Here is a 57,671-nt window from a genome sequence, read left to right as displayed (position 1 = left end):
GATTTGTGAAAACACAAATTTACCTGCTCTCCCTTTTAACTATTTAAATTAAGTTGGTACTTTAATATTTCTCAAAGTACTAAAAATGTATTAATTAAATTAAAACTATTAAAATTCTTTAAAAACCTGAAAACATCACAAATCACTATGATATTATTCACTTACTAGTCCATATGCAGTAATCTTACGTATGCGATAGGTTACAAGCATAGAAATTGCATAAGATACTATTACTATACCAACATCGAACAACATACTCCATAGAGGGGTTACAATAAAATTTACCTTCATTAAGCCCATAGCCTTCATGGGAACTGCCATTATTGCATTGGTTTGAGTCATTCCTAACAAACTTCCTAGGCACACTCCTGTAATAATCGGAGGCAAGAATCCCATGGAAAGCTGGTGCATAAGCTGCAGAGTTGTGAACCCAAGTGCTTTTTGTATGCCAAGGTCATGCTTCTTCCTAATCACTGAAGAATTAATAACAAAATATAAAACAAGCATAACCACAAATATTGTAACTACTAATATGCTAATACCAACCTTGGATATTATACCTGTGTAAAGACCTATCCCCTGTTGAACCTCTTTGTCCAAATCAACTACTTTAAGAAAATCATCTCCATAAAGTTTATCAATTTCCATTTTAAATTCTGAAGATTTAATATCCTTATCAAGATATATTTGCAAGTCCCGCTGCTTAAACTCTTGATTAAGACTTAAAATACCATCGCTCCTAATATAAGCAATATTAAATTTACCCATATAGGACCCTTGGCAATAACCGGTTATAATATACTCACTCTGTTTATCATTGACCTTCAAAATAATACTATCACCTATGTTCTTTTTCACCTTTTCAGCCAAATATCCTGAAATTGCAACTTCATTGCTGTGAAGTGGGTATCTACCCTCATAAATAGTATTGGTTTCTTTCATAGAATAGTCATCCATTACATATGTAGCTACTTCGTAGCTATCTGAGTTCATCATTACTATATCAAGAAACTGAGCCTTTCGTACTCCCTTCATATTTTTGATATTCTCAACCACAGATGTATTATCTACAATAGGATTACAAACTGCAATAACACTAGACAATTCAACACCTGGAATTTCTTTAAAGATTTTTGTGTCTATTACTGAGTTATAAAACATACTTAATGCAAAGGTACCTGCAAAGGAAACAACTAGGAATATCATACCTATCATTAGGCTCTGTTTCATGTTCTGTAACATTAACTTTATAGATAAAACAAAGGGAAGACTTCCCCTTGATTTGTGAAGGGGCATATAGTTCTTTCGGAAACTATGAGTTATTATTCCGCCCCTTAATGCTACAATTGGATTCAGCCTATTAATACGACTTGAAGATATGAAGGAAACCAATATCACCACCAACAATATAACAAACAAGGAAATACTGCTAATCATACCGTCAAACCCCTGCACCCACATAAGACCCGACTGATGTGCAAAAACCTTTGATATTGCAGGAGTTGCCAGGTAAGACAGTGTTATACCCATCATGCTTCCAATCAAGGCAATTAATGAAAACTGTATAGTGATTGATGATATTATTTGCCTACTGGTGTAACCCACTGCCTTTAATGAACCTATCTTAGTCATATCCTCCTCTATGCTATTCTCAATTCTAAACCTTACAACAATAAGACATACAACAACGATTATTGCAGCAAAGACCATCATCATTACGGAAACAATGTTTGCCATAATTGAACGAGATAATCTCACAACTCCCTTATCTAAACTGAAAAATATGCTTACGTCATCAGTTAGTATATTAGGGTTTTCCTCCTTTATTATCTCCTTTATTCCATTTTCAACATCCATATTATTCTTTCTTAAATCAGCAAAAATAAGTGACGCTTTATATTTTACTCCTAGCTTTTCAACAACCCTATCATAGGTATCACTAGGTAAGTAAACCCCCATAACCACTGTATCTAGTGAACTGAAAAATATATCTTCTGTAAATCCTTTAATGGTAAAGGTGATGTCTACATCCTCAAAACTCACCTTAAGTTTATCATTCACTTTATATCCCCCATCAATATTCATTACATAGGGTAGGTATATGGACATTGAGTCAGGAGATTCATGCTCTCCAACGAATTCCCATTTTGAAAAATCTCTCTTCTGGTCTACATCATTGATGAGAAAATTAAATTCACGGTTATCATTGTTGTAAGGAATGGTTCCTTTTGCCAATAAGGAACTTTCCTTTTGGGTCTTTTTAATATTATCATTGCTTTTGATGTATTCACTCACCCTTTGACTATATAAGCTTTCCGGCATTAAATAATATTCATCAGAAGAATTTAACTCGTCAGTTACCTTTTCAAAGTAGCTTCCGAAATTTACAAACACCAGAAGTCCTAGATTAAGTAGCATAGCTGCAATGATAAACATGAAAAGAATGGATACTGTATGCCCCTTGGTTTTCTTTATATTTGCAAAACTCAGCATTAATGTTTTTCTCAAACTTACCACCCCATTTCATTGAGAAATCCTTGGAGTTTGTTATGACGCTCCTTGTCACCACTGACATAGCTTCCTAGGTCACATACTCCCTGAATAGCACCATCACGCATATATAAAATACGATTTCCACGCCTTGCGGATTTCAAATCGTGAGTAACCATAATTATGCTTTGACCACTTCTATTCACTTCAGTTAAAACATCTAAGGCTGCCTGTCCTGCCGAAGAATTAAGTGCTCCCGTAGGTTCATCTGCGAAGACCACCTTGGGATTATTAATTAATGCCCTTACAATAGCGGCACGCTGAGCCTCACCTCCAGATAATTGTGATGGAAACTTACTCCATATGATTTCAGTTAGTCCCACTTGTGTAAGAAGTTCCTTTGCCCTTTCTGCAATTACCTTTCTATCGCTACTTATAAGGAGACCACTTACAAGGATATTATCCAGTATGCTCATATTATCCATGAGAAACATTTGTTGAAAAACAAAACCGCAGTTTAATCTTCTAAAAATTGCAAGCTTATCATTTGATAACTTTGAAATTTCATTTTCCCCAAATTTTATAGAACCGAGAGTTGGTTTATCCATTCCGGACAGGGCATAAAGTAGTGTTGACTTTCCTGCACCAGAGGAGCCCATGATTACTGTAAAATCTCCCTGATATATTTCAATATCAAGGTTCTTAAGTACATGCTGTTGCATTCCACCGTTTGAAAATGTCTTGCAGAGCTTATTTGTTGATATAATAACATTCCCCATGATAACATCCCTTTCAATAAAAAAATAAGACTGTTTTACTTACAGTCCTATTATAGTTGAAAATTCCTTAACAGGTCTTTACCCAATCCTTAACTAATCCTTAAATCTTTTAAGTTCTTAAATTTTTAGGCAATTAAAAGTTTTAACAACACAGTGAATCCATCAACTGAGTTTTCACAGTAAATGTCTCCCTCCATTTTTTCCATCATATACTTAGAAATATAAAGTCCTAATCCAGTGCCGCCCTTTTCCTTAGAATTTTTAGCCCTATAGAACTTATTAAATATTAAATGTAGCTCCTCCTCAGAAACTCCTCTACCATAATCCTTAAATCCTATCTCAAGGTATTTACCCCTGATAACTGAAGAAACATAAATAGATGTTCCTGCGTATTTATAGGAATTACTGATTATATTGTCAACAACCTGAGATAACCTTAACCCATCTGCTAAAATTATACACTCAGCAATGCCTCCAATATTTGCTTTACAATTATAATCTGCAGCCCTAATCAAATCATACAGAACCAGGCTAGATTGCTCAGTGACTATAGCCTTTAGCTCCTGCAATTCCTCTAGTGTGGCGCTGAACATATTTGTTATTAATGTATTTATCTGATCAGCCTTTGAATTAATTATATCCAGCTGCCTCCTTTGGTTTTCATCGGAAGTCTTAACATGCATAACTTCAGTAACAGCCTTTATTGACGCCACTGGGGTTTTGATATCATGACTTAGTGAAGCAACAAGTTCTTTTTTACTTTGATTAGCAAGCCTTTCATTTTCCCTTGCCTTATTAAGCTCCTCCCTCATGAGGTCAAAGCTTTCTGTAAATGCACCGAAGAAATTATTTTTGTCCATATCTAGAGGCATATCCAAATTGCCCTCTGCAACATGTCGTGCAAAGCCTTGGAGTTTTCTAAAGGGATATAGAATACACCTGTCAATAAAAACTAAATATAAGCTGCAAAATGCTGCAGCAACTATTATTACACAAAGGGTAAAAATAAGGAGTAAATTTCTAAATTTTATCCATTCATTATTTGTATTATTATATATTATTACTTTTCCGAGTACCTTATCCTGAGATTTTACATCAACTATAGTGTCCCTATTACGTATTGCTGAACTTAAATCATTGTTTAATCCATCTCTTGTAGCTTTGATAAAACGATTTTCATTGTCCAGCACTACATAATCTATTTTATAGCTCAAACATGGCAACTCGGCATATTCCAGACTGTCCCATTCCTTTGCAACAGACTGAGCAATATCATTTACCTTAGGCACTTCAATTTCAGTTTTCCCTTTATATTTAAACGCAAAAAATGTGAGGCTTGTACAAGTTAAAAGAACAATGATACTTATAACTACTATTCTTTTAATGTTCATATGAAGCTCCCATCTCAAAGACATATCCAGTGCCCCAAATAGTTTTGATATACTGGGGTTCATTAGGATTTTCCTCAATCTTCTCACGAAGTCTTCTTATATGTACATTCAAGGTTCCTTCCCCTGTAATTGCATCACCCCATACCTTTTGAAAAAGCTCATCTTTTGAAATGGTTCGGTTTTTGTTTTTAACCAAATATGATAACAATCTATATTCCATTGATTTTAATTTTACTTCCCTACCATCTACCATAAGCTTTTCCATATCTAAATCAATAGAAAATCTACCAAAACTTACAGTACTCGCATAGTTAGACTTATACCTTTTTAAAACAGTTTTAACCTTTGCCATCAGTATATTTAGGGAATATGGCTTTTGAATATAATCATCTCCACCAATGTTTAATGCCAAAAGGACATCATCATCACTTGTTCTAGCACTAATAAATAAAATTGGTGTATCCATTGTTGTTCTCAATTCTTTGCAAATTTCAAAGCCTGAGGATTGTCCTAGATTGATATCCAGCAATATTAAATCAACCTTATTCTTCAATAAAAAATCAAAACATGCTGTTTTATCTGATACCCAAAAGGTTTTTACGCCGAACATGTTGAAAAACTCACAGGTACTTTGAGACAGTGCCTCCTCATCATCTACTATTAAGCAATCATATCTTGGCATTTAGCTTTCCTCCATAAACACTATATTTTTTTATGTATTTAAAACAAACTTAGCATAATATTATTTTGAAATGATTTTCAATGATTTATCTTTCACAAATTTTATCATAAACTAATAGACACTACTCTAGCAACTCCCACTATATTTCACAATGATTAATTTAACTTCTAAAACTATAAATCATTTAAAAATATTCTTATCCACACCTCTTGTAATTTTTCAAAGTAATAATCCACAGTTCTCACTTCAGCTGTTAACATTTTTCCTCCATCCATAAGTCTTGCAAATATTTTATTTGTTTTTGCTGGTATATAACCTATCTTTTCACCCTTTACTGTAAATAATTCTATAGCATATTTATCATATACATTATCAGGTTCCCTTTTTAACTTTATTTTATCTCCCTCTAATAAAATAAACCCATCCTTTACATAGTATTTCATTCCAGCTACCCTTACAGATTGAAGATATATAGTATTTTCAAAGGGCAATGCTAGTCCACCTGTTTCAATTATGTTGGCTATTTTCCCTCCACCACTATAGCTTGTTATTGATTTATCCATAACTCTACTCCTTTAATACCTGACAAATACTCTTTTCAACATCTGTAATCATTATTTCATACTCATGTATATCATTAGTTATATCCTGCTTTTTCTCTTTAATATACTCATCATCATCTATAATCTCTTTTATATTTAGAGGAAAGCTATTTTCTTCTTCATCTATAAACTTCTTTAATTCATTAATCTTTTTCTTTAATACCACTATATTTTCTTCTATAGAAGTTATCTTAATATCTTCTTTAATCTCATTATGCTTTACTATTCCCTCAAGAATTATTAATGTGATTAAATCATTATTCTCATACGGTTCTTTAACCTTAAGCCACAGCTCCATCATCTCTTCATTTAAACCTTTATTTACATCTGGATGCAGTATTTTAGCTAAACCCCTGAAAATTTCTTTAACCTTTTTTACTTCTTCATCCGTTAATGTTGTAAGCTCTAAAAACTCTCGAGAGTTCTTTAAATTATTGCGTAACTCCTCTAAATCTCGATAAAACTCTTCTAACTCTTCTTCTAAAGCTGCCTCTATTTCTTTAATATTTATTTCTTCACCTTTATTTTTACTTTTAACTATCAATGCTAACTTCTTCTTTAACCTTCTATACTTAATTTCATTTTCAAATCTTAAGAATATCAAAGCCCCCAGTTTACACATATAAATGCTCTCTAAATATTCTTTTTCCTTCTTTAAATCTTCCATTTTCTCATATATCTTTAGGTACTCTTCATTCAATGTATTTAACTCTTCTTTAAGTTTTTGTATATCTGTTAATGAAACAACTATATCACCCATATTAACCCCTCATTAATATACTTATTTATTTTTATATATTAAATATTTTAAATTCTTCCATATATTAATTATATCATTTTTAGTTGTGTTTTAAGGTTAGGGGGATTAAAATGTACTAGTGTTGTTTAATTTAATCATAGTTACCTGTAAAATGGATGGTTGCTCTAGTTTTATAAGTTCATATTACCGACCGTACTACTAGCACGTTGAAAGGTTTGTCAAGTATATACCTTAACCTCGCTGCACATAGAGGTACTTTTTTATTTACCTTTTTTACTGGCTCACCCGTAAACGGGTCAATGTACTCTTTCAAGCTTAATTATTCATATTCTTAATCTTCTTGTATTTGATTTTTTATATACTCTTCTATTGCCTTTTTATTTCTACCAACTGTATCAATATAATAATCTCTACACTTAAACTGTATGTTTCTATATTTATACTTTAAGTTTGCATGTCTATCAAAAATCACGAGTGAACTTTTACCTTTTAAGTACTCCATAAATTGTGCAATACTTAATTTAGGTGGAGTGCTTACCAGCATGTGTATATGTTCCTTACAAATATTTGCTTCTATAATTTCTACACCTTTTTGATCACATAATTTTCTAAGTATTACTCCAACATCTGCTTTTATCTTTCCATAAATAATTTGTCTTCTATACTTTGGTGCAAATACTGTGTGATATTTATAGTTCCATTTACTATCTGATAAACTATTATTGTCCATTTGGACATCTCCAATATAATTTAGTTGTAGTCGGCAAGCCTACTTCTGTTTTATATTGGAGTTTTTTTCTACTCATAGCTGGAAGCCTTTTAGAACCACTAGTAGAACTAGTGGTATTCAATATACAACAAAAACTCATACCTTATTAAATATGAGTTTTCGTTGGTTTATTGATAGAATTGAAGGCCGGTGGGTGAAATCTACACCATCTTCCATATTTTGATACTATTTTCATCATTCAAAACTCCCAAATACTTGTTACTACGGGAGCAAATAATATCTACAATATCTACGTCATCATTAAATAATATACATTTGTCTTCCCTTATATTTATATCATTCATATATAGGTTAATACTTTTACTAGAATAGATATTCTCATACACATAAGATGTTACAATATAATTATTAACATGCTTTATTAACCTATTATTACAAAAACGAATATTTCCTTCCGTATTATACTTATACTGATATTTATTATCTCCTACGCTCTTTTTAATGATTCTGTTATCATTATCTACGACTATTATTTTATCATTTCCACAAAATTCTATCAACTTACAATCATATGCATAGTATAATTCTCTTTTATCATTTGGATTAACTAAACTTATTAAATAATACTTTTTATTATAATTCATAATAAAATGAGTGTCATCATAACTGATTTGAACTATTTTTTTCAAGTTTGATAAAATATTAGTTAGAAAATTTTTATCAATTTTCTCTTTATATACTACATCATTTTTACTCAGATCATAAACTCCAAATTCATTTTTAGTAAGAATAAGCAATCTATTACTATTATTAAAGAAAGCAATATCATTTATACCTTCAAAATACTCATTTAATTTTAATATTTTAGAATCAATTATCTCAACTATTTTATCCCTAACCTTAAATACGATGAATTTACCCTTGCTTGAAATACATATATTATATTCTAATTTATAGGAAAAATACACCCCTACTAATTTTTCATCTGAATCTAATTGTGATTCTAAAGAGATCTGATTTATAATCTTATCTTTTATAAAATTAAAAATTATTATGTTTCCCCTATCGTTAACAATTATAATATTATTGGTATTATCAACAAATTTAAATTTAATAATATTATCTAAATTATGTTTAAGTGTAAAACAAATTTTTTCTACACAATATTTTATCGGTATTTCGAAATATGTTCCACTTAACATTAAATTTTCAAACTTAATTTTGTCATTATCCATTTTTACAGTTCCATATATCTCATATACGGGTGATGAATTTGATATGTCGTTTATTTGCTCTTTAGTCGGTATAAAATACAACATTTTAAAGTCATTTTCTAGACCATTTACCTTCTTAATCCAAGAATCCTTAAAATCTAAGTAATATCTATTACCTACAATTATAAAATTAATAATTCCTAATGATATGGTTTCATTAAGATATTTTCTAATCCTTAATTTAAAATTTTCATAGTTACATCTATTTTTTAACTCTAAATGTCTGAGTACAGTATTTAGACAAAATGACGTCATTAACTCATTTTTAATATTTATTCCATTATTAAATTTATTAATTTCATTTATGGCAAATACTATATCATCAAATTTTTGAAATCTATTGTTTATGTTAATTTCAAATGCCTTATCGAAAATTTCATTAATAATCTTTAATCTTTCACCTCCTATCCACTGCAGCTTCTTTATAGATTCGAAATTTTCATGAGGTTTAAAATTACTGCCATCATCTAGTACTGATGGCTTTATTCCAGTCAACATATAAAAAAATATTCCACAACACATTGTAATGTCAGAACGATAATCTCTTTTGGCATCATAGTTTCTAATTTTTTGTTCCGGTAAATCTAAAAACCTATTGCCGATCTGCTGTCCAAATTTAGTTAAATCATTAGATTCTGAGCTGTGATTATAACTCATACCAAAATCTATAAGTATAATTTCTTTTAAATCATTATTTTTACATAGTATGTTATCTGGTTTAATATCTCTATGTACTATCCCATTAGAATGGCAATATTTTACTAAATCCACTAAGTTAATAAATGCTTCTAAAATTTCATTAAAATTTTTATGAGAAGACCTTAATGTTTTTTCCAGAGTATTTCCGTTTATATATTCCATTACACAATATAAATCAATATCCTTGTCTTTATAGGCATCTGAATTACTATATATTACCTTAGGAATTCGGTTTGAATTTAAAGTCTTTAAAATACCTACCTCAATCCACATTCTTTTTCTACGTTCACTATTTTTTTGTTCATTAAGAAATTTCAAAATATATTGTTTGTCACATAAAATATTGATATTATCTAGTTTTTCAACATATTCTTTGATAGGTTGTACAAGAAATGTTTTGCCCTGACCTCCTCCACCTAATGGTTCTATCACTCTCCATTTTTCGTCATAAACATAATCTTTTTGCATTTTACCATTCCCCCCAATATATATTTTATCAATATTCATTAGTATTATAACTAGAGCATTTTCCTATTAATTATATTACCATATATCATATAATTTTCTGTAATTAATTCAAAATAATTCTTTTCGTGTATAACTTTACATAATTTTAAAATGCAATTTTAATAATACAAATATTCCCAAACACACCTTTAGTGACATTACGACCCTCATTTAATAGCATTATAAGAGCTGTTATAACAATATTAAGGAATATTGTCTATACCTCTTAAAAAGAGTTATTTTCTTTACAGAAGACTTAATTTTACAAACTTCATAATCTTTTAAATTGAGTATGAGCTGAATAATTATTTTATTCGGCGACCTATCCAGTCGAGCAGCCCATGAGAGTTTCACCCTTAGGCTCTCACAGAACCGTACGTGAATCTCTCGCTTCATACGGCTCCTATCATTCAATCAATTATGGTAGCATTCCGAGAGCCCAATGTTGAAACATCTGTGGCTCTCTTTTTGCAATATACAATTTTTGTTTTCTAAGGATGAAGTTCTAGCTTACACATCTTAAGGCGTCTATCTAGTTCCTTTAAAATTTTCTTTGCTTCCTTCTCAGTTTTACAGTTAATTATTGCATCATCTGCATAACGTTCAAAAGGTGCTTTCGGATTTGTTTTCATCATCCACTTATCAAATGTATAATGCATAAAAAGATTAGCTAGTAACGGACTAATTACTCCACCTTGCGGTGTTCCACTTTCTCTCGCAGTTTGTTTACCTTCTTTGTTTATAAATGGTACCTTGAGCCATCTATCTATATACAAAAGTATCCATGCTTCCTTAGTGTGTTTTCTTACTACGAGCATTAATAATTCATGGTCAATGTTATCAAAAAGGCCCTTAATATCAAACTCAATTACATAATTGTATTTCCAACATCTACTTCTAGCCATTCCTATCGCATCAATTGCAGACTTATTAGGACAATATCCGTATGAGTGTTTATGAAATATCGGTTCAAGGTCTGGTTCAAGATATATTTTAACTACCATCTATGCAACTCGGTCTGCGACCGTTGGAATACCCAAACCTCTTTTTCCTCCTAATTTCTTTGGTATCTCCACTAATTTTACATACGATGGAAAGTAACTTCCTGAACTCATCTTATTCCAAATTTTATATAAATTTGGAATAAGATTAGTCTCAAAATCATTTATATCTTGCCCATCTATGCCTGCACTTCCTTTATTTGCTTTAACCCTTTTATATGCAGTCATCACTACTTGCTTTGAAATGTTATATGATTTGTTTTCTTTCATCAAATCCTCCTGTGTTTCATATCAGAGCCTAATATATACTCATGCCACCTTAATACCGTTTGCCAAGCAGACAGCAATTCAGGTTTTCTTCTGCTCTTATCCCTAATTAGTGGTGAACATCAGGTTTTGACAAAATCTTACGCTATCGATACTTCTTCAGTGGTTCACTTTCGTTCATCTTTATATATCTCACATGGTTGTTTAGTCACAATCTTTTCCCTAACGCTCACTACCACAACTCTTTATTGTAGCATCTTATGGTTGTTTGATGGATTTGCCTGATACAATTTCCATCGAGGGGCCTTTCCCTAATCTCCAATATGCCTTGCACAGCACACCACCACCGTGCGTACCGTTCGGTGCACGGCGGTTCAATAAGAATTGCCTAACTCTTAAATAACTTTCAGCTAATGTTATAAACCCTTGTTCTTTAAGGTGATTATTAGATAATGTTGTTGCTAAAATAGGGCTGTTGGAAATTCAAAATGGTCCCTATGTCAAGGACATTTTGAAAAAGGCTATGCAGCTAAAAGCTGATTTCTATATTGGATAGGAGTCAGCTTTTTTAATCTCCATTGATATCTGAAATTATTATAGTAATCCATATATTCATTTATCATAGTTTGCAATTCTTCAAATGTATCGCAACCTTTATAGTCAATTTCATCTTTCAAATGACCAAAGAAAGACTCCTGCGGAGCATTATCCCAACAGTTACCACGTCTTGACATGGATTAACCTAATTTATATTTCTTTAGAAATTTTTGAAAACGAGGATTAGTATAATGAACCCCTTGATCTGAATGAATAAATGCTTGTGGGTGCAATAAATTACTTATTGTTCTTCATTAATTTTTCAATTGTATCTATAACAATGTCTAATTTAAGATTTTTAGTAAGATTATATGTAAGTATTTCATTTGTAAAAGCATCTTTTATCGTCGATAAATAAGCCCTATTAGAAGTGCCATACGGCATATAAGTAATATCAGCCAATTCACATAAGTGAGATATCATGTTTCTTAATTGATACTTAGTTGTAAGATTATAAATAATCACCAAAATTGAGCATGCCATTAATTTACCATTTTTCACCTGCCTTTCTTGAAGCTCGATTTTTTTAATAGCTCCGCCTCAGCTTTCCAATATGCAATTTCCACATCCTTTTTTACTATTATTTTTTCTAAAGTCAGTTCCTTAGTAATTGGTCGTCCACTATTAATTTTTCTAGTATCCCTAAGTCCTAATTCACCTGATTTATTATAAGCATCACGCCATCTTTTACTAGCACACCAAATTCTATGATTCCCAAGTATTTCTACATCAAATCCAGCATCTTGAAATATCTCAACTGGTAATTTCCCAACACTACGTTCAACAATAAATAGAGCTTTAAATTCATCTGTGTATGTAATCCCTTTTTCAATTACTATTTTTACATACTTATTGTTTGTTAGATAGAATTAAAGTTTCTTCTTTTGAGAATAACTTTTTACTCATGGTATTCACAACCTTTCTGATTTTTATTGTACACAAAAAAGAACCTATATGAATAGTCTTTTTAAAGTGTCTATTCTATAGGTTCCATTTTAATTTGATTTCTTCCTTACATTCAATTATATAAGTATCTTATGGTATTAAATTTTTTAATTTGTCTTGTTTAAATATTTCTATATCAACGATATTTTCTGGTATAAGTATATCTCCTAAATCATTAGCTATTCTATTTAATTCATAATTTCCATCTAAAATTTTAATTATTTCAGTAATAACTTCTATTGCTTCTAGTTGATACTTAATTAACTTATTTATATCATTGCTACTTACTAAGTTTATCATATTGAATACCTCCGTAATATCTTTATTCAATACAATAATATATATTTAAAATTAATTATAAATACTCTTCAAATATTCTTGTTGCTTCTTCAATACTTATATTACCTTTTCCAACCTTCAGTCCTATTTCTTTAATAATGTTTAAAGAAGGAAAATTCATATTTTCTAGTTCATAAACATTTATAGTATGAGTACTATTTATCATTCTATAGTAATCATCAAATTGTTTAGATTTTAATATACACTGTAATCCTCTTATTTCGCACTCTGTTAATGAGTCATCTTTGTTAGTAAAATATATTATACCATTATCAATAGCAATTTTATCACATTCCAACTCATTAAAATACATAACTGAATGTATTAATTTTTCATATTTTTTATCTATGTTTTTTCTTATTAGAACATAATTACTATTTTTTATTAAAAGAGAGTTATTTAATCCATCATCTATTAATGTAATTGCATCATTCTTTGACTTGCCAATTAATTTTTCATAATTAATTATATTTCCTCTAATATGTCTATAAACGATTAATGGGATTCCATTGCTATATTTTAAAAACTCTTCATTTACTAGATTTTTTTCTTTTTCATTAACCCTAAACTGTACAACTTTCCCGACCTTCATCAATATATCTGTACCTATTGTTCCAATTGGAAATTTAGAAAATGACTTTATTAAATTATAATCATCGATATTTCTAGGTGTAAATATTATTTTATTTTTATGTCTAGAAATAACATCACTTATTTTGACTTTAAATTTATTATTATCATTATATGATATAGTTACATTTCTTTTTTTAGATTTTTTTATATGAAGCATACATATTTCTTGGGTTATATTATTTTTAAAAATATTTTTTCTATCATTAGATGTATTAATTTTAGTTATACTAAAATTGTCTACTATATAATTTCTTAATGGTTCTGTATATCTACCTGATAAATAATTTTTTGGTGATATTACACATAGGGTTCCATCAATATCTAAAAAATCCAAGGCTCTTTTTATAAATAAATGGTATAGGTTGGGTTGACCATATAAAATGTCTACCATATCTTTAGGAACATCATCTACATTTATTTTTTTAAATGGTGGATTCATTACTATATAATCGTATCTTAAACTATCATTACTTTCTAAAAAATCTTCATTTAAATATTTTGCATTAATTTTCACATTATTAAGTTCTAATAATTTAATCATAGTCCTTACATTCTCTAATAATATATCATCTATATCATATACATCAATAAATATACATTCTGGCTCATAAACATTAAGTATTTTTTCTAGCAGTTTAAATAATAATATTCCATTTCCACAACTAGGGTCTAAGATTTTTATAATCTTTTTATTAATAATTTCTAAATCACCTATTAACTTTTCCGCTTCATTAATAGGAGTAAAATACTGTGACTTGCTCTTCACATTTTCTATCTCATTTGTATAGAAAAATTCCTCTGTTAATTTATCATACATTTTATATATTTTTTTAAAGTTAAACATAAACCACCTATTTTCAAATTTACTATTATAATCTCTAATAACACTACAAAATAGATGAAATATCAGGAAGTTTATTTAAGTTATTTAGAAAGCTATATCTTGTTATCTTTAAAATAAAGCTATGCAACTGTTGAAACTCTAAAACATTATCCTTAAAAATTTCAAATAAAATATCATCATGAAAATTAAAATCTCCATGCAAGTAATCATTTCTTACATCTCTTTGTATTTCTAACATATTTATTAAATTATCTACAGAATCTATAAAAAACTTATCCTTTATTTCTAATTTATTTAATTCAAAAGCTTCCTCTAAATCTAAACTTAATAACTCTACAAATCCTTTAATTCCTTTTGGGCTTTTATATTTCCTAATTACCAATTTTTTCTTATTTTCTGATAACTCATATAAATTAGTATATTCATATATTATTGATTTAATAAATCTTTCATGTATAGAATTAGTTAATCCTAATCCTGCTGTTAGATATATCAATTTGCTATTATTATCTAATTCGTTATAATCTTCGATTTTTTCATTAAATTTTCTAAAGACATTATCATAACTTTGAATTGTTTCGTTACTTGAATATTCTATTGCCATTACCATCTTCGTACTCCGATATTATCTTTTGAGCCAACTCAAATCTTATTTTAGCATTAGGATTATTTTTACCATATCTATTTTTTACTATATCAGCATAATTCTCTGAAAAATTAACTTTATAAATTTCTTCTGTAACTCTATTCCTATCCTTAAAATAAAGAAAACTTAATATTTCAAAAAAGAATTTTATAGGATTTCCCTCTACTCTATTTTTTTCAATATTATACTTTTTAAAATTTAACTCCTTGTTCAGTACTAAAAAATCTTCATAATCACTTATATCATTTAACAATTCATCAATTTCTACTAATCGTACATATGTTGATAATAAAACATCAAAATGTTTTGTTTTGCTAGTCGATTTTAACTTTATAATATCCTTAATTCGCTTATCAATTCTCTCTTTATATTGGTTGTATCTTTTGATAAGCGAAAATTCAACAAAATACTCTAAATCTTTCCTTTTTACTAATTCTTGCTTACTAAATATATCTTTACTCAAAATACTTACTTCATTAGATATCTCATTATACTTATCTTTATCTTTAAATGCTATTATTGAATTCCTAATTTCTTGAGGAGTTAATTCTGTTGAAAGTGTATTCAATCTTTCAAACATCTCATATTTTACATCTTCTTCTTCAGTCATTAAATTTATAAATAGCAAAGTGGACGATTCAAAAATAAAATCAAACTGTTCCTTTTGAAATTCTTTCCAATCTTTCCCATTTATTTGTGTAAACTCCGTTGCTCCTTCTAGAGTCTTTAAAACCTCAAACTCATTTACTATCTTTTCTCCATTTTCTGATTTTGCATTAACAAATTCAAAAATAGTGGATAATCTTTGTACCCCATCAATTATTTCATAATTATATAATCCATTATCATTTTCAGTTTTTATGGTAATAATTGGTGGTATTGGATATTTTAATATTAGTGATTCTATAAACTTAGTCTTTTGTTCATTACTCCACCTATAATTTCTCTGATAAGCAGGATTAATGTTAATTCTTCCTCTCTCATAAAACTTTACAATTTCAGAAACAGTCATTAATACATTCTCAGTATTTGCTGTATTTCTAAGACCTTTCCATATTTTATTTAAACTCATACCTACAAACTCCTAATCATATTTTATCCTTATAAATACTATTATAATGATTGCTAGTTTAAATTTCTATTAAAATCTTATAGTTCTTTTAAAATACCGTTTTTATCTAGTTATACCATGAATAATTTACTATTTTAATAAAAACCTCATTTATTTGTAATACGACTCATTATTCTTAATCCTTAAAAATAAATAACCCTCGACAACACATTTCTGTATTGTCGAGGGTTTCATGGTGGAGGCGAGGAGAATCGAACTCCTGTCCGAAAGCCATTCCACATAAGCATCTCCGAGTGCAGTCTCTATTTTAACATTCCCTCTATAGAACCCCTAGAGACCGGGTTTCTACTTCAGTAGCTTCATAAATTCCGTTCCAAGGTCAAAGCTTTCCATGGCTCGGTTCCCCACTAATCGGCGCCCTATCCTAAGCCGTGGGACTCAAAGGTAGGACGAGCAACTATACTAAGCTGCTAATGCAAAATTGTCTTCTGCGTTTATCTTTAATCCCATAGTTTTTTAAAGCGGGTCCATGAGTTCCCTCTACTCGCTTCCTATATGTCACGTACCCCCGTCGAAACCAGTACGCCCCCATGTTAGGTAGTGGTAATTATTAGTGATTACCACGTATATTCATTATAAACAATATCAATCCTTATAGCAAGTAAAGTTTTGTAAAAAGTTTTATAGTGTTTATGGACATATTTCCTTTAGATTCTACATATGGTATTTGGCAAATATATTTAAGTAAAAAAAGTACCATTTATAATGATACTTTTACACTAAATATGACTTTATTTTATCGTATATAGTTAAATCTAACTATTTTATATAAGACATGTCGCTTAGTCTCTTTATGATATGTTTTCCGTTGTCATCTTCTATAAAATGAGAAACTCCACCTGCTAATCCAAATAAATCACAGTTATTAAGAGCTTCTGGCTTAAGTCCTAACCACATAGCGTTAAAAATACTTAATGTGTCCCCATGGGAAACAATAATTATATTCGCATCATCACTGCTCATTATGTCATTGTAGAAAGGCTCTAACCGATTCCAAGTTTCCCTTCTTGATTCAGCATCTGGTACACATCTATCATCAATTGTCTTTTCCCATGCTGTTTGATTTTCTCTAAGCCACTGTACACTTTTTCCTACAGCAGAACCAAGGTTACGTTCCCTTAGAGCTTCATTAATAATAGGTTTTAATTTTAAATGCTTTCCTACAATTTCAGCAGTCTGTTTTGCTCTTTTTAAATCTGAAGAATACAGAACATAGGCACTATCTCTTGAAAGTTCTTCCTTAAGCTTTATCCCAATATTATTTGCTTGATCTTTTCCTAGGTTAGTTAAATCCCAATCTGTCCATGAACCAATCATTCCATTGGTATGATGTACTGATTGAGTATGTTGAATGGTAATTATTCTTTTCATCTCTTACCGATCCCCCCTGTCTTAACTTCCCATACTTCATAGCAAAATCCTATTATACAAAGGAAGCTCCTGCTCATATTCATTCCCATGAGTAGGTTCGAATAACTAAATCAAAGATTTAGATTCTTACCTATATTTCTCTTTCATTTGTCTGTCTATGTCTCTCTTCGCTGCTTTTTCTAGCATTACATCTCTCTTATCGTAATCTTTTTTACCTCTACAAACTCCAAGGTTCACTTTTACTTTACCGTCTTTAAGATATAAGCTAAGTGGTATTAGAGTGTACCCCTTTTGAGCAGTGAATCCTAAAAGTTTATCTATTTCTCCTTTGTGAAGAAGTAGCTTTCTTACTCTTAGAGGATCTTTGTTAAATATGTTTCCTTGCTCATAAGGGCTTATGTGCATATTTTTTACGAAGACTTCTCCATTGTATACATCTGCATAGCTATCTCTAAGGTTTGCTTTTCCAGCTCTTATAGATTTAACTTCTGTTCCTACAAGTACTATTCCTGCTTCCATAGCTTCTTCTATGAAGTAATCGTGCCTTGCTTTTCTATTTTCTACTAAAGTTTTAGTTCCTAATTTCTTTGCCATGTTTTCACCTACTTTTATGATTAATATATAATTTTCTCATTATACATGTGATTTTACTAAATTAAAAATGTATTGTATAGTATAACCTATTTTTATTATAACCTAAATTATAAATATTGTAATTATTAACCTTGAAATATATGAATTTTAATTCTTTAGAATGTTATACACATATAAAAATAATTTCATACTAATTCAATTTTTCCAATTCCCATGTTTTTAGCTTTTTATGTTTTTATGTTCTTACATAGCTAATCCCTTGATATAACTGCATTTAAACCCTCTATGGAACACCTACATTTTAACTATTTAAAATTAAAAATATTTATATATGAAACTTTTTAAATAGATCTATAGTTATATAGTAAACTATTTACCTATATAACTATATAACTATTTACCTATATAACTATATAACTAGGTAAATAGTTAACTAGTTGTTGGCGCTGTGGGGGTTTCAGGGATTTCCTCATAGATTGCTTTCTCCCCTTGGTCGTAAGGAAACTCCTTTTCACTTTGTTCAAATGAGTAAGCTTCACTTAACCAAATCATAGATTTGGAGTGAAGCTTAGAAGAGCTGTCTCACGGTAGAATTTTTTTAAACTCTACTTTGAGACAGCTCTTCCAAGTTGATTTGATTTGATTTGATGAATTATAAGGATATTTTTTAAATCTGCTGTACCTTAGTTCAACAGAATTAATAACATAATATAAGAATCTTTCATGAAACAATTGATTATTTTTCTATTATGTTGAGCTTGCACTTTAATATTATTATTAGCGAATGCCATTTGCAGAAGCATTAGATTTACTTAGGATTTATGAATGGTAAAATCGTTAAGCAATACAACTTGTTTGAGTGTATACGAGTTGTTGTATTGTAGATTTTTCCTTGAATAAATCCTTTTAGTAAATCAATGCTTCGAAACGGCTGAGCGTTAATAATATAAGGGCATGCTCAACATTAGATTATAACTCTACTTTGTTACCGTAGTAAGTGCATTCAAATAGTCTTTCCATTGTTTTGTCATCTATTTCTCTTGGGTTTGAGCCTGTGCATGCATCAAGTACTGCATTGTGAGCTATGAACTCAAGATTTGCTTTGAAGTCTTCTTCGGTAACACCGTATTCCTTCATTGAGTGAGGAATGCTTAGTTTTGTATTTAAGTCATTGATCATTTCTATTAATGAATCAGTTAATTCTGAATCTGTATTTCCATTTAATTTTAACATTCTAGCTATGTCTGCATATCTATCTTCACATTTAGTTCTGTTGTACTGAATTACATATGGAAGGAAGATTGCATTTGCACATCCATGAGGAATGTGAAATACTGCTCCTGTTTTATGAGCCATGGAGTGAACTATTCCTAGTAGTGCATTTGAGAATGCCATTCCTGCAAGGCATTGAGCCTCGTGCATTAAGTTTCTTGATTTTTCACATCCATTATAAGAATCTATTAAGTGTTCTTTTACCATTTCAATTGCTTTTAATGCTAATGGATCTGAAAAGTTTGATCTTAGTGATGCTGTGTATGCTTCTATAGCATGAGTTAAAGCATCCATTCCAGTATGAGCAACTAGAGTCTTTGGCATTGTTTGTGCAAGTGCTGGATCTATTATTGCTATATCTGGTGTTATATTGAAATCAGCTAATGGATATTTAATCTTAGCTTTGTAATCAGTAATTACAGAGAATGCTGTAACTTCTGTAGCTGTACCACTAGTTGATGGTATTGCAACGAATTTTGCTTTTTGTCTTAATTCTGGTAGTCCAAATGGAATAACTGCTTGTTCAAAAGTAAATTCTGGGTATTCATAAAATATCCACATTGCTTTTGCTGCATCTATTGGAGATCCTCCACCTATAGAAACTATCCAATCTGGCTCAAAGCTTCTCATAGCTTCTGCACCTTTCATAACTGTTTCTACTGATGGGTCTGGTTCTACCCCTTCAAATAATTCAACTTCCATACCTGCTTCTTTTAGGTAGTCTTCAACCTTTTGCAAGAATCCGAATCTCTTCATAGATCCGCCACCAACAACTACGAAAGCTCTCTTCCCTTTTAAAGTTTTCAGAGTTTCTAACGCTCCTTCTCCATGATATATATCTCTTGGTAATGTAAAACGTGCCATAATATGAACCTCCCTATACAAACTTTAAATTTTGTTATTTATTTAACATTTATAATTTTAGTATACCACCTTTTTCTAAAAATACTAGTACTTTGTTAAAAATTTATCTGATTTGTTTAACTTTTTAACAATCTTTTTTTGGTTTTCACGTTCTACTATGTAAAATTATCCTATATTTTTATTTGTTTCCCTTAATTTATAGCAAATTACATAAAAAAGAAGAGGTAAAATCATATTTAATTTAATAAATAAAATTTTATCTCTTCTTATATAATGTTAAATTTTTATCCTTATAGTTTTCTTCTTAACTATATTTTACTCTCCAAAAATTAAATCATCGATGTCTAGGGACATTTCTTCTTCCTCTTCTTCTACTTGTGGTTTAACTATTTCAAAGTAAATGTCGTGGGCATCTATGTCAACCTTAGAGCAAACTACCTTCACTTCATCTCCTAGTCTGTAGATATTCTTAGTTCTCTCACCAACTAAAGCTAGATGCTTTTCATCATAGATATAGTAGTCATCATGAAGCTCACTAATATGAACTAAACCTTCTATGGTGTTAGGAAGTTCAACGAACATACCAAAGCTAGTTACAGATGATATGATTCCTTCGAATTCTTCTCCAATCTTATCCATCATGTATTCAGCTTTCTTTAGGTCATCTACTTCACGTTCTGCATCCACAGCCATTCTTTCTGTGTCAGAGGATTGTTTTGAAGCATCTATTACAAAGGTTCTTAATCTCTTCTCTCTCTTAGAATTTAATCCTTCGTTTATCATTTCCTTTATAATTCTATGAATTACTAGGTCAGGATATCTTCTTATTGGAGATGTGAAGTGACAATAGTATTTAGCAGCAAGACCAAAGTGTCCTACACATAAATGGGAATATTTTGCCTTCATCATAGATCTTAAAAGTAAGGTACTAACTACTGTTTCTTCCTTCTTGCCTTTAACCTTTTCTAGAATCTTTTGAAGCTCCCTTGGATGAATCTCATCTTCTTTAAATCTTACATGATATCCTAAGTTATATACGAATTCGCTGAAGTGTAATAACTTCTCCATATCTGGGTCTTCGTGAACTCTATAAACAAATGGTGCATTAAGCCAGAAGAAGTGCTCTGCTACAGTTTCATTACAGATTAGCATAAATTCTTCTATTATTCTATTGGCAATGGCTCTTTCACGAGGTAGGATATCTATTGGTTTACCAGTGTCATCTAGGATTATTCTACATTCTTCAAAGTCAAAATCTATAGCACCTCTTGATAATCTCTTCTTATTTAAGAGCTCAAATAATCTACCCATGTTCTTAAAGTCTTCATGAAGGTGTTTAAATTTTTCTATAGTTTCAGCATCTTCATCTCTAAGAATCTTAGTTACATCAGTATAGGTCATTCTTTCATTAGTTTTTATTACACTTTCAAAGATATCATGATCTACTACTTTTCCTGTAGAATCAATTTCCATAAAGCAACTAAGAGCAAGTCTATCTACCTTTGGATTTAAGCTACATACTCCATTGGATAGTTTTCTAGGTAGCATTGGAATTACTCTATCAATTAGGTATACAGAGGTACCTCTTTTAAAGGCCTCCTTATCAAGGACATTATTTTCTCTTACATAGTGTGATACGTCTGCAATATGAACTCCTAGCTTGAAGTTTCCATTTTTCAGAACTTCTACTGAAACAGCATCATCTAGGTCCTTTGCATCTTCTCCATCTATGGTAACCATGGTCACATCTCTAAGATCTCTTCTTCTGTCTATTTCACTTTGAGGAACCATATCTTCTATTCTTTCTGCATATTCCTCTACCTGTAATGGGAATTCTTCAGGAAGATTGTGCTTTCTAATTATAGTTAGGATATCTATTCCCTTATCTCCTTTTTCTCCTAGGATTTCAATGATCTTTCCTTCTGGATTTCTTCTTTTCTCTGGCCAGCTAGTGATTTCTACCACTACTATTTGACCTGACTTTGCTCCATTTCTATCATTTTTAGAAATGAATACGTCTTGACCTATCTTTTTATCATCTGGTACAACGAATCCAAAGTTTTTGCTATCTTCATAGGTTCCAACTAATTTTTTATTCTTTCTTTCAACAATTCTGATAATTTCTCCTTCAGATTTCTTACCGTTGTTTTCATCTTTTAATACTTTAACTAATACTACGTCATTGTTCATGGCACTATTTACATTACTTGCAGGGATAAATATATCTGGTCTATCTTCTTCTACAATTACAAAACCAAAACCCTTTTGGTGAGCAGCAAAAACCCCTTTAAGTATACCCATTCTCTCTGGAATTCCATATAGCTCTGCTCTATTTTTTATTATTTCTCCATCTTTCTCCATTTCATTTAATAGGTTTAAAAACTCTTTAGACTCTTTTTTACCTATACCAAATATTTTAGACAACTCTTTTAAACTCATCGGTTTATAAGCTTTTTCTTTCATAAAGCTTACAAGTACTTCTCTTATATTCATAATGCACTTCCTTTCATACTTCTCTCATCTTTACGTAATATATCCTCTTAATACATACTATTTTTTATATAATGCCTACCATCTCTAAAACTCTCGCCGAAGCTAAGAACTCTGTTTATAATTAGTATACCTATTTACTATTATTGCTCTATTAAATCAATGTTATGTGTTTTTTACATTAGATATTTACATATTATATAGTTTACAGTATATGCTATATAATTTCTATATTTACCTTCTTAAACATGTGTTTTCCAAAAATAAATTCTATTACAAGAAAAAACCCATCGGGGGTAACCAATGGGTTTTTTCCTTGCAATAATATACAATTATATTCGACATAAAATAACTTGTATAACCCTTGGGGTTAGGTTATACGTATAAATAAAAAGGGGTTATTTATTCTATTTATATATATATTATATATATAATTTTATAAATTTTCAAGTAAATTTATAATAAAAAATATAAACTAATTGTTAATATTTATACCTTATCTATATTTTTTGTATATTTTCTACACATTACACCAAATTACCTTTTATATTCAATTTAATGTATATACAGTTAATAAATCCCTATAAGTTGTTTAATACTTCAATTTCTTCTTTAGTAAGCTCCCTATATTCGCCTTCTTCTAAGGTTTCATCCAGTTCCATAGGACCAAATTTAACTCTTTTTAGATATACAACAGACTTATCTAAAGCTTCAAACATTCTTTTAACTTGATGGAACTTACCTTCCTGTATTGTAACTAAAACTTCAGAACCATCTTCTGTAGAAGAAATAATTTCTAACTTTCCTGGCATACACTTATAACCATCATCTATGACAATACCTTTTCTAAAACTTTCAATATCCTTTTCATTTACTGGCTTATCTATTTCTGCATAATAAACCTTATCTACATGGTTTTTAGGAGCGATTAACTTATGATTTAAAGCTCCATCATTAGTAAGCAATAAGAATCCTACAGTGTCCTTATCTAATCTTCCCACTGGAAATGGCTCAAAAACTTGATATTCTGGATCTAGTAAATCTATAACAGTCTCATCATAATTATCAAAGGTTGCACTTACAACTCCTGCTGGCTTATTTAAAAGTAGGTAAACATACTTTCTATACATTACCCTTTCTCCATTTACTTCAATAACTGCAGTCTCTGGATCAACCTTAGTTGAACTATCCTTTATAACTTCTCCATCAACAACAACCTCTCCATTTTTACAACTAACCTTAACTTCCTTACGACTTCCATAGCCTAAATTTCCTAAAACTTTATCTAAACGTTCCATATTATACCATCCTTTATTAATAGTTTGTTTATATATTAACTCATTATTTAACTTTAATTATTATTAGTCAAAATTCATTTTAACATTACTTTAAAAATAAATCTAATATTTTAAGCTAATTACACTATATAACAAGGCTATTTAATAATTATTCACTTATCTTTATAAAATGTTGAGCCTGTACTTTAATATTATTGTTAGCGAATGCCATTTGGATAAGTAAGAATCTAAATCTTTGATTTAGATATTCGAACTTAGTTCTTCTAATTTATTAGAAGAACCTCCTAAAACATTTCTTTACTTAGGATTTATGAATGGTAAAATCGTTAAGCAACACAACTTGTTTGAGTGCATACGAGTTGTTGTGTTGTAGATTTTACCTTGAATAAATCCTCTAGTAAATCAATGCTTCGAAACGGCTGAGCATCAATAATATAAGTACAGGCTCAACATTAGCTTAAGATTTAGTTAATTATATTAAATTATTTATCTTCACTAAATAATTTTTTGTTTCTGATGGTAGTTTGTAAAAATCACTGGAGTTACTTATTCCTCTAGATGCCATATTTCCTGGTCCAAAGTTATATGCTGCTAGTGCCATGTTTAGGTCATAATTATAGGTTTTAAGATAATCCTTTATGTGTCTTGTACCTGCATCAATATTTTGTTCTATGTTAAAAGGATCATTAACTCCATAGTGCTCTATGTTACAAGGCATTAATTGCATTAATCCTTTAGCTCCTGCAGGAGATACTGCATTAGGATTAAAGTTTGATTCTGTTTTAATTATAGCTCTTATTAAATTCGCATTTACTCCATATTTAGTTGAAGCATCTGCTATGGCTTTTTCAATTCTTTCAGAGTCAGTACCTGTAGCACTTACCACTGTGGAAGGTGTTACTCCTCCTATAGCTCTTACAATGACATTGCTTATATCATTAATACCATTAGAAGTACTATTATAAGCTCTATTATTTTGATCTATGCCCTGCTGAGTTTGTCTCTCTTTTTCACCCATGGCCTTTAGTAAAGATGCCATGATTAAACTAAATCCACTAGTGCTTGAAGAAGTGTTGCTGTCTGAACCTCCACCAAAGCTTCCTGACATTAAACCTAAGCTCATTAGTCCAGTAAGGGCATCACTGCCAGTACCAGAACTTAAGGTATCGTTGAGAATACCTAATCCGTTAACATATTGATTTTGAGTAATTCCACTGTTCACTGAACCTATACCACTGTTAGTATTTCCATTTGTAGCTATGCTGTTTATATAGTTATTTATTCCTCCATAAACACTACCCACATCGTAACTCATTATTTCATCTCCCTTGTTTCTTTATACCTTATTAGGCATCTTTCACTTATTTATTTTTTTAAGATGCCTTATTCCTTACACTGAATTTCATAAATGGAATAGTCATCATAGGCACTCTTAGAGTAACAGCTTTTACATAATGCCAATATCTTATAAAACCCTTTATAGAAAGGCATAAAGGTATAATAATTTTTCTTACTATACTTTTGTATTAGCTTCCATTCTCCCTTTTCCATTAAATAAAATTCATATAAATTATCTTTTCCACCGTCACATTCCACATAGAAGTTAACATCTTCATTGCACCTTATTACTTCTTTATCTAAGGTTATCTTGCAGTTAGTTACTGGAACTCCTTGTAATACATCTAAAATCAATTCCTTTTTACAATCATACTCTTTAGTACTAAATACATTTTTACAATATATTTTTACCGTATATACTCCTGCACATTTTGGAATCAGTTTAAACTTCTTATCATTACTAAATTCCGTAGTTTCAACTTCTCTGCCATTGATTTCAACCTTATATTTAGTTAAAGTATTGCTAGTGTTTTCTGTTATTACCTCTAAGACTATTTCATCACCTATAAGATACATATACTTCTTTTCTGTAAGAATATAATCTATCTTAGCTGGTATATATTCTTTGCAATCTATATATATCACTGAATGTACATCGTAGTCTCTCTTAGATTTTAGATGTTTTACCTTAACTTCTATTTCATATTTTCCTACACTAGTAGGAGTGAACTTAAAATTATCTTCTTCGTTATATTCTATGAACTTGACTTCCTTACCTTCTTTTTTCACAATAAATTCATATAATAAATTTCTTGAGCCAGTGGCTTCAACATTTACCTTAACTGGTTCATTTATAAGAACTTGCTTGTCCTTATTTAGCTTAATTTCTTTTATATATACATTTTGTGTGCAGTCTTCATCTATAACAAAGTCCATAATTGCCTTCTCTTCATAATCGTCCTTATAGGTACTATCCTTTACAAGAACTTCAACTCTATATAAGCCACTTTTTTCTGGAATCCATTTATAACTGTTGTTAGTAGTAAAATTTGAACTACTATGATAATTCCCATCTACTACAAATTTATAGAGCAATTTATCTCCACCAGAGCATATTGCCTTAAACTCTATAGGTGTTTTTTCAAGCTGTGGTGAGCTTAAATCAGAAGTGAAGTTAAGAATTTTTATAGGTTTATATTTATCTACAGTATAGTGTATTATCCCCCTATCATCAAAATTCTCATGGGAATACATGTCCTTCACTAAACATAAAAGCTTATACTTACCTGGTAGTATTTCTGTGAAGCTAACTAGTCTCTTACTTGAAAAGTCCTGCATTACATGCATATTTCCATATTCATCAATCTTCATAAATTTGTATAATACAACCCTATTTTCATCAAAGTGTGCATCAATCTCAAAGGTTAATTCACTACCTACTATCAGCTCTTCTGTTAAGCACTGTATATTGTTAATTCTTATTTCATCCATAGGCAATACCTTAAAAGTTACATTTTTAAAGTCATCAAATTGATGTACTGAGCCTTCTTCTTTACTCTCTATAAGAATCTCGATATCCCCTTCTCGATTTGGGGTAAAACTTAAACTAGTATCCATGGAATAATCTCTTATTAAATTCCATTTACAATCTTCTTTTATCCAATACTTACACAAGATAGGTAATTTGTTAGGTACAACATCAATTTCTATCTTTTCCCCTAACTTTATTTCATTATTACTAATGATAATATCTTTTATTAGTTTTTCTTCTACAGAGCCTATGATAAAGTCCATTCTAGATGTAAATTCAATAGGTTTTTTTCCATTTCTTTTTTTAGATTGTACCATTATCATGTATTTGCCATCTTCCTTAGGTGTCCAATAGGTAAAATCCTCCTCATGGAAATCTCTAATGGTTTCCCAACCCCCATCACAGTTTATTATAAATTTATATAATAAATCATCTGACATTTTATTTTCTATATATATCTTAATTTCAGTCCCCTTCTCCTGCGGACTTGATAGGCTTGTACCAATAATCATTTCATTCATACATATTCCCCCTAGAATGTACATATACATCCCTAATTGATTAAATTGTTATAATATTCTTACATAAGCATAGCTATATTATACTACACTTACATATTATGTAACAACCTGTGGAGGTCTTTATTTGCGATAATTCATTAGACAAAATCCTTGTAAAAAAACACTTGTAAATTATATTTCTACAAGTGTTTTCTTAATTTATGTTTTTCTATTCTTCTCTTAGACTTCTTTCTACAAGCTTTATTAAATTATCTCTAAGGCTTATATTATCGTCTTCATTTCTTTTTTTATGTTTTCCTGTCTTTCCACCGCCACGTCTTACCTTGGCACTTATATGTCTTTCAAAGAGTAATTTGTCTATATTATTTTCAGAAAATATATATCCTCTTGGACTTATGGCATAGGATTTTTTACCAAGGACCATAGCTGCTACTCCATAGTCTTGAGTTACTACGATATCTCCTTTTTTAGCTTCATTGGCAACCTTCATATCCACTGCTTGAAAGCCACTATCCATAATTATAACTTCACCATATTCTAAATTTATCACATGATGTATATCACAATAAATTTTTAGTGGAACCTTATAGGTCTTAGCTACTTCTTCTATAATACCTCTTCCTGCACATCCATCACCATCAACTATAATAGTCATAATTAAATACCTAGCCTCTCTATTAGAGACCTTTGAAGCTTTTCATAACCTGGTTTGCCAAGTAGAGCAAACATATTTTTCTTATAGGCTTCTACCCCTTCTTGATCAAAAGGATTTATTCCTAATAAATATCCTCCTATGGCACAGGATTTTTCAAAGAAGTATATAAGCTCTCCTAGAGCCTTAGGATTTAAAGCTTTCATATTTATAACTATATTAGGAACTCCACCTTCTACATGGGCAAGGACTGTTCCCTCCATAGCTCTTTTATTTACAAAATCTATAGTCTTTCCTGCTAAGAAATTAAGTCCATCCACATTTTCTTCATCTTCTTTTATGGATAAATTTATTTGTGGTTCTTCTACATTTATTACAGTTTCAAATATATTTCTCATTCCGTCTTGAATATATTGACCCATGGAGTGAAGGTCTGTTGAAAAGTTAACAGATGCAGGGAATATACCCTTTCCATCCTTCCCTTGACTCTCTCCATAAAGTTGCTTAAACCACTCTCCAAAGTATTGTAGACAAGGTTCATAGTTTACAAGAATTTCTGTAGTTTTTCCTCTTTCATATAAAAGATGTCTTGCAGCTGCATATTTATAACAAATATTTCTATGTACATCTTCATTACTAAAGTTTTCTCTTCCATTTCTAGCACCTTGTAATAACTCATCTATATTTATTCCTGCCACTGCAATGGGAAGTAATCCTACTGGTGTTAAAACGGAAAATCTTCCACCGATATCATCAGGAATTATAAAGGTTTCATACCCTTCTGTATCTGCTAATTTCTTAAGAGCTCCCTTTGCCTTATCCGTTGTTATATAAATTCTATTTTTAGCTTCTTCTTTGCCATACTTTTTCTCAAGGATTTCTTTAAATATTCTAAAAGCTATGGCAGGCTCTGTAGTAGTTCCTGATTTTGAAATAACATTTATGGCAAAATCCTTCCCATCTATGAGCTGTATAAGTTGAGACAAATAAGTAGAACTTATATTGTTTCCTGCAAAGTATACTGCTGGAATCTTTCTTTTATCCTCATCCATACTATTAAAGAAGGGGCCTGTCATTGCTTCTATGACAGCTCTAGCTCCAAGGTATGAACCCCCAATGCCTATTACTATAAGAACTTTAGAATTTTCCTGTATCCTTTTAGCTGCTACCTTTACTCTTTCAAACTCAGCTTTATCATAATTAGTTGGTAGGTCAAGCCACCCTAAAAATTCATTGCCAGCACCACTTCTGTTATGCAGAGTGTTATGGGCTGTTGTTATCATAGGTTTTAAATTATTTATATGTGATTCATTAACTGCTTCTTGAAGGTTTTTTATATTTAAACTTAAAGAACTAGTCATTTCTAATTGCCTCCTATAAAACGATTTATTAGGTATCTGAAAATAAATAACAAGTCAAAGATGGGAAGATACCTTATATTATTAAAATCAAAAAACTTATGTATATTATATAAACGCTAAGAAGCATTATTCCATTTCTCTTAGAATATCTTCCATTAGTTGATATAGGTAAGATTATAAGTAGCATCAATACTAAAGCCACTGGAATATCTAAAAGTATAGTCTGATTAAAGCTTATAAAAGATGCGTTAAATATATGAATATTTCTAGAGTTTAGTACTAATCCACCCCTAGCTAAAATACTACTAGCAGCTACAGTCATTGTTATATTTAGTATGTTTGCACCAATAACATTACCAACCGCTACTCCACTTTCCTTCTTATATATAGAAGTTAAAACAGTAGTTAATTCTGGTAAAGATGTTCCTAAGGCCATAATAGTTAAACTAATTACTCCTTCTGTGACTCCATAATACCTGGCAATAATCTGCGCATTTACAACTAACAACCTAGCTCCACATCCTATAAGTATTGCTCCTATTATAAATACAACTATATGTTTTGCAAATTCTCTCTTTTTTACTCTTCTTCTAACACTAATTTCATCTATAGTCATAGCAGTCTCATCAGGAATTTCAAGGGACTTTTTAGCACCCTTTATATTTTTTCTTATATAGTACACAAATAACCCTAAAAGGACTACCCCTTCTATTCTATTTATATTTCCATCTGTAGAAAAAAGTAATAGTAAAACCATAGATACTACCATCATAAAAGCTCTTGGCATAAACCTCTTCTTTTCTACCTCTACAGGCATTGCAATCATTGAAATAGCAAGAACAAGCCCTGTATTACAAATTATTGCTCCTATAGCATTACCTACTGCAATCTCTGGAGATCCCATAATAGTTGCCACTGAAGCTATAAAAAACTCTGGAAGAGTAGTTGCTAAACTTACAATGGTTGCTCCTATAATTATTTTTGGTATTCCTGTTATCTCAGCAATCCACATAGCTGAGTCTACAAATATATCTCCGCCCTTTATTATTACTATAATTCCTATAATAAACATTACTATAGGTAAAAACATCTCCATTATATCCTCCACCCTCTTATGCCAGTATACAATATTATGTAAATTATTTCAAACTACCCTATATACTTATAATAATGGCTAAAACAAATAAACTCAATGAATTTTAACATATTCACCGAGTTTATCTTTATCTTATATTCCTTTTTCTTTGCTGTACCATTTATAAAATATTTTAAGAGAATTGTCTAATGCTTCTATAGTTAAAATATCTATCTCATTTTCTTCTATTACATAAAAAAATGATCTATCTTCTCCAATTAATATATTGGTCATAGTATTATTAGTAAAGTTAATATTTATGCATTTTATATTTTCATCATTTATTACTCCTCCAAGAACTTTGTAATTCTCAGTAGCGCTTACCTTTGTTTCCATTACATTCACTGTAAAAGGAGCATGTTTATCTACCTCTTTTATAGAAGTTGTTAAGATGTTATAAGAATTTTCTACTTTACTTAATTTGCATAACCCCTCATAGTTTTTACCATTGTCTTCATATAAAAACATGACTAATTTATCCTTTTGTATATCTGATACATTTAGAATAGATATTCTATCTTCACCTATGTTAAGGGTCTTAGATAGAAGATATGTTATCTTATCTGTTAACTTTACTTCAAAGGGTTCTTCATCTTTTATAGGCAAGTTACCACTTTTTATCTCCATGGTTTCTTTAAATAAATCATTCTTAATTAGAATAGCTGTAATTAATAAGAATAATCCTATAACTGAAATCATAAAAATTCTTCTATTTTTCTTAATTGTTTTTCCATTTTTGATTTTGTACTTCTTCTTGTTTTTATATCTCTTCTTAAGTTTACTCATATAACATTCCTCTTTAATTTTTTCTCCCTTTGCTCGAGAGGACACTCCTTCTCATGTTCATCTTTGAAATGAAACTCCTTTTCGCTATGTTCAAATGAGTAAGTTCTCATAATTAAATCATAGATTTAAATGGTAACTTAACTTCGACTAACCAAATATAAAATTTCTTTTTCTCGCTTTGCTCGAGGGGACACTCCTTCTCATGTTCATCTTTGAAGTGAAACTCCTTTTCGCTATGCTCAAATGAGTAAGTTCTCATAATTAAATCATAGATTTAAATGGTCACTTAACTTCGACTAACCAAATATAAAATTTCTTTTTCTCGCTTTGCTCGAGGGGACACTCCTTCTCATGTTCATTCGAATGAGTAAGTTCTACTAACCAAATATAAAATTTGGAGTCTCACTTAAATTCAGCTGCGTACCATTTGTAGTGTGCTCCATATTTATCATCTATTTTTTCTACTTCATAAAGTCTAAATATTATATATTGAGTCCAGTTATATCCTGGATTTGCTCCTATGGATAAGATTAAAAAGGAAGCTCCAAAGGAACCTGTCACAGTAAATATGACTTCATTTCTTGCTTCCGCAGGTATTTCTTTACCTTCACTATAGGTTCTAGAGATAGTGGCTCCAGTACTATTTGCAATATTAACTACTCCATAGGAAGATTGCCCACCTCTAGCGTAGTTAATTTTTGATATTTTATCAGTACCTAGTAAAAACTCAGTATATAGATGTATCTTAGAATAGGATAATTCTGATTCAAAACACCACTCTGCTTCTTTAGATTCCACCTTTCCATAGGCATATGAAACTCCCTCTTCCATGAGGATTTCTTCATAACCCTTATTAGACATAACTGGTTTTTTAATATTCTTTTCTCTATTTAAATTTTCTCTTTGAGAGTTTTTTGTGTTATAGGTAATCTTTGAACCATCAGGATAAATTATTTCATAAGCAGATTTATTAGCAAAAGTATTAATTACCTTTTCTGTATATTCTTCTTCACTAAAGATATTTTTTAGAGATTTAAAGGCTTTCTTTAAAGCAACCTTATCTCCTTTTAGTATTTGATTTCTATAGTATTCCTTATTGTTTCTAAAGTCTTTATCAGTTATATCTTCTATGGAATTATCTAATATCACTTCTAAATCACACTGTTCTAACCTTTCTACTATTTCATCAAGTCTTATATAAAACTCGGCATCTTCTTTGTCTAATCCTTCCCTTGTTAGCTTTAATAATTCTTCCTCATCCACAGGAGTAGTTCTCACTTCATCACATATTTCAATTATCCTCTTATCATCATCTTTTCTCTTATTACTTTGTAATGCTAAAACCTCTATAGGTGAGTTAACTATAAAAGAAGTGATAAATATTACTAAAACAATCACCTTAAAATTCTTCACATCAGCACTCTCCATTCCTATGACTTTAAATTTATTATTCCTAGAGAATGGATTTTAAATTCTTAAACTTATATTTTTTCATCTGTAAAATAATATAAATTTAATAGATAAATAAGAGGTGGAAATCCACCTCTTATTTATCCTCTACACTATTTCCTCTACACCATCTTTTACAAAGCTCTGCTTTCTTGCTGCAAACAACTTCCTCTGAACCACAAGTAGGACAATTATCCTTGTCTTGCTCATAATTTATATCATACACATCTCCACAATGAAGGCATTTAAATTTACAAAAAGTAGCTCTGTAGTTACCACCACTTATTCTTATAGCATTTCCTTCTGTTAAAGCAATAGCTATCTTCTTCCTTGCACTATCAATAATATTTTGGAAGGTTTGTCTTGATACTTGCATTCTTTCAGCACATTGTTCTTGATTTAATTTTTCAATATCCTTAAGTCTCATAGCTTCAAGTTCTTCTACCTTTAAAACTGTTTCTTTAATTTCACATTTAGGCTTTCCCCATGGAACAAAATAAGTATCCTCTGGAAAAAACTCTACTCTTCTAAATTTTGTTGGTCTTGGCACTTTAAATCCTCCCTGCATTTACTACATAATCCTATAAACATTATATCAGAATCATATATTTCTACGTTACTTTCTTCTTCTATTCTTTTGTTTAATTTAAGATAGTCAAAATTTAAATTTTGACTATCTATATCAATTATACTATTACATTTATAACATTTAAAATGAATATACAGGGGTTTGCCACTAAATATTTTCATTTTATAATAATTATTCGTTACAGTGACCTTCATGTTGATGTTCTGTACAAACGCTACCTGTTGATTTTAATTCACCATTTACAAATTTTTGAACTACATCATCACTAAGTCCTTGTGCACCAACTACAACTTCAATTCCATTTTCGTTAAATAAGTCTTGTGCTGTTTCTCCCATACCACCTGCAATAATAACATTTACCTTTAAATCTCTTAAAAATACTGGAAGAAGTCCTGGTCTATGTCCTGGATTTGGAGTAAAACTTTTTTCTAAAGACTTACCCTCTTCTACTTCATATATTGTGAATCCTTCACAATGTCCAAAATGTCCACTTACATATTTCTCATCACTTGCAACTGCTATTTTCATTAAAAATTCCTCCTTTTATTTTACCTAAAAATTTAATATATTAATTTAATATATACTTAGTCATATTACTCCACATAGCTTCAATAGCTTTTTCAGCTATGCTATCCTTGTAGAAAGTTATAGGTTTTAATTCATTTATAGACTTCATAACCATGTCATCATAAGGAATTTTACCTACTAAAACTATTTGATTTTCATAAATAAAGTTTTCTATTTCCTTTGTAACCTCTTCATTTATATCAAATTTATTTACGCAAACCATAGTAAAAACTCCAAAGTGTTTACACAGCTGTACTACTCTCTTTAAATCTTCAAGGCCTGATTTTGTAGGCTCTGTTACAACTAAAACTGCATTTGAACCTGTTATTGAAGCTATAACAGCACATCCAATACCTGGTGAGCCATCAATTATAGTTAACTTTTCATCCTTATTAAATCTCTTACCATTTTTTCTTAATTCAGTTATTAATTTTCCTGAACCATCACTGCCTATACCCATTTCTGCCCTTGAAATTATGCCTTTATCTAGCTCTGTAATGAAGGTATCTGCTGTCTTTTCATCCTCTAGTTTTATTGCATTTACAGGACACACTAATGTACATGCTCCACAGCCTTCACAAAGAAATGGATTTATAGTAAAGTTTTCTATGGCATTAAATTTACAAACACCTTCACATTTACCACACTTAATACAAATGCTTTCATCTATTGATGCTTTTTTTCCACCTACAAATTCATCTTTTTCAATATCTTTTCCCTTGTAAAAGAGATAAAGATTGGGAGCATCTACATCACAGTCTATTCTTAATACATCTTTTTCAAGTTCAGCTAAAGCTGTTGCAATGGTGGTTTTTCCAGTGCCACCTTTTCCACTTAAAACTACTAATTCCAAGATAGCACCTCCTTTACTCCCTCTGAAAGCTTATCAAATATCTTCTTATGAACTAAATAATCGTAAAGTATTTCACCCTTAGAATAAAGTACTGCTGTAGCCTTATCATAGGTAATTGTTCCTATTAATTCTATATTTTCTTCTTTGCAATACTTTTTTACTATGTTATCTTTTCCATCATCCTTATTTATAACTATGCCAAAGGGAATATCATACATTTTCACAAGTTCCACTGCCATCTTTAAGTCATGAAGACCAAATTCAGAAGGCTCTGTAACAAGTATTGCCCCATCAGCATATTTCAAAGAATTTACCACATTACAAGAAGTTCCAGGTGGGCAATCTATTAAATTAGTTCCCTTAGATAATCCATTAAGTAATTCTCTAATAACAGGCACTGCCATTGGCTCGCTTATATTTAAAACACCTCTGCTACAGTTTATATCTCTTACTGATCCTTTTTCAACCTTACCCGTTTCTCTTTCACCATAGGCTATAGCACCATATTTACATGCAATTTCACATGCTCCACAACCATGACATAACTTTTGGAACAGCATAATATCATCTTTAACCTTTGCTAGAGCATTAAATTGACAAGCTTTTACACAAGCTCCACAGTTAGTGCATTTGTTATCATCTATGATTGGATATTCTACCATTACTTTTTCTTTTGTATCTACTGTAGGCTTTAGGAATAAGAAACCATTAGGCTCTTCCACATCACAATCTATATAATTTGCCTTTAGAGCAAGATTAGTAGATACTGTAGTTTTTCCTGTACCGCCTTTTCCACTAAGTACTGCTATATTCACTACCTATTCATCTCCAATCTAGTGAGCTCCGTGATGTGCAGGACCAGACATTTTTATTTCTTCAAGTTCACCTTTTTTATATTTTTCTATAGCCTCAGCTATAACTATACCATCACACTTATATGCCTTAACTCCTGATTTTTCAATGATTTCAAAAGCATTAGGTCCAAGATTTCCTGTGATAATAACATCTATGTTTTCATCAATTAATTGATTAGATGCAGAAATACCTGCTCCACCACTAGCATTTTTGCCTTGGTTTTCTAAAACTTTAATTTCTCCACCTTCAGTATCATGAATTTGAAAATACTCACATCTTCCAAATCTCATATCAAGTAAATTTACAATAGTTTTTCCTTCTGCTGAAACTGCTATTTTCATTTTCCATTCCTCATTTCTTTATTAATTATTCTTTTATGTGATTTTCATTATTGGCATTTGCTAATTATATATTACTGCCATTTTAAGTTATTGTCAAATGCCAATTATTATTTTTTATAAAAAAGTAGCTATGAAATTTCTAATTCATATAGAAACTTCATAACTACTTTGGGGATAATTTTATTCCATCAATACTCTTGAATATTGTCTTTATTTAATTATAAAAAATCAAAACTACTGATGTTTAAGTATTCCTTATTAAAAAGGATAATATGGATTAATATACTGACCTGGATATTGGGTGTAATATGGATATGGAGAAATATAAGGTGGATATGGTACTATTAATAATTTAGCTAAATCTAAAAGTGGGAAGTTTCTGCGTCTATAACGTCTTTGTCTTCTTCTAGGACGTCCATAAGGGTTATATTGTCGTTGCTGATCATATTGATTTTCATCATCTAGCTCCATTACATCTTCACCCACTAACATGGTAACGCGATCTCCATCTACATTCTCAATTATTCCATCTACTATGCTTCCGTCTCTCATTGTTAAAATAACGTGATAATAAACATGTTCTTTACATTCATCATATAAAGACTGGTCATCTCTGTTATGATCGTGGATTTCTAAAGCCATTTTTAATCATCTCCTTTACAATATTATGGTATTATTGTGTAAGAAAATTTGTGCCATTATAACTTATAAATATTGCTGTAAATTCAATAAATAATTCTACTATTTTATTTTTTAACACTATAAGTTATAAATTAATACTTACATTGTATATTATTTATAAATAAAAAAAGCAGCTATGAAATTTCTATATTATATAGAAACTTATAACTACTTTCTTTGGGTGTGATTTATTTAAACATGATAACATGTATAAATACATTAGGGTTTAAGAAAAGATATTACTCTGTCAAGGAGTTGATAGAGTAATATCTAATCTATTAGAATATTTATATTACTCCCACTCTATAGTTGAAGGTGGTTTTGAAGTTATATCATATACAATTCTATTTACTCCATTAACTTCATTGACAATTCTTCTAGATACCTTATCTAGTACATCATAAGGGATTCTTGCCCAGTCTGATGTCATTCCATCAGAAGATGTAACTCCTCTTAAGGCTACTGTATGGCTATAGGTTCTTTCGTCTCCCATAACTCCTACTGATCTTATATTAGGTAAGCAAGCGAAGTACTGCCAGATTTCACTTTCAAGGCCAGCAATCGCAACCTCTTCTCTAAATATAGCATCTGCTTCTCTTACTATGTGTAGCTTCTCTTCTGTAATTTCACCAAGTACTCTTATTGCAAGTCCTGGTCCTGGGAACGGCTGTCTCCATACTAAGTGGTGTGGAATTCCAATTTCCTCTCCTACAGCTCTTACTTCATCTTTAAATAACTCTCTTAATGGCTCTATTAGTTCAAATTCTATGTCCTCTGGAAGTCCTCCTACGTTGTGGTGACTCTTAATTGTAGCTGATGAATTAGTTCCACTTTCTACAACGTCAGCATAAATAGTTCCTTGAACTAAGAAATCCATTTTACCAAGTTTATTTGACTCTTCTTCAAAAACTCTGATGAATTCTTCTCCAATGATTTTTCTTTTTCTCTCTGGATCAGAAACACCTTTAAGTTTTCCAAGGAATCTCTCTTGAGCATTTACTCTGATAAGGTTCATATCAAAGCCTTCTCTAAAGATTTTCTCAACTTGATCTCCCTCATCTTTTCTAAGTAGACCATGATCTACAAATACGCAAGTTAGGTTTTTACCTATTGCTTTATGAACAAGTACTGCTGCAACAGATGAATCAACTCCACCTGATAGAGCGCAAAGCACTTTTCTATCTCCTACTAATTCTTTAATTTGTGCAATCTTTTCTTCTGCAAATGCAGACATAGACCAATCTCCCTTAACTTCACATACATTGTATAAGAAGTTTTTAAGCATTTCTGTTCCAAATAAAGTGTGTTGAACTTCTGGGTGGAATTGAACCCCATAAAGTTTTCTTTCTACATTCGCCATTGCAGCTATAGGACACTCATCTGTATGACCTATGATTTCAAAGCCTTGTGGTGCGCTTTCTATAAAGTCAGTGTGACTCATCCAGCATTGTTTTTCTTTTATTCCATTAAATAATTTATTATCTGTGTTTAAGTTAACATCAGTTTTTCCATATTCTCTAACAGTAGCAGTCTTAACAACTCCACCTAAAACATGGGACATAAGCTGAGCACCATAGCAGATTCCTAGGATAGGAATGTTTAAATCAAATAATTCCTTATCTACTCTTGGAGCACCCTCCCCGTAAACACTGTTAGGGCCACCAGTAAATATTATTCCAACAGGATCTAATTCTTTTATTTTTTCAACAGAAGTACTATATGGAATTATCTCACAATATACTCCATGCTCTCTTACTCTTCTTGCTATTAATTGATTATATTGACCACCAAAGTCAACAACTAATACTAATTCTCTATCCATAAATTAAGCTCTCCTTCTTAGATTATTGATTTACACTATAATTTGGAGCTTCCTTAGTAATTACTATATCATGTGGATGACTTTCTCTAAATCCAGCTGAAGTTTGAACTACGAAGTTTGCAGTTTCATATAAATCTTTTAGTGTAGCTGATCCTAAATATCCCATTCCTGAGCGAATACCACCAATTAATTGGTATATAGTATCTACTACGCTACCCTTAAATGGAAGTCTTCCTTCAACACCTTCTGGTACTAATTTCTTGTTATCTTCTTGGAAATATCTATCCTTACTTCCGTTTGCCATAGCTCCTAAAGAACCCATTCCTCTATATACCTTGTAACTTCTACCTTGATATATTTCTATTTCACCTGGTGCTTCGGCGCAACCAGCAAACATTGAACCCATCATACAAACTTTTGCTCCAGCAGCTAGTGCCTTAACGATATCTCCTGAATATTTTATTCCTCCATCAGCTATAACTGGAACTCCTGATTTTTCCGCTTCTTCAACACAGTCCATAACTGCTGTAAGTTGAGGAACTCCAACTCCTGCAACTACTCTTGTAGTACAGATAGATCCAGGTCCTATACCAACTTTAACACAATCTGCTCCAGCTTCTATTAAAGCTCTTGTACCTTCTGCTGTTGCAATATTACCTGCTATAACTTGAAGCTCTGGATATTTTTCTTTAACTTCTCTAACTGCATCTATAACACCTTTAGAGTGTCCATGTGCTGTATCTATAGTAATGACATCTACGTGAGCTTTAACTAAAGCATCAACTCTTATCATCATATCCTTTGTAACTCCTACTGCAGCTCCACAAAGTAATCTTCCTGAAGCATCCTTTGCAGCATTAGGGAATTTCACAGCCTTTTCTATATCCTTTATAGTAATTAATCCTTTAAGATTAAAATCTTTATCTACTAAAGGTAATTTCTCAATTTTATGTTTTGCAAGTATTGTCTTAGCTTCTTCAATACTTGTTCCCTCTTTTGCAGTAACTAGATTCTCACTAGTCATCACTTCACTTACTTTTTTACTATAATCAGTTTCAAACACTATATCTCTATTAGTAATTATACCAACTAATTTTCCATTTTCAGTTACCGGCACTCCAGATATTCTATATCTTGACATTATGTTTAATGCATCTTGTATAACATTATCTTTTCCTATGGAGAATGGATTTACAATTACTCCATTTTCTTGTCTTTTAACTGTATCTACTTCGCTTGCTTGAGCTTCTATAGACATATTCTTATGGATAATTCCAATTCCACCTTCACGGGCCATAGCTATTGCCATCTTACTTTCAGTTACTGTATCCATTCCAGCACTTATTAGTGGTAAATTAAGAGCTATAGTTTTAGTTAAGTTTGTTTTAAAGCTAACATCCTTTGGTAAAACTTCAGATTTATTTGGAACTAATAATACGTCATCAAAAGTGTATCCTTGTTTTAATATCTTTGCCATAATTTAAATCCTCTCCTTCTATATTATTTTCTTTATAATTAACTTTAGTTATACTTATAATCTGAAATCAATTAAAATTATTGTATTAAATTCTCTAACATAGTTTTTGTTTATATTTTAAATTTAATTAAAACATAAACAAAAACATGCTTAATTCACTTTCAACCCATAATATAACTCCATTAGAGTTCATACTATGTACATACAAGTAAAATTAAGCATGTCCATAAATTCAATGAAATCTATAACATGATTACTTTTACTCATAGTCAGAAATTTATCGGTTTCCGGTAGAAACTCCTTGCCATATTCAAGGGATATATGAGTTATTTATTCATAATTTATTAATTGATTACACCTATTTTATTTAAAATAAGTATGTTTGTCAAGGAAAACTTTTAACCTATTTTCTAAATTTTGTAGAAATTTATCGACTTATATAATAATTATACATTACTAATGAGAATTTTTCCATTATCTCACTATAATTAATTAAAAAATTATAGTGAGATAATGTATATTTATACTAAAATTTTAAAATAAATCTGGTAAAGCTTCCTTCCCAACATTAAATTTAGCTGGAGCTTCAACTCCATCAACAGAAATTATATTTTCATAGGCGCCTTCATCCTTAGGTAAGGTGATTGTATAAAGCACAATAATATTATCATCCTTAACTACATTTCCACCTAAGGTATAGGAATATAATGAATCTGTAGAATTCATAACCATGTCTCCTAATAACTGAAGATTGCCTTCTTCATCTACTTTGTATACCTTAGGAGTGTCTTGAATCTTTGCGTTACTTGGTACCTTAAGTCCGATATTTGCCTTACTACTATAGGTTTCAAAGGTAGCCCCAAAGGTTACTGTTGCTTCTTTTGCTAAAGTTCTTTCCTCTGTGTCTATATTATATTTTTCAGTTTTACTGTCATACCCATTATAGATTCCATGAAGTATATCTGTTTGTCCTCTAACAATAATAGTAGGAGTTTCTATATTGAATTTCGCCATTTCCCCTATAAGGTTTGTATAAGTAATAGTGTTACTATCCTTAAACTTAAGTTCCCCATGTTCCATTGTCTTAATTATAAAGGATACCTGCGACCCACTAGCTTTATATATTTTATTAACAACATCATAGGTATATCTAATTTCTGGTATCTCTAATGCATAATTATAGGAACTACTACTTTCTACTGATTTAAGTCCTGAAACTACGTCAAATTCATCACCTATATTAAAATTCAACTTAACATCCCCAAATACATATGACTTATATCGTTTTGTTGATAATCGTAATGCAATTTCTTTAACTTTATTATTGAGAGCACCACCATTTTCTCTAACAGCATTAAAGTAATCATCCTCAATTCCCCACAACTCATTATGAATCCACTTTAAGCTTTTGGTATTGTTAATGTCATCACTTCCTGATGTTCCTAATTTCAAGGATATAATGCTATATCCTTTATTTTTCACAGCATTAATTTTATTTATATCATAGCTAACATCTCCTGCAGCTAAAATTATAATATATTTCGTTGCCCATTTATTTCCATTTGTTAAAATACTATCTGCCATTTCAAGAGCATTACCAATGTTTCTTTCTGTAGATGATGAAGATGTTACATTTTTCAATTCATTCTTTATATCCTTAGCATCTGTAAGTTCTGATTCTATTTCAGCTGTATTACTATAAGTTACTAATCCGAATTTGGCCATAGAGTCCTTCTTATTATAATCATTTAATAATCCACTCCATAAATGTTTTGAATCATCAAGATAATTATCTCCCCCATTTTTTGAAGTATCTAGCAAAAAAACAATTTCCTTTTCATTAGAAGTTGACTCATTTTCACTATCTTGAAATACAAAGTTTTCAGGTTTAATATCATAGGTTACCTTTATTTCCTCTCCTGGATATGCCTCTACTTCACTTGGGCTTGTTAACTTAGCCTTAATATTAGGTAATTCATTTTTATCTATATTAACGCTTATACTAGGTACTGGAGCAGTTATAATCTCATTATCCTTCCAAGGGAAACTCACTGTAGACCCTGCAAAGAGTTCATGATGTCCCGTTACTCCACTTTTAATTACAAATTCAAAGGGCACAGGATCTGCTGTATAGGTAACCTTGCCATCTTTAACTTTACCATCAGTTTTATATAATACATTATCAATATCTACTTTATTTCCTCCAACCTTTAGAGAAAATCCTGATTTAAGATTCATATCCATTTTTACATTACTAATGGCATAGGAAGCTAAGATTTCTGTAGCTATATTCTGGAATACGTTGTCTATAGCACCATTATCAGATGCAAAGAAATTACCTTCTTTACCTCCCATAGATTCATGGATTTGTTTTAGTGTTTTATTGGCTTCACTATTCTTATTTCCTAAACCATAACCTATAGAAAATACATTGTTTGTAGATTCCTTTATACGCTCCCCTATAATATTTGCATATTCTACTGCATCATCATCAAGTTCATTACCTTTTCCATCAAACTTCGGATTGCTATCATCTATATTTTTATAAAAATACTTATAATAATATGAATAATAGTAAGAATAAAATGTTGGTACTCCATCAGACATTAAAACCACTGTCTTATTTGCATTTTTCTCTTTAGATGTACTAAGTAAGTAGGCAGCTTTTCTTAAGCCTTCCCCAGTATTAGTACCTCCATCAGCCTTTAAATTATCTATAACTGTTTTCAGCTCATTTACCTTATTGGCATCTATTAATATTTCTTTATCTACTTTTTTAATACTGGCATTACTTGAATAGGCTACTATCCCAATCTTTAAATTAGGCACATCCTTCATTTTATCTACAAAGTTCTTTGCTGCTTTTTTTAATTCTGCTATCTTTGTAGAGGATTTACCATTTACATATACATTGTCCGCCATACTCCCAGATACATCTAGTACCAATACTATTTCTTTAGCTGGAACTTCAGCTTCAAAGTCTTTAGGAATTATTTTTCCACTGACAGTAATATCTTCTCCTACCTTAGGGAATTCAGGGGATACTGAATTTATCTTTACCTCAAAGGCTGGCTTTGTTGCTACTTCGGCACTGGCATTTGATGCAGAAGTCATTACTAAGGTAGCTGTCATGCAGAGAATAAGCCCTATGCATAATATTGCTTTGTAACCGATTCTTTTTTTCATTTTATCCACCTCCATCACCATTAGTAGGTTGTTAACAGACTTCCTTGCCTTATAGGGAACTTTATTCCCAATGAAGCTTAATTCATTACTTCTTATGACTATTTCTAAATAAAAAACTCTCTTTCACTGAATAATCTATATCCTCTGCTTTTAATGACAATCTAATTTCTATACTCTTTAAAACGTCATCTGAAGTCTCTATATGATGTAAATGTGAACCAATAAGCCTTTTACCATCCTCTTTTGTAGATAGATAAACATTATATCCTTCAATGATAAATTCAGCTCCCTCATCAGTTACTGTGCCATCATCTTCAACCTTTGAAAAGGTTATAGTTTTTACAGTACCATCAAGCTCTTTGTCCACTTTACATTTAGTAGCTGCCATGGCATGTTTAGATATACTATCTAAAATAACCTTAGCTTCATATTGAAGGTCTGATCTAGTGTTTATCTCCTCTAGCTTTCTTTCATTAGAAAAGAAAAAGGAGAATATGAATGAAGTAACTATAGCTAAAAGTCCTAATGCTATCACTAATTCTATTAAGGTTACTCCTTTTTTCTTTCTATTTAAAATCATAATCCCACTACCTTATAACTTATTTTTCTAGTGTCCATTTTTCCTTTGTAATCAAATTTGTAGCTAGTATAGTTCTCTCTGTTACTAAGTTTTTACCTTGAGTAAAGATAAAATCTAATACACCCTTATTCTTCTTATCCTTTATCTCATCTTCTGATAATTTAGCAGTTCCTATTAAACCCTTAGAATTCTTTATATTTATATCTTTTAAGGATATAATGGTACCTTTATAATCCTTAGTTCCATTGTAATTTACATCACCCTTTGTCACCACTATATAAGTTATGTCCTTAGATTCTTCCCTATTGAATTCTTTATTATAGGTTGCTTCTTTATTTTCATGTCTTAAGATAAGCTTATCATCATTAATTTCAATGTCCCTATTTTCATCATCATTTAATAGAATTACCATATTTTCAAGCTGAATAATGTTACCCCTATTAGCAATTAATGAAGATACACCATCCCAGTTTATTTGATTTTCTACAGTATAAATAGCCTTACCCTGTTGAAATTTATTCACATCAAAGTCTTCGTTTCCCATATAATAAACAGCTTGTACAAACCTTTCCCTCATGTGTTTTACTGCATCAAGTTCTTTTTCATTAAGGTTCACTGAATTTCCATGGGCTTTTCCTCCTGAAATATAGGCTCCAGCAGTATAGGTTTTCTGTGGAAGGGATATTCCCTTTACTCTTATACTTTCATCACTTGAATTACTATAATCCACAAAGTGCTCTGCTTTATCTACCACATTTAAAGGTTGTCCTTCTGCATCTTTCGTTATAAGGACTAAGGGATCTAAATACTCATATTGGCTATTCTTATAATTCCCATTAGAATCCTTGGCATAGGCCTTATAATTCCCCTTTAAGGCTACAGACTCTCCTGTCTGATAGGGCTCTCTATGAGTCTTTATATAAGCAGAACCCATTAGGTAGGCACTATCACTAACTGTTAAATTACCCTTATTATTAGGCCACTTCATGGAATTAATTATTATAGAGCTAGAACCCCTAACAACCTGTCCATTGTCTGTAGGCAAAGCAATATTTAAATCATTAAAACCATAAAGGTTTTTTATATTAATTTTTGCATCACTAGCTCCTATAACTAAATCGTTAGCTAGATATAGCTCTGCCTTACTGGAATCTACATCTATACCACTATCCACATCACCTTCTGCTAAACTACCTAAAAATATATTCTCAGCATAAACCTTATTATCAACTTCTTTATCCTCTAAAGTTATTGCTTTAAAATTTACCTTACTTTTGTCTACTGTAATATTAGCAGCGGTGTTAACTTGTCCTTTAAATTCTATATCAGTATTGTTTATCTCAATTCCGCCCTTATACTTATCTACCGTTGGAGCTTTAGCCATATCCTCACTTCGTAAACCTTGAATCCAAAGGTTTCCGTCCACTTCTACCTTACCTTCCTTAACATGGGATGAATCAGTAGCAATAGTTAAGTTTCCATCAGCAGCTAGAGTATAGTTTATTAATTTAGATGTGTTTCCATCGGCTTTATCAAGGATTCTATACGCTTCCGGTGTAACTAAATTATAAGCTACACTCACCACCCTCTCTTTGCCTTTATCATCTTTATAGGTAGAAGTTAACTTAACAATTTTATAATCTAAATCCTCTTTTTTTATTGTTGGTGCTTTTAACTCACACTTAACTTCTGCCTTATTACTATTTACTACATATTCTCCAGATACGTAATCTATAAGATTATCATCTATATAATCCTTATAAACCCCTTTGAAAATTTCATTTTGCTTCTTTATTGTAGTTTCCTTATTACCTGCCGCTATGCCTTCCTCTATAGCTATCTCTACTACTTTAGTGATTCTAGCGTAGGCCTTATCAATTCCCGATTCAGCAGAATAGAGATTTTTAACCCTATTGTTCTCTTCTACTCTTAGCTTATAGTTTGCATAGGTGGCTCCTAGCATAGCCAGTGCTAAGGTAGCTAATATACCAAACACAGCTATTACAAGTAACATAGATGAACCTTTAGTCTTTCTTTTTCTCATCTTCTCCCTCCTCTTAATTTAATAATTCTATTAAAACCCCTTTTTAATTAGTTATTCTACTTAAGTAGTTCTAAATTCATATTTTCTACTACTTCCCCATCTTTATTAGCACTTAATTCTACAAAGTACAACTTTTCATTGATAACATCATCACTATGTTGAACCCCTTCGATTAATTCTATTTGTCCATTAAATTTAGATATTATTACATCTTGCCTTTCAGATACTTTTTCCCCATTAAATAGATATATTTTTAAGTTTTCTGTATGGCTCTTATTTTCTACACTTAAATTTAACTTCTTTTCACTGTCTTCATTTAAGCATATAAGTAATGACTTAGCTTCTGGTTTAGGAATAGCAATGATACTTCCCCCATAAGTAACATTTATCTCCCCTGCTTCTTTCATTTCAATAAAGACTTCCTCTGATGGTGTAGCTAAATTATCTGATAGTTTTTTTATAGCTTCTCCTATAACCTCCTTACCATTTGATATGGATATGGACCCGTGGTGAAAATATATAGTTCTGTCAACTTCCATTTCACTAACCTTATTATTAATGACCTTGGACTGTTCTTTTATAGATCCCTCTATGGAAAATCCATTTATTTCGCCACTTATTGAATATATTAATTTATTATCTTCCCCTGTAGCTTCACTTAAAGTAATGCCATTATTTAAAGGCTTTGATAAAGCACTTGAAAAATTATCTATAGCTTTAATATTTTCTATAGTTTCCTGAAGTACCGCCTTAGCCTGTTGTTTATTTTCTGTAGATTTATTTATTTTTACAGAGGTTAGTACTAAATTAGCTATAGGAATAAGAATAATTGATATTAGAGCAAAGCTAATTATTACCTCTAGAAGAGTAAAACCTTTCTTACTTTTTCTAGATTTAGTAACTTTATTTATTAACATACTCCACCTTTCCTTCTGGTGTTATTTGCACCCTTGGACTAGTTTTATCATCATCAATTATAGTAAGTGAAACTTTCTTATCATTAGCATTATTTATTACCTTTATATTTGCTCCTACCTTATCATCAATACCTATACGTTTAGATGAGTATATTGCAATATTTATATTTTCTTCATCCACATTCCTAAGCTCTATACCATTTTTACTATAATCTGATGGATAGCTAGATTTCTCTGTTTTGTACTTAATATAGTACTTACCACCTTCCTTATTTACTTCAATTTCCACATCTACCTTTTTATTTTCATCATTATATATATAACTTTCTCTTGTTAAATCATTTTCCTTACCTAAAGTTAAACTTGGTAAATCTGAATTCACACCCTTTAAAGCCATGATTAGAACATAATTATTTCCTTCACTAGTTCTTGATGCCATGGAGCTTTGACTTCCTTCTAAAAAAGGATTTTCCTTTCCATACTCCTCATCAAAAGTCCATTTTAAGTACTTTGAATCTTCATAAGGATTAATTTTTGGTATGGAGTAAAATTCTAAATCTAAGGTTCCAGAGACTTCATCATTTCCTGAGGCTGTTATATTTATATTTGGCATAGCTAAAATTCTTTCATATTCTGATATTAGTTTTACAAACTTAGCCACATTTTTATAGGTACCATTAAAGGATACAGATACCTTCATTTGCTCTACCTTATTTCCAGTTGATTCCCCTTTATCACTTTTAGTAGCTTGATCTTCTCCAAGTTCTTTAGTTTCCTCTAGTTTTTCTTCCACATCTTCCTTGGTCTTTTCTTTACTAGACTCCTCCACTACTTGCTCTAGGGATGCTTGTTCCTTAGGGTCTGCTACTTCTGAAAAATAAGCTTCTATTGGAGAAACAGTAACCTCTGAAAAAGTTAAACTTCCCTTAATTCCAGCATTATTTAATAGTTTATTTAGCTCTATTATTATTCTATCTTGATAGATCTTAGGATATAAGAGCATAGATTTTGAACCTATACTGTCCCTTAATATTTTTATATCACTTTTATTCTTTGTAATAGTATTTATATTTGAAAGCATCTCATTATATTTCTTATTCAGCTCTGATTCTTCCTGTTTAATTTCTTGCAATTTAGCATATTGCCTTTCATAAACCAGCTTATAATATGCTGTACATATAATTATGAGGACTAATACTCCTAATAAAAATTTTTCTCTTTTACTTACTTTCATTATAGTAGGCCTCCTTTAGTTTACAGGTCATAGTAAAGGTAAATACTTCTTTTTCACCATCACCTAAGTCTGACACTATTCCACCTATATGAGATTCTTCTATGAATTCAATATTATTCATATTATGTTGAAACTCAGCAATAGCCTCTCTATTTGTAGCTGAAGCATTTATTTCTATAGAACCTGCTGCAAAATTCATAGATTTAAAATACACCTCTTTTGGAAGGGTATAATTTATCTCTTCAATAAAGTCTGGACTTAATTTATTTCTATCAATTATGCCATGGAAAATTTCATTTAACTTACTATTATAAGTAGAAAAGCTTTTTTTCTCTGTAGCTACCTCTAAACTTTCCTTATAACTTTCTAGAAAAGCTTCTTTGTTAATTTTATTATTAAGATCATTTATTGATTTTTCAGCTCTATAAATTCCAAAAGTATTAAATGACAAGGTTACTATAATACCTGCCCCAACTATAGCTGCTGCACTAAAAATTACTTTCTTTACTCCAGCATCGCTTTCTTTATTTGTATCTACATAGAAAAAATTCAAATCATTCATAATCTCACCTACAATCTTACTAATGCACCTAATGCATTAACATACTCTTCAATGGTTGTTGTATTTACATTTTTACTAAATTCTATATTGTTAGCTGTAATTATTTTTGTAGTATCTATGCCAGTCTTTAAGGCTATATACTCATCTATTCCTCTTAACTTAGAAGTGCCACCGTATAAATATATATGATTGATCTTTTTCCCATTACTTTTATTAGTATAGAACTGAATAATTCTATTTAAATCCTCTAGCCAACCCTCTATGACTTCTACTACTCCATCATTAAGCTGATTTTCTTTCCTATGCTTTCCTACTTCAACCTGAGTCTTCTTTATTTCCTCTGCTTCCTCCATAGAAATTCCATTTAAATCCGCTATAAACCTATCTATCTCTATTCCACCAATGGGCATAACCCTTATAAATTCTAAATTGTTATTATTAACTATAGATAAATCTACACTTTTATAACCTAAGTCTAAATACAAAATGGATTCCTCTTTATTTATTAAATCTACATTATATATATCTGCAATGCTGCTTAGTTTTCTTATGGAGTTGTTACTTATATCCAAAGCATAGGGATTTAAAAGTAGTTTTTCAGCTAAGTTTCTATAGGATTCAATGAGATTTTTAGGATATATAATAGTAAATATCTTTTCCTTTCTTACCTCATCCACTATAACTTCCTCTAATCTCATAAATTGAATTACATAGTTATTTAAATTTATAGCTAGAAATTGCTCTATTTCATAATTAACTAAGGTTTTTAATTCTTCATTATTCTCCACATAAGGAACTATAATCTCTCTACTTATGATTGTAGATGATGAGGAAACTAACGCTATATTTTTAGTTCTCACCCTTGAGGTTTTCATTTCTTCCTTTAACTTAAGTAAGATAGATTCTTCGTTAAAAAGCTCCCCATCTTGAATAATATCCTCTGGAGATTTTATTTTCCTCATATTATAAATTTTTAATTTTCCACCCTTAACTTGTCCCTCTACTATTTTTATATCACTAGAGCCTATGTCAAGACTCACAAGCCTTATACTCTTAGGCTTAGCCGGTTTACTATCATCAACTTTTTTTATTCTTTTAAATTTTAGATCCTGTAACTTTATATCTCTGTTCCATATGGATTCCTTCTTAGAATTTTCAACATCAATGCCTTTATGATCACCTTCCTTATTTAGTAAGGTACCATTATCTATATTTACTTGAATTTCCTTATTCTTTAATTCTTCACTGACCTTAGATTTACTAAACAAACTCAAAATTAGCACTCCCTTCTTCTTCAAATCCTTTATGTTCAATTAACAATATTTATATCTATTTTATATACACTAAGGCTCTAATAACTTAGCACCCTAGATAACTTTCAAATTCATTATTTTTCTTTCATTACTTCTATTAATTTTCATATATCTTCTTTATTCCCCGAGAAATACTATGAATAATATTACTTTTTCATCATTAAATTACATTGTCACAATTGAATTTTTCTTTAATATTCCTAAACTAGATATTTATCTATATATCTAGTTAAATATGAAACTATAAGTATATATAACTATTTGACTATGATTCTATAAACCTATAAACCTATTTAAATTTTTCTATATATAACTATATAAATAGTTAACTATTTGTTGTGATATCAATGGTTTGCAGTGTTTTTGATGTTTTAATGGTTATGTATAAGCTCTAGAATTTTATGTTTTTAACTTTTTATGTTTTTATGTTCTTCCATATCTTAAGTGTTGATATAAGTGGTGTTTAAGTATGTAGAGGAATGTTTTATTTATTTTTAGAAACATAAGCGTAAAGGGTGGCTTTACACTTATGTTTGATGGAATTATCTTTATTAAATTATTTAGCTGTTACAGCATCAACTTTACCATTAGTATCAATTGTTATTGTGTATTTTGTTGCCTTTGCAGCATCTTCACCTGTTCCAACTTTACCTTGAGGTGCTTTAACCGCTGCTAATGCTTCTGCAATAACCTTTTCTGCATTTGCTTCAGTAGCAGGATTTCCACTAGTAATTTTTTCAGTAGCATCAGCCACAACCTTATCTGAATCATCAACTGTTACAGTTACTGTACCTTCACCTTTTATAGTTTCATCTGAAACTAACATTAATACAGTTCTTTCAATCGTTTCACAGCTTTGTTTATCCGCTTTATTTTTAGAGTTATCTCTTACTGCTGCGAAGTTTGGTATAGCTATTAATGCTATGATTGCCATTACTGCTAGAACTATGATTAGTTCTATTAGTGTAAAACCTTTTTTCTTTTTGTTGTTTGCTCTTTTTATCATTTAAAATGACCTCCTAATTATTTCTATTTATTTCTAAAGGGTTTCCCCTGGTTAGACCTGTTATTTTGTTTTGACTATGCTTTAAATAATTTTGAATATTTGACTTCAATATTATCTGAGCGAATACCATTTGCAGGGTTCTTGAATTTACTTAGGCTATGAGAATGATAAAATCGTTAAGAAATACAACTTGTTTGAGCGCATGCGAGTTGTTGTATTTTAGATTTTCTCATTATCAGGGCCTTTAGTAAATCAAGGTTCCGAAACGATTGAGCGCAAATAATATGAAGTCGTTATTCATATTAGTTAAAAGATAGGCTTGTCCTTTTTACATTACGTTGTACATTTCAAACATTGGAGTTAGGATGGAGATTATTAAAAATCCTACTACTACTCCCATTATTACTAGCATTATTGGGTCTAGGATTGTGGTGAAGGCTTCTATTGCTCTTTCTAGCTCTTCGTCGTAGAAGTCAGCTGTTTTGCTTAGGATGTTGTCTAGTTCTCCAGCTTCTTCTCCAATTTTTATCATGGACCCTAGCATTGGTGGAAATAACTGTGATTCCTTTATGGCATCGGATAGTGTATCTCCAGCTAACATTCTTTCTTTTACTGTTTTTAATTTTACATCTGCATATTTATTTTCTAGTACTGCAGATACTACATCTATGGAGCTGGCTATGGATAGTCCTGCTCCTAAAACTGTAGATAATCCCCTTGCAAATCTTGATACTACAATCTTTTGATTTAAGTCTTTAAAGAGAGACTTTTTCAGTTTATATTTACTGTACATATAAATTCCAGCATCAACTCTCTTGGTGTAATATTTAAAGCCTACTACTGTACCTACAATAACAAGACCTATTAATATACCGTAGTGCCTTATACCATCTCCTAGAGATAGTACTATCTTTGTCATAGCTGGAAGGTCTGAACCTGATGATTCAAACATATCCATAAACATTGGCATTATATAGGTTAGAATAAATACCACTACAAACACTGTTACTGTGGCTAATATGCCTGGATAGATTAATGCATTTTTTAATTTACCATTCATCTTAGTTTGCTTTTCATAGTAAGTGGCCATCCTGTTCATGATGGAATCTAGGGTACCACTTTGTTCCCCAACCTGAATCATGCTTATAAGTAATGTTGGAAATTCATTAGAGTATTTACCCATGGCTACAGATAATTCTTCACCTTTTCTTATATCTTCATCTACTTTTACAAGGACCTCCCTCAGCTTCTTGTTAGGTATTTGCTCTGCTAAAAGACTTATGGCATTAGTTATGGAAACACCAGCTTCTATCATGGTAGCTAATTGTCTACAAAATATAGAAATATCCTTGTTATTAACCTTATTTTTCTTTCCTAGAATAATCTCCTTACTGCCTATAGCTTCCTCAATGGACAGTGGTGAATATCCACTGGATACCATAAGGTTAAGTACCTCTTCCCTGCTCCTACATTCATGTACTCCTTGAATAACTTCACCCTTAGAGCTAATAGCCTTATATTTATATTTAGACATAATTTAGTTCTCCTTCCTCTACAAGTTATCCATAAATATTATCTTCATCATTTCTTCCATGGTGGTTTCACCTTTAAGAACTAACTCTCTACAACTATCTGATAAAGTCTTCATACCTTTTTTAACAGCTTCATCCTTTAATTCTTCTGGGTTATTAGATTTTATAATCAAATCTTTTATATCTCTATCTACGTTCATTATTTCATAAACTCCAAGTCTGCCACTATAACCAGTATAATTACAGCTAGCACAACCCTTGCCTCTATGAAGAGTTACTTTATCATCACTATTTAAGTTAAGAAGTTTCCTTTCAGCTTCATCACCCTCATAGGCTTCCTTACAGCTTGGACATATTCTTCTCACCAGTCTTTGAGCTATTACTCCTTTTATGGCAGTGGCAACTAAGAAAGGTTCAACTCCCATATCTATAAGTCTTATTACTGAGGATGGTGCATCATTTGTGTGTAGTGTACTAAGAACCAGGTGACCTGTTATGGCAGCTCTTATACCAATTTCAGCAGTCTCGCTATCTCTCATCTCCCCTACCATTACTACATCAGGGTCTTGTCTTAATATAGACCTTAAGCCTGCAGCAAAGGTAAGTCCCACCTTACTATTTACATTTACTTGATTTATTCCATCCATGGAGTATTCCACAGGGTCTTCTACAGTAACTATGTTCTTATTAATATCATTAAGTTCCCCTAAAATAGTATATAGAGTGGTGGATTTTCCGCTTCCTGTAGGTCCTGTTACTAAAATTATTCCATGGGGTGCAGATATGATGTTTTCAAGATTTTTTATATTTTCACTACTCATGCCCAGATTATCTTTTCCAATTTTATAGTTACTTCTATCTAGTATTCTTATTACAACCTTTTCTCCTGTAATAAGAGGTATTATAGACACACGCATGTCTATATTTTTATTATTGATTACAGTAACTATTCTTCCATCCTGAGGAATTCTTTTTTCAGCTATGTTAAGATTTGCTAGAATTTTTATCCTAGTAACTATACCCGGAAGTACATCAATATTTAAAGATGATATTTCTTCAAGCTGACCATCTATTCTATATCTGACTCTTATATATTTTTCATAGGGCTCTATATGAATATCTGAAGCTCTTTGTTCCACTGCATTTTTAAGTAGAGAATCTACTAGCTTTACCGTGGGAGCATTTTTAACTTCATCAATCTTTTCTATGTCTTCCGTCTTATTATGAAACACTATCCTAGACCTGGTTATCTCTTCTACAGCACTTTCCACATTTCTATCTGAATAATACTTTTCCGTAGCCTTATGGATGTCATCCTTTGTGGATATATAAGGCTCCACCCTTAGTCCCGTAGTTATAGCTACATCATCCATGGCAAATATATTTAAAGGATCTGATACAGCTATCTTTATTACTCCATCAGCAGTATAAAAAGGGAATAATTCATATTTTCTACATAAACCTTCGTTAACTAATTTAACAGCCTTAGAATCTACATCTATATTACTTAAGGTTACTCTTTCAATACCTAACTGTTCTTGAAGTACCTCTATAATAATATCCTCTGTTACTATACCTTCATCAATTAATAATTCTCCCAGTTTCTTTCTCTTTACCTTTTGAATCTCTAAGGCTTCTGATAATTGTGACCTGGTAATTTTATTTGCCTTTACTAGCAAGTCACCTAGTCTGACAGTATTCCTTGCCATTTCTCTCCACCTCACCTTTACAATTAATTTATTTGTCCTTATCTAAAAGTTTTATACTTCTTTTTATTTCTTAAAACTCCTTATATTAAATGAAGTTTAAAATGTATTGTTCTCCAATGATTAAAACTATATATGCTCCCATAGCCAAGCTAGGTCCTAAAGGAATATACTCATCCTTTGATTTCTTTTTTGATGCAATTAACATAACTGCAATTGTTCCTCCTATAATGAAGGATATGAGTAAAAAGTATATCTCTAATTTCCATCCTAGAAATAATCCACATAATACTGCTATTTCAATATCTCCAACACCCATGCCACCAGTTAAAACATATATTAAACCAATAACCCCTAGGCCTATTAATCCCCCAATAATATAGTTAGTTATACTATGGGAATATGCTACAGTTTCTATAAGGATAAAGGTTATACCCACTGCCATTCCACTATAAACTACACTAGAATACACATCTGTAGTATCATAATCAATAAGGGCTATGACTATTAAAAATAGAGTTAAAAGGGAATACTTAAAAAAGCTTACCCCTATGCCATATCTTAGATATATTCCTACTAATAAAATCCCTGTAAGTCCTTCTACTAATGGGTACCTCATAGAAATCTTAGACTCACAATATCTACATTTACCCTTAAGCCATAGATAACTTACTATTGGTATTAAATCCTTCCATTTTAATCTAGTATCACAATTTCCACAATGGGAAGGTGGACTAATTAATGACTGATTGTTAGGTATTCTATAAATACATACATTTAAAAAACTTCCTATTACTACTCCATATAAAAATACTATAAAACCCATAATTTATTATCCTTTTACATTTATTTCTATTTAAAAATCATTATACTATATTTTTACATATGTGTATATAAAATACACGCAAAAAAACCGACTAAATTTATAATTTAGCCGGTTGTACCATTAACTCAACAACTTTCAAGGTACCCAAATAAAAAAGTTGCATCATTGTATCTAAACTTACTTTCTTTTTATACAAATTTATTTTACATTTATATAAATTTGTTTTATTGTTGTATAAATTTGTTTTATTGTTGTATAAATTTATAAATGTTAAACATATTATACTATATTATGTATTATATTTCTATATACTTTCCTTGTTATGTGTTATTTTATTACATCTCTCCTTAAAATCCACTGTTTTAAAGGTTTTTATAGACTTTGTAGATAATTAAATTGATAAAATTTGGAGAGAATTTATGTGAACATTAATTATGGATGTAAAAAAAGACTTCCATGAAAACTTCATGAAAGTCTTAATTCTATTTAATATTTAATTTTAGTACATTCCGTCCATTCCCATTCCTGGTGCACCTGGCATTGGAACTGGGTTCTTTTCTGGAATATCAACAACAGCAGCTTCTGTTGTTAAGAATGTTGATGCTACAGATGCAGCATTTTGAAGTGCGCTTCTTGTAACCTTAGTTGGGTCAACTATTCCAGCTTTAATCATATCTACATATTCAGCATTTAATGCATCATAGCCTATTTCTGTAGCTGAATTTCTAACTCTTTCAACTACTACTGAAGCTTCTGCACCAGCATTTGTAGCTATTTGTCTTAATGGCTCTTCAAGAGCTCTTCTTACAATGTTAATACCTACTTGGATTTCTGAAACCTCTGAAGTTAGTTTAGCAACTGCTTCTATTGCATTAATATAAACAGTTCCACCACCTGCAACGATACCTTCTTCAACTGCAGCTTTTGTAGCAGCAAGAGCATCTTCAATTCTTAATTTCTTTTCTTTTAATTCAGTTTCAGTAGCAGCACCAACTTTGATTACTGCAACTCCACCAGCAAGTTTTGCAAGTCTTTCATTTAATTTTTCTTTATCAAATTCAGAAGTTGTATCTTCCATTTGTTTCTTAATTTGATTTACTCTAGATGCTATATTTTCTTTTGCACCTTTTCCATTTACGATAACAGTGTTTTCTTTAGTAACTTTAACACTATCAGCTCTTCCTAACATTTCAATAGTTGCATCTTTAATGTCATGTCCTAATTCTTCTGAAATTACTGTACCACCTGTAAGTATTGCTATATCTTCAAGCATTTCTTTTCTTCTATCACCAAAGCCTGGAGCTTTAACAGCAACACATGTAAATGTTCCTCTTAATTTATTAACTACTAAAGTAGCTATTGCTTCACCTTCAACATCTTCAGCAATTATTAAAAGTTTTTTACCTTGTTGTACTATTTGCTCAAGAATTGGAAGTAATTCTTGGATGTTAGATATTTTCTTATCAGTTATTAAAATGTATGGATTATCAAGTACAGATTCCATCTTATCTGTGTCAGTTACCATATATGCACTTAAATATCCTCTATCAAATTGCATACCTTCAACAACATCAAGTTCAGTTCCCATTGTTTTAGACTCTTCTACAGCTATAACACCTTCGTTACCTACTTTATCCATTGCTGTAGCTATTAGAGCTCCAACTTCCTCGTCTGCTGCTGATATAGCTGCAACTCTTGCTATGTCTTCTTTTCCATCTACTTGTCTAGAGTATTTTTTTATTTCTTCAACTGCTGTATCTACAGCCATTCTTATACCATTTCTAAGTAACATTGGGTTTGAACCAGCTGTTACATTCTTAAGTCCTTCTCTTATGATAGCTTGAGCAAGTACTGTAGCAGTTGTAGTTCCATCTCCAGCTACATCGTTTGTTTTGTTTGCAACTTCTTTTACAAGTTGTGCTCCCATATTCTCATATGCATCTTCAAGTTCTATTTCTCTAGCTATTGTAACACCATCATTTGTTATAAGTGGTGAACCAAATTTTTTATCTAATATAACGTTTCTTCCCTTTGGTCCTAAAGTTACCTTAACTGTATCTGCAAGTACGTCTACACCTCTTTGCATAGCTCTTCTTGATTCTTCTCCGAATAAAATACTTTTAGCCATATTCATTTACCTCCTATGATATGTGAATTTCTTAGCTTATCATTAAAATTATTTTTCTTTACACTTATTAAGATATATTACTTATTCTAATATTGCTAATATATCTTCTTGCTTTAATATAATATATTCTTGTCCTTGTAATTTAACTTCTGTGCCTGCAAATTTAGAAAATAATATCTTATCTCCTATTTTCACTTCCATCTTAATTTCTCTTCCATGAGAATAAGTTCCTGGACCTACTGCAACGACTTCTGCCTCTTGTGGTTTTTCTTTTGCAGTACCTGCTAGAACTATTCCTCCTTTAGTTATTTCCTCAGATTCTAATCTTTTGATTACAACTCTGTCGCCTAATGGTCTGATATTCATAAAAAACCCTCCTATTGTTAATTATTTATATAATTTTTTTATTTATCTTTATTTATTAGCACTCACGACTATTGAGTGCTAACTACAATATAATAATATATAATTA

Annotated in this window: 48 protein-coding genes, 1 other RNA gene, 2 pseudogenes and 2 riboswitches; all 51 genes and pseudogenes read right to left on the bottom strand. The window is 30.7% G+C overall.

Annotated features, from left to right (window positions below):
• Positions 1-153: 153 nt before the first annotated feature.
• The 51 genes and pseudogenes from B3B03_RS14860 to groES all read right to left on the bottom strand — a co-directional run bounded on the left by B3B03_RS14860 (position 154) and on the right by groES (position 57,565).
• A complete protein-coding gene (locus B3B03_RS14860) occupies positions 154-2,508 on the bottom strand; it encodes an ABC transporter permease (RefSeq protein WP_346877728.1) in 2,355 nt (784 codons plus the stop codon).
• A gap of 2 nt (positions 2,509-2,510) precedes the next feature.
• Complete coding sequence (locus B3B03_RS14855) at positions 2,511-3,269, bottom strand: ABC transporter ATP-binding protein (RefSeq protein ID WP_346877727.1); 759 nt, start codon at positions 3,267-3,269, stop codon at positions 2,511-2,513.
• A gap of 125 nt (positions 3,270-3,394) precedes the next feature.
• Complete coding sequence (locus tag B3B03_RS14850; protein ID WP_346877726.1) at positions 3,395-4,684, bottom strand: HAMP domain-containing sensor histidine kinase; 1,290 nt, start codon at positions 4,682-4,684, stop codon at positions 3,395-3,397.
• On the bottom strand, positions 4,650-5,342 hold the full coding sequence (locus tag B3B03_RS14845) for a response regulator transcription factor (RefSeq protein WP_346877725.1): 693 nt from the start codon (positions 5,340-5,342) through the stop codon (positions 4,650-4,652). Before B3B03_RS14845 ends, B3B03_RS14850 begins: the two co-directional genes overlap by 35 nt.
• 173 nt (positions 5,343-5,515) lie before the next feature.
• Entirely contained in the window at positions 5,516-5,905 is a 390-nt protein-coding gene (locus B3B03_RS14840; protein ID WP_346877724.1) for an HIRAN domain-containing protein, read from the bottom strand.
• Between the two features lie 4 nt (positions 5,906-5,909).
• Positions 5,910-6,704: a hypothetical protein gene (locus tag B3B03_RS14835; RefSeq protein ID WP_346877723.1), complete on the bottom strand. Its 795-nt coding sequence runs from the start codon at positions 6,702-6,704 to the stop codon at positions 5,910-5,912.
• A 322-nt stretch (positions 6,705-7,026) separates the two neighbouring features.
• Positions 7,027-7,434: pseudogene (tnpA, locus tag B3B03_RS14830) on the bottom strand (IS200/IS605 family transposase); the annotation flags it as partial.
• The gene (locus tag B3B03_RS14825) at positions 7,424-7,573 is read right to left on the bottom strand and encodes a hypothetical protein (protein ID WP_346877722.1); all 150 of its coding nucleotides are present in this window, start codon (positions 7,571-7,573) and stop codon (positions 7,424-7,426) included. The gene B3B03_RS14825 and the pseudogene tnpA, both read right to left, overlap by 11 nt.
• 61 nt (positions 7,574-7,634) lie before the next feature.
• A complete protein-coding gene (locus tag B3B03_RS14820) occupies positions 7,635-9,875 on the bottom strand; it encodes a protein kinase domain-containing protein (RefSeq protein WP_346877721.1) in 2,241 nt (746 codons plus the stop codon).
• Between the two features lie 530 nt (positions 9,876-10,405).
• On the bottom strand, positions 10,406-10,918 hold the full coding sequence (locus tag B3B03_RS14815) for a reverse transcriptase domain-containing protein (protein ID WP_346877720.1): 513 nt from the start codon (positions 10,916-10,918) through the stop codon (positions 10,406-10,408).
• The gene (locus B3B03_RS14810) at positions 10,919-11,188 is read right to left on the bottom strand and encodes a hypothetical protein (protein WP_346877719.1); all 270 of its coding nucleotides are present in this window, start codon (positions 11,186-11,188) and stop codon (positions 10,919-10,921) included.
• Positions 11,189-11,703: 515 nt separating this feature from the next.
• Positions 11,704-12,642: pseudogene (locus B3B03_RS18070) on the bottom strand (IS3 family transposase); the annotation flags it as partial.
• A 172-nt stretch (positions 12,643-12,814) separates the two neighbouring features.
• Positions 12,815-13,024 carry a hypothetical protein gene (locus tag B3B03_RS14795; RefSeq protein WP_346877718.1) on the bottom strand — a complete coding sequence of 70 codons (210 nt, stop codon included), beginning with the start codon at positions 13,022-13,024 and terminating at the stop codon, positions 12,815-12,817.
• A gap of 55 nt (positions 13,025-13,079) precedes the next feature.
• Positions 13,080-14,513 (bottom strand): Eco57I restriction-modification methylase domain-containing protein, encoded by a 1,434-nt coding sequence (locus B3B03_RS14790; protein WP_346877717.1) that lies wholly within the window; start codon positions 14,511-14,513, stop codon positions 13,080-13,082.
• Positions 14,514-14,583: 70 nt separating this feature from the next.
• The gene (locus tag B3B03_RS14785) at positions 14,584-15,150 is read right to left on the bottom strand and encodes a hypothetical protein (RefSeq protein WP_346877716.1); all 567 of its coding nucleotides are present in this window, start codon (positions 15,148-15,150) and stop codon (positions 14,584-14,586) included.
• Positions 15,122-16,258, bottom strand: coding sequence for a DUF262 domain-containing protein (locus tag B3B03_RS14780; RefSeq protein ID WP_346877715.1), 1,137 nt, complete (start codon positions 16,256-16,258; stop codon positions 15,122-15,124). The genes B3B03_RS14785 and B3B03_RS14780 overlap by 29 nt, the downstream gene beginning before the upstream one ends.
• A 233-nt stretch (positions 16,259-16,491) precedes the next feature.
• Positions 16,492-16,848: a transfer-messenger RNA gene (gene ssrA, locus B3B03_RS14775) on the bottom strand.
• Between the two features lie 229 nt (positions 16,849-17,077).
• Positions 17,078-17,689: a histidine phosphatase family protein gene (locus B3B03_RS14770; protein ID WP_346877714.1), complete on the bottom strand. Its 612-nt coding sequence runs from the start codon at positions 17,687-17,689 to the stop codon at positions 17,078-17,080.
• Between the two features lie 126 nt (positions 17,690-17,815).
• Positions 17,816-18,283 carry an SsrA-binding protein SmpB gene (gene smpB, locus B3B03_RS14765; protein WP_035131317.1) on the bottom strand — a complete coding sequence of 156 codons (468 nt, stop codon included), beginning with the start codon at positions 18,281-18,283 and terminating at the stop codon, positions 17,816-17,818.
• 969 nt (positions 18,284-19,252) lie between these two features.
• The gene (locus B3B03_RS14760) at positions 19,253-20,419 is read right to left on the bottom strand and encodes an iron-containing alcohol dehydrogenase (protein WP_035131319.1); all 1,167 of its coding nucleotides are present in this window, start codon (positions 20,417-20,419) and stop codon (positions 19,253-19,255) included.
• A gap of 315 nt (positions 20,420-20,734) precedes the next feature.
• Positions 20,735-22,912 (bottom strand): ribonuclease R, encoded by a 2,178-nt coding sequence (gene rnr / locus B3B03_RS14755; RefSeq protein ID WP_346847216.1) that lies wholly within the window; start codon positions 22,910-22,912, stop codon positions 20,735-20,737.
• 578 nt (positions 22,913-23,490) lie between these two features.
• The gene (locus B3B03_RS14750) at positions 23,491-24,207 is read right to left on the bottom strand and encodes a pseudouridine synthase (RefSeq protein ID WP_346877713.1); all 717 of its coding nucleotides are present in this window, start codon (positions 24,205-24,207) and stop codon (positions 23,491-23,493) included.
• Between the two features lie 472 nt (positions 24,208-24,679).
• Positions 24,680-25,522: a lytic transglycosylase domain-containing protein gene (locus tag B3B03_RS14745; RefSeq protein ID WP_346877712.1), complete on the bottom strand. Its 843-nt coding sequence runs from the start codon at positions 25,520-25,522 to the stop codon at positions 24,680-24,682.
• A gap of 68 nt (positions 25,523-25,590) precedes the next feature.
• Positions 25,591-27,597: a triple tyrosine motif-containing protein gene (locus B3B03_RS14740; RefSeq protein WP_346877711.1), complete on the bottom strand. Its 2,007-nt coding sequence runs from the start codon at positions 27,595-27,597 to the stop codon at positions 25,591-25,593.
• A 208-nt stretch (positions 27,598-27,805) separates the two neighbouring features.
• Positions 27,806-28,252 (bottom strand): YaiI/YqxD family protein, encoded by a 447-nt coding sequence (locus B3B03_RS14735; RefSeq protein ID WP_150845372.1) that lies wholly within the window; start codon positions 28,250-28,252, stop codon positions 27,806-27,808.
• 2 nt (positions 28,253-28,254) lie between these two features.
• Entirely contained in the window at positions 28,255-29,610 is a 1,356-nt protein-coding gene (locus B3B03_RS14730) for a glucose-6-phosphate isomerase (protein ID WP_346877710.1), read from the bottom strand.
• Between the two features lie 73 nt (positions 29,611-29,683).
• Positions 29,684-30,706: a calcium/sodium antiporter gene (locus B3B03_RS14725; protein WP_346847211.1), complete on the bottom strand. Its 1,023-nt coding sequence runs from the start codon at positions 30,704-30,706 to the stop codon at positions 29,684-29,686.
• A gap of 132 nt (positions 30,707-30,838) precedes the next feature.
• Positions 30,839-31,531, bottom strand: coding sequence for a hypothetical protein (locus B3B03_RS14720; RefSeq protein WP_346877709.1), 693 nt, complete (start codon positions 31,529-31,531; stop codon positions 30,839-30,841).
• A 402-nt stretch (positions 31,532-31,933) separates the two neighbouring features.
• Positions 31,934-32,944 (bottom strand): hypothetical protein, encoded by a 1,011-nt coding sequence (locus B3B03_RS14715; RefSeq protein WP_346877708.1) that lies wholly within the window; start codon positions 32,942-32,944, stop codon positions 31,934-31,936.
• A gap of 133 nt (positions 32,945-33,077) precedes the next feature.
• On the bottom strand, positions 33,078-33,530 hold the full coding sequence (locus B3B03_RS14710; protein WP_346877707.1) for a DUF134 domain-containing protein: 453 nt from the start codon (positions 33,528-33,530) through the stop codon (positions 33,078-33,080).
• Positions 33,500-33,730, bottom strand: a complete 231-nt coding sequence (locus tag B3B03_RS14705) for a Fur family transcriptional regulator (RefSeq protein ID WP_346847208.1) — start codon at positions 33,728-33,730, stop codon at positions 33,500-33,502. Before B3B03_RS14705 ends, B3B03_RS14710 begins: the two co-directional genes overlap by 31 nt.
• A 10-nt stretch (positions 33,731-33,740) precedes the next feature.
• A complete protein-coding gene (locus tag B3B03_RS14700; protein ID WP_346847207.1) occupies positions 33,741-34,097 on the bottom strand; it encodes a NifB/NifX family molybdenum-iron cluster-binding protein in 357 nt (118 codons plus the stop codon).
• A 40-nt stretch (positions 34,098-34,137) separates the two neighbouring features.
• Positions 34,138-34,989, bottom strand: a complete 852-nt coding sequence (locus B3B03_RS14695) for an ATP-binding protein (protein WP_346866819.1) — start codon at positions 34,987-34,989, stop codon at positions 34,138-34,140.
• Positions 34,980-35,804 carry an ATP-binding protein gene (locus B3B03_RS14690; protein ID WP_346877706.1) on the bottom strand — a complete coding sequence of 275 codons (825 nt, stop codon included), beginning with the start codon at positions 35,802-35,804 and terminating at the stop codon, positions 34,980-34,982. The genes B3B03_RS14695 and B3B03_RS14690 overlap by 10 nt, the downstream gene beginning before the upstream one ends.
• A gap of 18 nt (positions 35,805-35,822) precedes the next feature.
• Entirely contained in the window at positions 35,823-36,185 is a 363-nt protein-coding gene (locus B3B03_RS14685) for a NifB/NifX family molybdenum-iron cluster-binding protein (protein WP_346847204.1), read from the bottom strand.
• 258 nt (positions 36,186-36,443) lie between these two features.
• Positions 36,444-36,827 carry a hypothetical protein gene (locus B3B03_RS14680; RefSeq protein ID WP_346847203.1) on the bottom strand — a complete coding sequence of 128 codons (384 nt, stop codon included), beginning with the start codon at positions 36,825-36,827 and terminating at the stop codon, positions 36,444-36,446.
• Positions 36,828-37,158: 331 nt separating this feature from the next.
• A complete protein-coding gene (guaA, locus tag B3B03_RS14675; RefSeq protein WP_346877705.1) occupies positions 37,159-38,688 on the bottom strand; it encodes a glutamine-hydrolyzing GMP synthase in 1,530 nt (509 codons plus the stop codon).
• Positions 38,689-38,710: 22 nt separating this feature from the next.
• On the bottom strand, positions 38,711-40,165 hold the full coding sequence (gene guaB, locus B3B03_RS14670; protein WP_346847201.1) for an IMP dehydrogenase: 1,455 nt from the start codon (positions 40,163-40,165) through the stop codon (positions 38,711-38,713).
• Between the two features lie 246 nt (positions 40,166-40,411).
• Positions 40,412-40,510: riboswitch (purine riboswitch) on the bottom strand.
• 189 nt (positions 40,511-40,699) lie between these two features.
• Complete coding sequence (locus B3B03_RS14665) at positions 40,700-43,351, bottom strand: VWA domain-containing protein (protein WP_346877704.1); 2,652 nt, start codon at positions 43,349-43,351, stop codon at positions 40,700-40,702.
• Between the two features lie 85 nt (positions 43,352-43,436).
• On the bottom strand, positions 43,437-43,931 hold the full coding sequence (locus tag B3B03_RS14660; protein ID WP_346877703.1) for a prepilin-type N-terminal cleavage/methylation domain-containing protein: 495 nt from the start codon (positions 43,929-43,931) through the stop codon (positions 43,437-43,439).
• A gap of 19 nt (positions 43,932-43,950) precedes the next feature.
• Entirely contained in the window at positions 43,951-45,975 is a 2,025-nt protein-coding gene (locus B3B03_RS14655) for a hypothetical protein (RefSeq protein ID WP_346877702.1), read from the bottom strand.
• 56 nt (positions 45,976-46,031) lie between these two features.
• Positions 46,032-46,892: a type II secretion system protein gene (locus tag B3B03_RS14650; RefSeq protein ID WP_346877701.1), complete on the bottom strand. Its 861-nt coding sequence runs from the start codon at positions 46,890-46,892 to the stop codon at positions 46,032-46,034.
• Positions 46,879-48,126, bottom strand: a complete 1,248-nt coding sequence (pilO, locus tag B3B03_RS14645) for a type 4a pilus biogenesis protein PilO (RefSeq protein WP_346877700.1) — start codon at positions 48,124-48,126, stop codon at positions 46,879-46,881. The genes B3B03_RS14650 and pilO overlap by 14 nt, the downstream gene beginning before the upstream one ends.
• Entirely contained in the window at positions 48,113-48,688 is a 576-nt protein-coding gene (locus tag B3B03_RS14640) for a PilN domain-containing protein (protein ID WP_346877699.1), read from the bottom strand. Before B3B03_RS14640 ends, pilO begins: the two co-directional genes overlap by 14 nt.
• Positions 48,689-48,696: 8 nt before the next feature.
• Positions 48,697-49,962 (bottom strand): pilus assembly protein PilM, encoded by a 1,266-nt coding sequence (gene pilM / locus B3B03_RS14635; protein WP_346877698.1) that lies wholly within the window; start codon positions 49,960-49,962, stop codon positions 48,697-48,699.
• 595 nt (positions 49,963-50,557) lie between these two features.
• Positions 50,558-51,007 (bottom strand): type II secretion system protein, encoded by a 450-nt coding sequence (locus B3B03_RS14630; protein WP_346877697.1) that lies wholly within the window; start codon positions 51,005-51,007, stop codon positions 50,558-50,560.
• Positions 51,008-51,335: 328 nt separating this feature from the next.
• Positions 51,336-52,541, bottom strand: coding sequence for a type II secretion system F family protein (locus B3B03_RS14625; protein WP_346877696.1), 1,206 nt, complete (start codon positions 52,539-52,541; stop codon positions 51,336-51,338).
• Positions 52,542-52,559: 18 nt separating this feature from the next.
• Positions 52,560-54,248, bottom strand: coding sequence for a GspE/PulE family protein (locus B3B03_RS14620; protein WP_346877695.1), 1,689 nt, complete (start codon positions 54,246-54,248; stop codon positions 52,560-52,562).
• An 85-nt stretch (positions 54,249-54,333) separates the two neighbouring features.
• Positions 54,334-55,071, bottom strand: a complete 738-nt coding sequence (locus tag B3B03_RS14615; protein ID WP_346877694.1) for a prepilin peptidase — start codon at positions 55,069-55,071, stop codon at positions 54,334-54,336.
• Positions 55,072-55,168: 97 nt separating this feature from the next.
• A riboswitch (cyclic di-GMP riboswitch) is annotated at positions 55,169-55,253 on the bottom strand.
• A gap of 317 nt (positions 55,254-55,570) precedes the next feature.
• A complete protein-coding gene (gene groL / locus B3B03_RS14610; RefSeq protein ID WP_346847189.1) occupies positions 55,571-57,199 on the bottom strand; it encodes a chaperonin GroEL in 1,629 nt (542 codons plus the stop codon).
• Positions 57,200-57,280: 81 nt separating this feature from the next.
• Positions 57,281-57,565, bottom strand: a complete 285-nt coding sequence (gene groES, locus B3B03_RS14605; RefSeq protein ID WP_035130475.1) for a co-chaperone GroES — start codon at positions 57,563-57,565, stop codon at positions 57,281-57,283.
• Between the last annotated feature and the right edge of the window lie 106 nt (positions 57,566-57,671).

Source organism: Clostridium sp. UBA5712, from assembly GCF_002419845.1.
Classification (GTDB): Bacteria; Bacillota; Clostridia; order Clostridiales; family Clostridiaceae; genus Clostridium_J; species Clostridium_J sulfidigenes.
This window is presented reverse-complemented; position numbering and strand designations above follow the sequence as displayed.

What these genes read in the sequence shown, in the direction of transcription:
- pilO (WP_346877700.1), bottom strand. Translation starts at nt 48,126, where the DNA reads ATGAAAGTAAGTAAAAGAGAAAAATTTTTATTAGGAGTATTAGTCCTC.
- B3B03_RS14795 (WP_346877718.1), bottom strand. Translation starts at nt 13,024, where the DNA reads ATGATAAACTTAGTAAGTAGCAATGATATAAATAAGTTAATTAAGTAT.
- B3B03_RS14820 (WP_346877721.1), bottom strand. Translation starts at nt 9,875, where the DNA reads ATGCAAAAAGATTATGTTTATGACGAAAAATGGAGAGTGATAGAACCA.
- B3B03_RS14845 (WP_346877725.1), bottom strand. Translation starts at nt 5,342, where the DNA reads ATGCCAAGATATGATTGCTTAATAGTAGATGATGAGGAGGCACTGTCT.
- B3B03_RS14660 (WP_346877703.1), bottom strand. Translation starts at nt 43,931, where the DNA reads ATGATTTTAAATAGAAAGAAAAAAGGAGTAACCTTAATAGAATTAGTG.
- B3B03_RS14740 (WP_346877711.1), bottom strand. Translation starts at nt 27,597, where the DNA reads ATGAATGAAATGATTATTGGTACAAGCCTATCAAGTCCGCAGGAGAAG.
- B3B03_RS14835 (WP_346877723.1), bottom strand. Translation starts at nt 6,704, where the DNA reads ATGGGTGATATAGTTGTTTCATTAACAGATATACAAAAACTTAAAGAA.
- B3B03_RS14760 (WP_035131319.1), bottom strand. Translation starts at nt 20,419, where the DNA reads ATGGCACGTTTTACATTACCAAGAGATATATATCATGGAGAAGGAGCG.
- B3B03_RS14730 (WP_346877710.1), bottom strand. Translation starts at nt 29,610, where the DNA reads ATGACTAGTTCTTTAAGTTTAAATATAAAAAACCTTCAAGAAGCAGTT.
- B3B03_RS14770 (WP_346877714.1), bottom strand. Translation starts at nt 17,689, where the DNA reads ATGAAAAGAATAATTACCATTCAACATACTCAATCAGTACATCATACC.
- B3B03_RS14815 (WP_346877720.1), bottom strand. Translation starts at nt 10,918, where the DNA reads ATGGTAGTTAAAATATATCTTGAACCAGACCTTGAACCGATATTTCAT.
- B3B03_RS14625 (WP_346877696.1), bottom strand. Translation starts at nt 52,541, where the DNA reads ATGTCTAAATATAAATATAAGGCTATTAGCTCTAAGGGTGAAGTTATT.
- B3B03_RS14840 (WP_346877724.1), bottom strand. Translation starts at nt 5,905, where the DNA reads ATGGATAAATCAATAACAAGCTATAGTGGTGGAGGGAAAATAGCCAAC.
- B3B03_RS14825 (WP_346877722.1), bottom strand. Translation starts at nt 7,573, where the DNA reads ATGAGTTTTTGTTGTATATTGAATACCACTAGTTCTACTAGTGGTTCT.
- B3B03_RS14640 (WP_346877699.1), bottom strand. Translation starts at nt 48,688, where the DNA reads ATGAATGATTTGAATTTTTTCTATGTAGATACAAATAAAGAAAGCGAT.
- B3B03_RS14655 (WP_346877702.1), bottom strand. Translation starts at nt 45,975, where the DNA reads ATGAGAAAAAGAAAGACTAAAGGTTCATCTATGTTACTTGTAATAGCT.
- B3B03_RS14790 (WP_346877717.1), bottom strand. Translation starts at nt 14,513, where the DNA reads ATGTATGATAAATTAACAGAGGAATTTTTCTATACAAATGAGATAGAA.
- groL (WP_346847189.1), bottom strand. Translation starts at nt 57,199, where the DNA reads ATGGCTAAAAGTATTTTATTCGGAGAAGAATCAAGAAGAGCTATGCAA.
- guaA (WP_346877705.1), bottom strand. Translation starts at nt 38,688, where the DNA reads ATGGATAGAGAATTAGTATTAGTTGTTGACTTTGGTGGTCAATATAAT.
- B3B03_RS14705 (WP_346847208.1), bottom strand. Translation starts at nt 33,730, where the DNA reads ATGAAAATATTTAGTGGCAAACCCCTGTATATTCATTTTAAATGTTAT.
- B3B03_RS14650 (WP_346877701.1), bottom strand. Translation starts at nt 46,892, where the DNA reads ATGTTAATAAATAAAGTTACTAAATCTAGAAAAAGTAAGAAAGGTTTT.
- B3B03_RS14615 (WP_346877694.1), bottom strand. Translation starts at nt 55,071, where the DNA reads ATGGGTTTTATAGTATTTTTATATGGAGTAGTAATAGGAAGTTTTTTA.
- B3B03_RS14750 (WP_346877713.1), bottom strand. Translation starts at nt 24,207, where the DNA reads ATGGAACGTTTAGATAAAGTTTTAGGAAATTTAGGCTATGGAAGTCGT.
- guaB (WP_346847201.1), bottom strand. Translation starts at nt 40,165, where the DNA reads ATGGCAAAGATATTAAAACAAGGATACACTTTTGATGACGTATTATTA.
- B3B03_RS14850 (WP_346877726.1), bottom strand. Translation starts at nt 4,684, where the DNA reads ATGTCTTTGAGATGGGAGCTTCATATGAACATTAAAAGAATAGTAGTT.
- B3B03_RS14785 (WP_346877716.1), bottom strand. Translation starts at nt 15,150, where the DNA reads ATGGTAATGGCAATAGAATATTCAAGTAACGAAACAATTCAAAGTTAT.
- B3B03_RS14630 (WP_346877697.1), bottom strand. Translation starts at nt 51,007, where the DNA reads ATGATAAAAAGAGCAAACAACAAAAAGAAAAAAGGTTTTACACTAATA.
- B3B03_RS14680 (WP_346847203.1), bottom strand. Translation starts at nt 36,827, where the DNA reads ATGGCTTTAGAAATCCACGATCATAACAGAGATGACCAGTCTTTATAT.
- rnr (WP_346847216.1), bottom strand. Translation starts at nt 22,912, where the DNA reads ATGAATATAAGAGAAGTACTTGTAAGCTTTATGAAAGAAAAAGCTTAT.
- smpB (WP_035131317.1), bottom strand. Translation starts at nt 18,283, where the DNA reads ATGGCAAAGAAATTAGGAACTAAAACTTTAGTAGAAAATAGAAAAGCA.
- B3B03_RS14855 (WP_346877727.1), bottom strand. Translation starts at nt 3,269, where the DNA reads ATGGGGAATGTTATTATATCAACAAATAAGCTCTGCAAGACATTTTCA.
- groES (WP_035130475.1), bottom strand. Translation starts at nt 57,565, where the DNA reads ATGAATATCAGACCATTAGGCGACAGAGTTGTAATCAAAAGATTAGAA.
- B3B03_RS14685 (WP_346847204.1), bottom strand. Translation starts at nt 36,185, where the DNA reads ATGAAAATAGCAGTTTCAGCAGAAGGAAAAACTATTGTAAATTTACTT.
- B3B03_RS14745 (WP_346877712.1), bottom strand. Translation starts at nt 25,522, where the DNA reads ATGAGTTACGATGTGGGTAGTGTTTATGGAGGAATAAATAACTATATA.
- B3B03_RS14620 (WP_346877695.1), bottom strand. Translation starts at nt 54,248, where the DNA reads ATGGCAAGGAATACTGTCAGACTAGGTGACTTGCTAGTAAAGGCAAAT.
- B3B03_RS14700 (WP_346847207.1), bottom strand. Translation starts at nt 34,097, where the DNA reads ATGAAAATAGCAGTTGCAAGTGATGAGAAATATGTAAGTGGACATTTT.
- B3B03_RS14725 (WP_346847211.1), bottom strand. Translation starts at nt 30,706, where the DNA reads ATGGAGATGTTTTTACCTATAGTAATGTTTATTATAGGAATTATAGTA.
- B3B03_RS14735 (WP_150845372.1), bottom strand. Translation starts at nt 28,252, where the DNA reads ATGACTATTATAGTTGATGGTGATGGATGTGCAGGAAGAGGTATTATA.
- B3B03_RS14665 (WP_346877704.1), bottom strand. Translation starts at nt 43,351, where the DNA reads ATGAAAAAAAGAATCGGTTACAAAGCAATATTATGCATAGGGCTTATT.
- B3B03_RS14720 (WP_346877709.1), bottom strand. Translation starts at nt 31,531, where the DNA reads ATGAGTAAACTTAAGAAGAGATATAAAAACAAGAAGAAGTACAAAATC.
- B3B03_RS14780 (WP_346877715.1), bottom strand. Translation starts at nt 16,258, where the DNA reads ATGAGTTTAAATAAAATATGGAAAGGTCTTAGAAATACAGCAAATACT.